Source organism: Microvirgula aerodenitrificans DSM 15089 (assembly GCF_000620105.1).
Taxonomy (GTDB): Bacteria; Pseudomonadota; Gammaproteobacteria; order Burkholderiales; family Aquaspirillaceae; genus Microvirgula; species Microvirgula aerodenitrificans.
Genome location: NZ_JHVK01000019.1, coordinates 1 through 54,742 on the forward strand (window position 1 = coordinate 1; position 54,742 = coordinate 54,742).

The following is a 54,742-nucleotide window of genomic DNA, read 5'->3' on the forward strand; positions in this document are numbered from 1 at the left end:
CGTGCGGCTTGATCCTATAAGTCGAGACATTCGGCTGTGTGAGCGAGCGATACGCAAAATCTGACTTGAAGTTGTTGCTTCTTCTGTTTCTGGTTGTTGGGATAAGTCCCGGCGACCAACCTTTTACCCTGGCGGCCATAGCGAGCGGGAACCACCCCTTCCCATCCCGAACAGGACCGTGAAACTGCTTTGCGCCGATGATAGTGTGGCACTTGCCCATGCGAAAGTAGGTCACCGCCAGGTCCTATACTGAAGCCCTCGTACCCTGTACGAGGGCTTCTTTCATTGGTGCGACTGAATGCGCAAAGCCGCCCCCCGTGCCATGCCCGGGGGGCGGCTTTCATGGGCGGTTTACTGCGGGGTGAAATCGAGCAGCTTGCCCCAGGTGTTGCCGCGCCCAACGAATGTACGGGGCAGCAGCCTCGGCAGCCTGTCGATGTGGCACATGGACACGGGAGAGTTCAGGGCCCGGGTCGTGCGGCCCAGCACATCGGCGATGTACTGGGCGTTGGCGGCTGCCGGCGCATGGGGGGTAGCTGCATTGCAGGACATCAGATAGAGGGGACTGCCGGGACGGGATCTGGCGTAACCCGAGAACCGGAACAGCTCGTCTGCCCACTCATCGGGTGTGACATACGTCCCATTGATGGTCTGCATGAGCCCGGGTTTCCCGTGAGTCATGACCAGCGAGCCGTCTTTGAATTCTGGCAGAAACAGGAAATGGATTTTGTCCTGTGATTCTGTGGCCTCGACGAAGTTGATGTGGCCATTTTTTATCAGGCGGCCGGTAATGACGCGCCCGGTGGCCTTCACGTAGCTGGCCAGCGCTGGCCCGATCATCCCCGTTACCGCCGAGGCCATGCCCAGCCCAAGCGATATCCAGCCCAGCGTGCGTGCCAGTTCGGGGTCCCGGTCTTCCAGTACGGCGGAGGCGATGCCAGTGGCGCTGGACGCCAGGCCAAGGACAGTGGAGGTTGCCAGCAGCAAGCTGCCCAGGACCGTCATCGCTGCCAGCGTTGCCAGGCCGAGGGTAAGAATGCCGAGCAGGATACCGAGAATGCCCATCCCGAGTCCGAACCCGGCGGAAACACTCATGTAGCCGGAATGATCGCTCCGGTTGACCGGATCACCGCGGCAGAACGCATACGGATTGATGCCGCCACCCGAGAACGGGCAGTACGGGTCTTTGTTCAGGAAGCACTGCAGCATCGGATCATAGCTGCGTGCGCCATCACCCAGGTGATACAGCTGGCTGCGCGGGTTGAGCCAGTCGATGCGTTCACCGTGCATGCCGATTGCGGGGCGGGGGCCGGAACCCGGGACCGCTGGCAGGTTTTCCGGGAGGGAGGATGTTTCGCCTGGCATGGTGGGCTCCTGATGTCCGGCATCCTGAGCAGCCGGTGCCGGTCTGATATGTCGCTTCAAAGCCTGCTATAGGAGATCTGTGCTGCCCCGGTTGTTCTTTCGGACGAATGGCGCGGACCGTCAACCGGCCGTTTTGGGCTGCTTTCATCCATGGTTCAGCGCGGCGCGGAACCGCGCCGTTTTCTCCAGGTGATACAGCAGGCTGCATGCGCCAGTCCGGCCGGCGTGCTGTTCATGCATGCCAGCCAGCGGCGGGGCACCGGTACCCGGAGTGGCCCATGAATGACGGGATGAGGTGGGGGGATGTGGCAGTGTCGCCGGGCACGGCTGGCCTCCCTGTTTTCGGGCGCCGTCGAGGCCGGTCCCGGCCGGGGCGCCGCTTCTGAAACCAGTTTCAGGCCGGGAAACTCCGCGACTGCCAGGCCTGCCTGCAGGACAAGTGGCGGTTAGCGGGCAACCGGCCGTTTTGCCAGCATCCGCTGCAGCGTGCGGCGGTGCATGTTCAGGGCGCGGGCGGTGGCGGAGACGTTGCCGTCGTTCTCGTTCAGTACCCGCTGAAGGTGTTCCCAGGTCAGCCGCTTCAGCGACATCGGGGTGGCCGGGTCGGCCGGGGCGGTCGGCGAGGTGGTCGAATCGGCTTGCAGGGCTGCCAGGATGCTGTCCGCATCGGCCGGCTTGGCCAGGTACTGGGTCGCGCCCAGTTTGATGGCATCGACTGCCGTGGTGATGCTGGCATAGCCGGTCAGTACCAGAATCGGCGTATCCGGCAGTTTTTCGCGCAGGGCCGGAATCCATTTCAGACCACTGCAGCCGCCAAGGTTCAGATCGAGCACGATGCCGTCGATCGGTTGTGGTGTCTCGCTGATGACCTCCAGCGCCCGTTCCGGGGAGACCGCGAGGCTGATGGACAGCCCCTTGCGCTGCAGCACCCGGGACAGCATGGACAGAAAGGCTTCGTCATCGTCGATCAGGAGCAGGTGTGTCATGGGGGGCTAACCACGTGGGAGGTGGGCAGGGGCAGGGTCAGTGTGGTGCAGACGCCGTCCGCATCGCTGTCCATCCGCAGTGTACCGCCCAGCTTGTCCAGGGTGGCGTGGGCCAGGAACATGCCCAGTCCCATTCCATGCTGCTTGCTGCTGGCCACCGGCATTGCCGGATGGGTGAGCTCCAGCTGCGGCGGCAGACTGCCGGCATGGCGGATGCGGATGACCAGTATCGGTGCCTGCCAGTCGGCCTGGACCGTTATCCGGCCATCGGGGCTGGCGTCGGCGGCATTGTTCAGCAGGTTCAGCAGTGCGGGGCCGAAGCTTGGGTCGAACCAGCGGGTCGGCGCTGTCGCCAGCGCCGGCTGATAGTCGAGCTCGATTTGCGGTCGCAGATTGCGCCAGTTGGCGACCAGATGTCCGAGTTGCTGCGAGACCGGCTCTGCCGGCGACGCCAGCTCGCCGCCCTGCTGTTTCAGGCGTCCCAGCGCGCGGCGGCAGGCACCCAGCTGATTGCGCATCAGCCGGACATCGTCGTCCAGCTCGGGGTCGCCGGCATAGCGTTCGGCCAGGTCGTCGGCCAGCAGGGTCAGGGTATTCAGTGGTGTGCCGAGTTCATGTGCGGCGCCGGCGGCAATCATGCCCAGCGCTACCAGCTTTTCGTCGCGCAGCTGGGTTTCGCGGATGCGGCCCAGCTCCAGTTCGCGCTCGCGCACCGTGCGTGACAGTCTGGCCAGCGGTCCGGCCAGCACGATGCCGCAGACGCAGAAGGTCAGCCACATGCCGGCCAGATGCAGGCTGATCAGCATGTCCGAATGCTCGCCGGCGACCATGATCGGCTGGTGCCAGCGGAACAGCAGGGCATAGGCGAGCATCGACGCGGCGGCCAGCAGCCAGGTCCGGGTCGCAGGCATGGCCTGTGCGGCCAGTGCGATCAGCAGCAGATACATCGACACCAGCGGATTGGCCGGGCCACCGGTCAGGTACAGCAGCGCGGTCAGGCAGAGAAAATCGACACCGAGCTGTATATCGAGCGCGGCCCAGCGCGCCGGGCCGGCGAGACTCCAGACCAGGTTGGCCGAGGCCAGCGAGCAGGCGACCAGGGCCAGGGCCGGCCACGGCAATTCGACTGCGCCCAGATACAGGGCGCCGCCGGCCAGCAGACACAGGCCGAGAATGGCCCAGCGCAGGCGAACGATGCGAATCGACGAGGGAAGGTCCATGACTCGGGGGGCGGGAAAGGGAGCGCTCATTGTACCGGGCAGGGAAAGGGGAAGGGCATTGGCGCTGGTTCGGCAGTGACCGGGCCGAATGTACCTGCCCGGACGGCGATGTGCTTGCGGCATATTGTCGCGCCGGCGTGGTTGCCTTCCGCTCGGACGAGGGAGACTTCTGCTACGGTCAACAGTAGATCTGGTTGTTGTTGCCGTCTTTCCAAGGAGACCTGATGTGAATACCGGACTGATTTCCGCCGTCTCCCTGCTGCATTGCAGCGAACAGGCCGCGCTGGCCAGCCACTGCCTGGCCTTGCCCGGCTATCCGTATGTCTCTGCCATCACGCTGGCGCCGGATGAGGACGGTGTGCCGCTGACCGTGATCAGCACCCTGGCCGAGCACACCAGGCAGTTGCAGGCCGATGCGCATGCCAGTCTGCTGCTGGCCGATGCCACCCTGCCGGCGGATCGCACGCTGAGGATCACGCTGCTGGCCGATGCCATGCCGTGCGAGCGGACACCGGCGCGCCGGCAACGTTTTCTGCGCTACCAGCCCGGTGCGGTCGACTATATCGACTTCGACGATTTTTCCTTCTGGCGCTTCGTGCCGAAGCGGGCGCGCTTCGTGGCCGGCTTCGGTCGCATGGGCTGGTTCGATGGCGCCGAGCTGCTGCGGCCGGCGCTGCCGTTCGAAGCCGAGGCCATCGCCGGGCTGACCGGCCAGGGCTGGCATGTGCTCGGCGTCGACAGTGGTGGCTGTGATCTGCGCCTGCTCGATCTTCGCCGCCGGATCACCTTCGAGCGACCGCCGCAGGATGTGGACGAGGTGCTGGCTGCCGTGGCCGCAGGCGGGGCAGCGGCGGCATGAGTGTCGCCCGGCCGGTCATCGGCAACGTCTGGGGCCTGGTCCGGCCCTGCCCTGCTGGTCCGGTGACGACCGTCGCCGTGCCTGGGGTCAGCCTGCGCGCCGTGCTGTGCTATCCGGCAAAAGCCGGTGCGATCGATGACCGGCAGCTGGTGGCCATCCTGCACGAGGCGGGGCTGGTGCATTTCAGCAACCGGCTCGACCACTGCGAATCCTGTGCGCACGTGATGAGTCTGGGCGAGCAGCAGCGGATCGCGCTGGCCAGGGTACTGCTCGATCCGCCGGATGTGCTGTGCCTGGATGAGGCGTCCAGTGCGCTGGACGAAGACATGGAGCAGCAGTTGTACGCCCGTATCGTCGCTGTCATGCACAGCGGCATCCTGCTCAGCGTCGGTCATCGTGCCACTCTCGATGCCGGCCTGTTCATGCCGGCCGGGTCCGCCTCCGCCATCCGGGCTATGGTCTGACGCTATGTAGTCGGATATATTGCGCCTGGTATTCCCTAGCCAGAGTCGCAGCCCATGCCGTTTGCCACCGATCTTGCCCTGCTGGCCGAAGGCCGGCGCTATGCCGCGCTGCCCCAGGTGCGCCTGCTGGAAGCCATTGCCGCCGAAGGCTCGATCACGCGAGCAGCCAAAGCGGCCGGTGTCAGCTACAAGACCGCCTGGGACATGGTCGACGCGATGAACAACCTGTCGCCGCAGCCGCTGGTGACCCGTGCAGCAGGTGGCCGCGGTGGCGGCGGTACGCAACTGACCGAGGCCGGGCACGCGCTGGTCAAGGTCTATCGCGCCATCGAGGCCGAGCAGCACCGCATGCTGGCGGCCCTTCATCTGGACGACGTACCGGCCACACTCGATCTGCTGAGGAGATTCCGCACCATGCGCACCAGTGCCCGCAATCAGTTCCTTGGCCGCATCAGCGCGATCCGTACCGGCGCGGTCAATGACGAGATCGAACTCGAACTCGCCGGCGGCGCGCGGCTGGTCGCCATCATTACCAGTGACAGCCGGGCCAGCCTCGGTCTCGAAGTTGGCGGTGAGGCGATCGCGCTGGTCAAGGCCTCGTCGATCATGGTGGCGACCGGTCTCGGTGACGCGCTGCTGTCTGCGCGCAACCAGCTGACCGGCATTGTCGCGTCGCTGACGCCGGGGGCGGTCAACACCGAAGTGGTCATCGATCTCGATGGCGGCAACAGCGTGTGCGCCATCGTCACTCACGACAGCGCCGAGCGCATGGCGCTGGCCGTCGGCCAGCAGGCCACCGCGCTGTTCAAGGCATCGCAAGTGATCCTGGCCGTCGCTGCCTGATTTCCTACTGTTTTTCCCCGGAGTTTCCATGCTGAAGAAGACCCTGCCGCTGCTGGTTTCCCTCGTGTTTGCCGGACCGGCGCTGGCGGCCGAGCCGCTGTCGGTGGCCGTTGCCGCCAATCTGCAGTACACGTTCGACGATCTGGCCGCGGCATTTCAGCGCGAGACCGGCATTGCCGTCAAACCGTCTTACAGCTCGTCGGGCAAGTTCGTCGCCCAGATCCAGAATGGCGCACCGTACGATTTCTTCCTGTCGGCCGACCGTGATTTCCCGGAAAAGCTGGCCGAACTCGGCCTGACTGCCACGCCACCGAAAATCTATGCCTACGGCACGCTGGTGCTGTGGACGCTGAAGCCGGATCTGAATCTGAACAACTGGCAGCAGGCGCTGGCCGGCCCGCAGGTCGCCAAAATCGCCGTCGCCAATCCGCGTACGGCGCCGTATGGCCGTGAAACCATGAAGGTGCTCGGCAAGCTCGGCCTGGACAGCAAGCTGGAATCCAAACTGGTGTTTGGTGAAAGCATCTCGCAGACCAACCAGTACATCTACTCGCGTGCGGCCGATGCCGGCTTTACCGCCAAGTCGGTGGTGGTGTCCCCGGAAATGAAGGGCAAGGGCCATTATGTGGAGCTGGCCCGTGACAGCTACCAGCCGATCGCGCAGGCGATGGTGGTGACCAGGCGCGGTGGTGCCGAGAACGGGGTGGCCGCCCGCAAGCTGTATGACTTCATGAGTTCGGCCACGGCGCGCGACATCCTGTCGAAGAACGGCTACCTGCTGCCATGAACCGCCTCGACGCCAGTGTAGTGGCGGTGAACTGCGAGGCGTCGCTGGCGCTGGTGGAGGTCGAGCTGGACAACGGGACGCGCCTGACCGCGATGATGGCTGGCGGTGCGGGGGCCTTTGTTCCCGGCGCGCGGGTCACCGCGGGCTTCAAATCGGCGGAAGTGTCGCTGGCCAAGGGCGCGCTCGGCCGGATCAGCCTGCGCAACCGGCTGGTGGCGACCATTGATTCGCTCGACCTCGGCCGGCTGATGGCGCGGGTCACGCTCGACTGCGACGGACACAAGATCGTGTCGCTGATCACGGCCCGCGCGGCAAGCGATCTGGAACTGGCCCCCGGCGATGCGGTGACGGCGCTGATCAAGGCCAATGAGCTGTCGCTGTGGATCGAGGCAGGAGACGGGCCATGCTGAGCCGGATCGACTGGAGTCCGCTGTTTCTGACGTTCGAGCTGGCGGCCGTGACCACGGCCATCCTGCTGGTGATCGGCGTGCCACTGGCCCTGTGGCTGGCCGGCAGCCGTGCCCGCTGGAAGCCGGTTGCCGAAGCGCTGGTCAGCATGCCGCTGGTGCTGCCGCCGTCGGTGCTGGGCTTTTACCTGCTGCTGGCGTTCTCGCCGCAGTCCTGGCTTGGCCACTGGCTGGCGGCGACCTTCGACCTGCGCCTGGTCTTTACTTTCGAGGGACTGGTACTTGGTTCGGTGTTGTTCAGCATGCCGTTCATGGTTCACCCGCTGCAGTCCGGCTTCCAGTCGTTGCCGGTGTCATTGACCGAGGCCGCCCGCACACTGGGGGCGTCACGGCTGAAGATCCTGTTCCGCGTGCTGCTGCCGAACCTGAAGCCGTCGCTGCTGTCCGGCATCGTGCTGGCATTTGCGCACACGGTCGGCGAGTTTGGCGTGGTGCTGATGATTGGCGGCAATATCCCCGGTGTGACCAAGGTCGCGTCGATCGCCATCTACGACGAAGTGGAAGCCCTCGACTATGCGGCGGCCAATGTCTACGCCGGCGTGCTGTTCGTGCTGAGCTTTGTCGTGCTGCTGACGGTCTACATCATCAACAAGGCGCAGGCGCGCGCGGCCTGAGCCGGCGCGCGGCGGAGATTTCATGATCGAATTCGATCTGCAGAAGCGGCTGGTGTCCCGGCATGGCGAACTGGCGTTCTCGGCCGCGGCCACCATCCGTGCCGGCGAGCGTGTCGCGCTGTTCGGCCCGTCCGGGGCCGGCAAGACCACGCTGCTGCGCATGCTGGCCGGGTTGACCCGGCCGGACAGCGGCCGTCTCGTGGTCGGCGACGAGGTGTGGTTCGATGCGGCACGCGGCATCGACCTGCGGCCGCAGCGTCGCCGCATCGGGCTGGTATTCCAGGATTACGCACTGTTCCCGCACCTGACGGTGCGCGGCAACCTGACCTTTGCCGCGCGCACGCCGGCGCGGGTCGACGAGCTGCTGGCACTGATGGGGCTGGAAGCACTGGCCAATCGCAAGCCGGACACGCTGTCCGGCGGACAGAAGCAGCGGGTGGCACTGGCGCGCGCGCTGGCCTGGGAGCCGGCGCTGCTGTTGCTGGACGAACCGCTGTCGGCACTGGACCCGGCCCTGCGCAGCCGGCTGCAGCAGGAGCTGCTGCGCGTGCACGAGGCGCTGAAGCTGACCACGGTGCTGGTCAGCCATGATCTGGCGGAAGTGTTCCGGCTGGCCAGCCGGGTCATTCGTCTCGAGGACGGTGTGGTGACCGGCGATGCGACCCCGGCCGAACTGTTCCTGACCCGGCAGGCGGCCGGTCGTTTCCGTCTGGCCGGCGAGGTGCTGGCAATCCGGGACGAGGATGTGCTGCAGATCGCCAGCCTGCTGGTGGGCGGCGAGATTGTCGATGTCGTGCTCGATGACGACGAGGCGGCGCAACTGCGCGTCGGCCAGCGGGTGACCGTGGCGGCCAAGGCATTCAGCCCGCTGGTGTTTCCGGCCGGGGACTGAGCCCCCGGCTCAACGGTGCAGGAACAGCTCCAGCACGATCTTGCTGCCGAGGTAGGCGAGCATCAGCGTGCCCATGCCGGCCAGCGTCCAGCGCGCTGCGACCCGACCGCGCCAGCCATAGCGCGAACGGCCGAACAGCAGCAGCGCAAACACCACCCATGACACCATCGAGAACACGCTCTTGTGCGTGAACGCGAACGGCATGCCGAAAATCTGTTCGGAGAAGGTCACCCCGGTGAACACAGTCACCGTCAGCAGCAGGAAGGCAACCGACAGCAGCTGGAACAGCAGGGTTTCCAGCGCCAGCAGCGGTGGCAGGCGGGTCGGCAGCGTGGCCAGCTGGCGGGTATGCAGCCGCTTGTCGACCCACAGCATCAGCCCGGCCAGCAGTGCTGCCAGCAGGAACATGCTGTAGGCGATCAGCGAGATGACGATGTGCACGGTCAGCAGCGGCGTGGCCTGCAGATCGGACTGGTGGGTATACGGCAGCAGTGCGCCCATGGCGACCCCGAGGCCGGCCATCCACATCAGGGGGGCCTGCAGGCCCTCCATGCGGAAGAACCAGGAGGTGATCCAGTAGATCAGCACGGTCAGCCACGCCAGCAGGCTGACGGCTTCGCCGACGCCGAGATGCAGCAGCTGGCCGGCCGGTGCGGCCAGCGTCAGCGCGTGCAGCGCCAGCGCGGCGCCGATCAGCAGGTGCTCGATGCGGGGCGCGCGTGGCAGGGTCAGCGCACTCTTGCCGCACCAGTGGGCGGTAAAGTGCCAGGCCAGCAGCAGATAGCAGACCAGGGCGATCCCGGCTGCGACGGGCAGAAATTCGGCGGTTGTCATGAAGGCGATGGGCGTTGCGACGGTTTTGCCGTCGGCTCATGTAAAATGTCGGTTTCCTGAAAGTCTAACCGATTCCCTGCCAGCGCGGGACGCGCTGGCGCAAGGACAGCCTGCATGCTCGACAACCTGACCAATCGCCTTTCCGGCGTGATCAAGACCCTCAAGGGTCACGCACGGCTCACCGAGTCGAATATCTCCGATGCCATGCGCGAAGTGCGCATGGCCCTGCTGGAAGCCGACGTCGCGCTGCCGGTGGTCAAGACCTTCGTCGCCCACGTCAAGGAACGGGCGATGGGGCAGGACGTCATGGGCAGCCTGACGCCGGGCCAGGCCGTGGTCGGCGTCGTCAACGAGGAACTGGTCAAGCTGATGGGCGAGACCAATGACGCGCTGAACCTGGCTGCCGTGCCGCCGGCCATCGTGCTGATGGCCGGCCTGCAGGGCGCCGGCAAGACCACCACTACCGGCAAGCTGGCCAAGCTGCTGAAGGAAAAGCAGAAGAAAAAAGTCCTGCTGGTGTCCGCCGACGTGTATCGCCCGGCGGCCATCGAACAGCTGAAGCTGTTGTCCGAACAGGTCGGCGTCGAATGGTTCCCGTCCGACCCGTCGCAGAAGCCGGTCGATATCGCCGTGGCGGCGGTCGATCACGCGAAGCGCCACTTCTTTGACGTGCTGATCGTCGATACCGCCGGTCGCCTCGCCATCGACGAGGCGATGATGGCCGAAATCAAGGCGGTGCACGCTGCCGTCAACCCGGTCGAGACGCTGTTCGTGGTCGATGCGATGCAGGGTCAGGATGCGGTCAACACCGCCCAGGCCTTCAACGACACGCTGCCGCTGACCGGCGTGGTGCTGACCAAACTCGACGGCGACTCGCGCGGTGGCGCGGCGCTGTCGGTCCGCCATGTGACCGGCAAGCCGATCAAGTTCATCGGTGTCGGCGAAAAACTCGACGGGCTGGAACCGTTCCACCCCGACCGGATGGCCAGCCGCATTCTCGGCATGGGCGACGTACTGTCGCTGATCGAGGATGTGCAGAAGGGCATCGACGAGCAGGATGCCGCCGCCATCGCCAGGAAGATGAAGTCCGGCAAGGGCTTCGACCTCGAGGACTTCAAGTCGCAGATCCTGACCATGCGCAAGATGGGCGGCATGTCCAGCCTGATGGAGAAAATGCCGGGCCAGATCGGCCAGATGGCCAAGGGGATGGAAGGCGCGCAGGCCGAGAAGTCGGTCAACCGCATCGAGGGCATCATCAACTCGATGACGCCGGCCGAACGGCGCAAGCCCGACATCATCAAGGCCAGCCGCAAGCGCCGCATCGCGGCCGGCGCCGGGGTCAGCGTGCAGGAGGTCAACCGCATGCTGAAGCAGTTCGAGGAAATGCAGAAAATGATGAAGCAGTTCTCGAAGGGCGGCATGATGAAGATGATGCGCGGCATGAAGGGCTTGTTGCCGGGCATGTAAGCCCCCATCTGCGGGAGAGCCCGCCGGCTCTTCCGGATTTTCCCCCATTGCGGACCGTGTCCGCGCAGCGCAGGCTGGAACCGATGTTCGATACCCTGATTCTGACCGAATCCCGCTATCTGCACCCCGACGAATCCGACTGGTATACGTCGCAGGTCCATCTCGAGGATGGGCTGGTCATGGAGGCCCTGCAGCGCCAGGGCCTGAACGTGGCGCGCCGCGACTGGGCCGACCCTGACCAGGACTGGGGCCAGACCCGTTCCGTGCTGTTCCGTACCACCTGGGACTATTTCGACCGCTATGCGACATTCTCGCCGTGGCTTGACCATGTCGAATCGTGTACGCGGCTGCTGAACGAGTCGGCACTGATCCGCTGGAATATCGACAAGCACTACCTTGGCGACCTGGCGCGCGCCGGCATCAATGTGGTGCCGACCGTCTACGTCGAGCCGGGCGACAGCCGGAGCCTGACCGAAGTGGTGGCCGGACTGGACTGGGACGAACTGATCCTCAAGCCGGCGGTGTCGGGTGCGGCCCGCCACACCTACCGTTTTCATGCCGATCGTGCCGGCGAGCATGAAGCGGCGTTCGGCGAGCTGATCCGGCACGAATCGATGATGCTGCAACCGTTCCAGCGCGGTGTGCTGGAGCAGGGCGAGCTGTCGCTGATGGTGATCGACGGCAAAGTGACCCACGCCATCCGCAAGACGCCGAAGGCAGGTGATTTCCGCGTCCAGGACGACCACGGCGGCAGCGTGCATCCGCACCAGCCGAGCGCCGAGGAGTGCGCCTTTGCCGAGGCCGCCGTGCGCGCCGTGCCGTTCGACGTCCTGTATGCGCGGGTCGATACCATCCGCGACAACGCCGGCCGGCTGGCCATCATGGAGCTCGAGATGATCGAGCCCGAACTGTTCTTCCGTTTTGCGCCGGCCGCCGCCGACGCGCTGGCCGCCGGACTGGTCCGGCGTCTGGGCTGATGTTTCCGCCGCGGCCCCGGGGTCGCGACATGGTTTTCAACTCGCCGGCTGGTCCGGCATAGCAAGATCGACGCACATGAATCTCAATGCATTGACCGCCCTGTCCCCGATCGACGGCCGCTACGCCGCCGCCTGCGAACCGCTCCGGGGCATCTTCAGCGAATTCGGCCTGATGAAATCCCGGGTGAAAGTGGAACTGGAGTGGCTCAAGACGCTGGCCGCCGAGCCGCTGATCGGCGAAATCGCCCCGTTCTCCGATGCCACCATCGAAGAGATCAACACCCTGATCGACAGCTTCTCGGTCGAACATGCGGAAGCGGTCAAGGCGATCGAGGCACGCACCAACCATGACGTGAAAGCCATCGAGTACTGGCTGAAGGAACGCCTGTCCGGCAATCCGGAAGTGATGGCTGCCAGCGAATTCATCCACTTTGCCTGCACGTCGGAAGACATCAACAACCTCAGCCATGCGCTGATGCTGAAGAGCGCACGCGATCTGGTGCTGGTACCGGTGCTGGATGAAATCATCACCCGCCTGACCGAACTGGCCCACCAGCTGGCCGCCCAGCCGATGATGAGCCGCACCCATGGCCAGCCGGCCACGCCGACCACCATGGGCAAGGAAATCGCCAACGTCGTCTACCGGCTGCAACGCCAGCGCGAGATGCTGTCCCGCCAGGAAATGCTGGCCAAGATCAACGGTGCCGTCGGCAACTTCAATGCCCACCTGACCGCTTACCCGGAAGTGGCCTGGGAAGGTCTGGCCAAGCGCTTCGTCGAAGGCCTGGGCCTGACCTACAACCCGTACACGATCCAGATCGAGCCGCATGACTACATGGCCGAGCTGTTCCAGACCATGGTGCGCGTCAACACCATCCTGATCGACCTCGACCGCGACATGTGGGGGTATATCTCGCTGGGTTACTTCAAGCAGAAAGTCATTGCCGGCGAAGTCGGCAGCTCGACCATGCCGCACAAGGTCAACCCGATCGATTTCGAGAACTCGGAAGGCAACTTCGGGCTGGCCAACGCGCTGCTGTCGCACCTGGCCGAAAAGCTGCCGGTCAGCCGCTGGCAGCGTGACCTGACCGACTCCACCGTGCTGCGCAATATGGGCGTGGCGTTCGGCTATACCCAGCTCGGTTTCAAGGCGCTGCTGCGCGGCCTGAACAAGCTGGAAAGCAATCCGGCGCTGCTCGAAGCCGACCTCGACGCGAACTGGGCGCTGCTGGCCGAGCCGATCCAGACCGTGATGCGTCGCTACGGCATCGAGAATCCGTACGAGCAACTGAAGGAACTGACTCGTGGCAAGGACGGCATCAGCCGCGAGACGCTGGCGGCCTTTATCGAGACGCTGGCAATCCCGGCCGACGAGAAGACCCGCCTGCTGGCGCTGAGTCCGGCGACCTACCTCGGCAAGGCGGAAGAACTGGCCAAGCGGATCTGACCGCGACCTTCTCCTCATGTCCGTTTTTTGCGGGCGGGGAGCATGAACAGCCTGAAGCGCCCTTCGCGGGCGCTTTTTCATTGTTCATGTCTGGCGCGGTTAGGCAAAACGGGTAAAAAATATGGCGACGTATCCGGTATCGCGCTATGTTCAAACCGTTCATCCCAAAAAAGGAAGTCCCTTCATGTTTCTGCGTCGATTGCTGGTCGGCATCCTTGCCGCCTTTGTCTACATCGGTGCCGCGTTTGCTGCGGTCAACGTCAATACGGCGAGCCAGGCCGAGCTGGAAGCGCTGAACGGCATCGGGCCGGCCAAGGCCAGGGCCATCCTCGATTACCGGCAGAAGAACGGGCCGTTCAAATCGGTCGATGACCTGAAAAAAGTGACCGGTATCGGCGACAAGACGCTGGAAAGCATCCGCAAGGACGTGTCGCTGTCCGGCGCCACCACGCTGCCGGCGGCGAAGCCGGGTGCCAAGCCGGCGGCCCCGGCCAGTGCCAAGGCCGCGCCGGCTGCCAAGCCGGCTTCGGCTCCGGCCGCTGCCCCGGCTGCGGACAAGGCGACGACGGACAAGGCCAAGAAGCCGGCCACCAAAAAACCGGCCCCGGCCGGCGAGCCCGCCGTCGACAAGGACAAGACTGCCGCCAAGGACAAGGCCAAAAAACCGGCCACTGCTCCGGCACAGTAAGTTCCCCCTGCACGAAAAATCCCCGCCTGGCAGAGAACAGGCGGGGATTTTTCATGTGACGCGCGGGTGGGCTCAGTGCAGCAGGCGCAGCTGCTTGACGTCGATTTCGGTCGATGTCAGGTCCTTGTCGACCTCGCCGGAGATCTCGACCTGGTCCTTCGGTGCGACGGTCTGGCCGGCCCAGACATGCTTGTCGATCTCGACCGTGATCTTGCCGGTCTTGTCCTGGAACTCGTAGTTGTCGTGATTCAGGCGCTTGGTGATCCGGCCCTGCAGCACGACCGGGCTGTCATCGGGCAGGGCACGGGCCTGTTCGACCGTGACCGGCTTCGGCGGTTCTCCAACGAATCCGCCGGTGGTGGCGGGCGCGGCCCAGGCTGCGGCGCTGGCAAGCAGGGGGATGGCAATCAGAAGCGAACGCATGATGGTGCCTTTCGTAGCGTTACCCCGTCAGCGGGGCGATGGCGTTACTATCGGATTCCTCATTTAATCAGACCTTAGTCATCGCCATGCCGGGATACGACGGGCTGGCGGTGTCCGGGCATTCATCATTACTGCGGGAGAGACAGCGTGAGAGTGGGTTATATCGGTTTGGGCATCATGGGGCGTCCGTGTGTACGGAATCTGCTCAAGGCGGGCTTCGAGGTGTCGGTCTGGGCGCGCCGCCCGGCCAGCATCGGCGATCTGGCGGTCACCGCCTGCGCGACACCGGCCGAGCTGGCCGGACGCGTCGACGTGCTGGTGACCAATGTGTCGGACACCCCCGACGTCGAGTCGGTGCTGTTCGGGGAAAACGGCGTGCTGTCGGGCGCACGGCCGGGGTTGATCGTGATCGACATGTCGACCATCGCCCCGCTGGGCGCACGACGCATCGCTGCCGGCTGCGCCGGGCAGGGCGTGACTTTCCTCGATTCGCCGGTCTCGGGCGGCGAGGTCGGTGCCGTCAACGGCACGCTGTCGTTCATGGTCGGTGGCGAGCAGGCGGCATTCGACAAGGCGCAGCCGGTGTATCAGGCGATGGGCAAGAACATTGTCCGCATCGGCGACTCCGGTGCCGGCAGCGTGGCCAAGGCCTGCAACCAGATCGTGGTGGCGCTGAATGTGCAGGCGGTTGCCGAGGCATTCAAGCTGGCCGATGCGTGCCAGGTCGACAAGGCTCGCGTGCGCGAGGCGCTGCTGGGCGGCTTTGCCTCCAGCCGGGTACTGGATATCCATGGCCAGCGCATGATCGACGACAACTACGTGCCGGGCTTCAAGGCCAAACTGCACCAGAAGGACATGGGGATTGTCGGTGAGACCGCCCGCGCGCTGGACACGGCCCTGCCGGCCACCACGCAGGTGACGGCGCTGATCGACGCGCTGGTGGCGAACGGCGACGGTGAGCTTGATTCGTCGGCGATCGCGCGGCTGATTTCTGCGGCCTAAAGCAGGATGGCGGCGAGGACGCGGCGGTCCTCGCTGACCAGAATATTGAAGGTCCGGCAGGCGGCGGGGGTATCCATGACCTCGACGCCGATCTGACGGGCGGTCAGCGCGGCAGTCAGGCGCGGATGCGGAAATCGCAGCCGCGGACCGGTACCCAGCACCACGACTTCCGGGTCATGCGCCAGCAGCGCGGCGAAGTCGTCCTCGGTCAGCGCCTCGAACGAGGAGGCGGGCCATGGCGTCAGCAGATCCGCCATGACCAGCAATGGCTGGTGGTGCTGTTCCTGATTGATGGCGACAAAGCCGTCGCCATAGGCGGTGAACAGGTTTTGTGCGCCCTGGGTCAGATGCATTTTCATCAAGTGTTCTCGCTTGCTTGCGGCGGTCGTGTCCGTAAGGTGCCGCCGTTCATGGGTCTGCCGCGATTATACGGCGTTGCGGCCGTGTCGCGGTCGCCACGCTTTTTTAGATACCCCCACTGTGGATTGCCGGCATGATAGGGGTATTTGTTTGCCGTTTTTACGGGTGCGGGGTATATTTCTGGAAACGTTTCTGGAGATACCCCAAAAATGGCGCTGACATCCGAAGACATCGCCGCGATCGTCGATGGCGACCGTGACCGAAAGCTGTTCGACGGCGGTGGTCTTTACCTGCTGGCGCGGCCGAATGGCGCGCGCTACTGGCGACTCAAGTACCGTTTCGCCGGCAAGGAGAAAGTGCTCGCCCTGGGCGTGTATCCGCAGATTTCCCTCGATGCCGCCCGGGATGCCGCCGCCGCCGCGCGCGCACAACTGGCCGCTGGCGTCGATCCGTCCGGCGCGCGCGCCGGGCGTCGCCAGCCGGAAGCCGCCGCCGTGGCCGTGCCGCTTCCTTCTTCCCCTTTGCCGAACACTCTCCACAAGGTCGCCCCGATGAAGCCGATCCACAAATCCAGCAAATTGCTCAACGTCTGCTACGACATCCGCGGCCCGGTGCTCGACCGCGCCAAACAGATGGAGGACGAAGGGCAGCGCATCATCAAGCTGAATATCGGCAACCCGGCGCCGTTCGGTTTCCTGGCTCCGGAAGAAATCATGCAGGACATGGCGCGCCACCTGCCGCAGGCCTCCGGCTATACCGATTCCAAGGGCCTGTTCGCCGCGCGCAAGGCGATCATGCACTACACGCAGGAAAAGCTGATTCCGGCCGTGGGCGTCGAAGACATTTATATCGGCAACGGCGTGTCCGAGCTGATCGTGATGTCGATGCAGGCGCTGCTGGATGCCGGCGACGAGGTGCTGCTGCCGGCGCCGGACTACCCGCTGTGGACCGCTGCCGTCACCCTGTCCGGCGGCAATGCCGTGCACTATATGTGTGACGAACAGCAGAACTGGTATCCGGACATCGACGATATCCGGCGCAAGATCACGCCGAATACGCGGGCGATGGTCATCATCAACCCGAACAACCCGACCGGCGCCGTCTATCCGGACGAGGTACTGCGCGAGCTGGTGGCCGTGGCCCGCGAACACGGGCTGATCCTGTTTGCCGACGAAATCTACGACAAGGTGCTGTTCGACGGGGTGACCCACACGTCAATCGCGTCGATGGCGCCGGATCTGTTCGTGGTGACCATGAACGGGCTGTCGAAGAACTACCGCTCCGCCGGTTTCCGTGCCGGCTGGATGGTGGTCAGCGGCGACAAGAGCATGGCGAAGGACTATATCGAGGGGCTGAACATGCTGGCCTCGATGCGGCTGTGCGCCAATGCCCCGGGCCAGCATGCGATCCAGACCGCGCTCGGCGGCTATCAGTCGATCGACGATCTGGTGGCACCGACCGGCCGGCTGGCGCGTCAGCGTGACCTTGCCTGGCGGATGCTGAACGACATGCCGGGCGTCAGTTGCGTCAAGCCGCAGGGCGCGCTGTACATGTTCCCGAAGCTGGATCGCAAGATGTATCCGGTCGAAGACGACCAGCAACTGATTCTGGAACTGCTGAACGAACAGCGCGTGCTGCTGGTGCAGGGCACCGGCTTCAACTGGCATGAGCCGGACCACTTCCGCGTGGTGTTCCTGCCGAACACCGATGACCTTGAAGAAGCCATGGGCCGGATCGGACGCTTCCTTGACGGCTATCGCAGCCGGCACGCGATCGCCGTCTGACTCCCGGACTGCTCCTATCTGAAAGCGGCCTTCCAACTGGAAGGCCGCTTTTCTTCAAGGCAACTGCGTCAGGCCGCGAGGCGTTCGCGCCAGACAAAGTCGCGCAGGCGGAAGCCAAGCGCGAACAGCAGGGCGAAATAGCTGGCGGCGCCGCCGACCACCAGCACGCCCAGCCACAGCGCCCGCTGCCACGCGTGGCCGTGCCAGTCGGTCGGCAGCACCTGCAGCAGTCCGTACAGCACGGCGGCCATGCCGATCACGGCAATGACCACTTTCAGCCCGAACGACATCCAGCCGGCCTGCGGCATATAAATGCCGTGGCGCAGCAGCTGGAACAGCAGCAGGGCGGCATTCAGGCAGGCGCCGAGGCCGATGGCCAGCGCCAGCCCGGCATGCTGCAGTGACTGGATGAAGACCAGGTTCATCAACTGGGTCAGGATCAGCGTGGTGATGGCGATCTTGACCGGCGTCTTCAGGTTCTGGCGCGCATAGAAGCCCGGCGCCAGCACCTTGACCAGAATCAGCCCGAGCAGGCCCACCGAGTAGGCAATCAGCGCGCGCTGGGTCATGTCGGCATCCAGCGGGCTGAACTTGCCGTACATGAACAGGGTGGCGATCAGCGGCTTGGACAGCACGCCGAGCGCGACGGCGGACGGCAGTGCCAGCAGCACCGACAGGCGGATGCCCCAGTCGAGCAGGCGCGAGAAGGTGGCGGTATCGTCGCTGGCCGCATGGCGGGACAGGCTCGGCAGCAGGATGGTGCCGAGTGCGACGCCGAGAATGCCGGTGGGGAATTCCATCAGCCGGTCGGCGTAGTACATCCACGACACGCTGCCGGAGACCAGGAACGACGCAAAAATGGTGTTGATGACCAGCGAGATCTGGCTGATCGACACGCCGAAGATCGCCGGGCCCATCTGGCGGACGATGCGCATCACTGCGGCGTCGCGGAAACCGAAGCGCGGCATGGGCAGCATGCGCAGCTTTTTCAGGTACGGCAGCATGAAGCCCAGCTGCACCACGCCGCCGGCGAATACCGCCCACGCCAGCGCCATCACCGGCGGGTGGAAGTACGGCGCCAGGAAAGCGGCGAACACGATAAAGCAGATGTTCAGGAAGGTCGGGGCGAAGGCCGGAATCGAGAACTGGTTATAGGTATTGAGCACGCTGCTGGCCAGCGAGGCCAGCGAGATCAGCAGAATATAGGGAAAGGTGACGCGCAGCATCGACACGGTCAGGTCGAACTTGGTGGCGTCGGTGGTGAAGCCTGGCGCCGTCACCCAGATCACCCAGGGCGCCGCCAGCATGCCGACCACGGTCACCACCAGCAGCGAGGCGGCCAGCACACCGCTGACGTTGGCCAGCAGCACGCGGGTATCGTCTTCACCGCGTTTCTGCTTGTATTCGGCCAGCACCGGCACGAAGGCCTGCGAGAACGCGCCCTCGGCGAAGATGCGGCGCAACAGGTTGGGCAGCTTGAAGGCGACGAAGAAGGCGTCGGTGGCGAAGCCGGCACCAAAGGCACGCGCGATGACGGCATCGCGGATAAAACCCAGTATGCGGGAAACCAGCGTCATCCCGCTGACGGTGACCAGGGCTTTGAGCAGATTCATGTTGTTGTCAGAACTGTAGCTGGCGCAAAGGCGCGATGGTACGGCGAGAAGCGGTACAAAACCAGCGTGCCGAAATGGCCCCGCACGGCAGAAAGACAAATCGTGCTAAGTCATTGTTGTTGCAAAAGCAGGGGCTCATCCTTACAATCGCGTGTTTTACAGAATCCGCTCACCAGGAGAATCATTCATGGCAAACAGCGCACAAGCTCGCAAGCGCGCCCGCCAGGCCCTGAAGGCCCGCGCGCAGAACGCCAGCCTGCGTACCGCTTATCGCACCGCGGTCAAAAAAGTAATCAAGTCGATCGAAGCAGGCGACAAGGCTGCGGCGCAAGCCGTGTTCCAGGTCTCCGGCAGTGTGATGGATCGCATCGCCGACAAGGGCGTGTTCCACAAGAACAAGGCCGCTCGCCAGAAGAGCCGCCTGTCGTCCGCTATCAAGGCTATGGCTGCCTGATAGTCTGGTACGATTCCAGAATGCACAAGGCTTCGCAATTGCGAAGCCTTTTGTATTTCTGTCATACGGAGACTGTCCATCATGCGATTGCCTCTCTTGCTGCCCTGTATGGTGCTGGCCGGCGCCGCACAGGCGGCGGTCCCGCTGACCGATGCGCTGGCACACTGTCGCGCGCTCGGCGAGGATGCCGCCCGGCTGACCTGTTATGACAGCCTGACCGCGCAGCCGCCGGACCCGACGGCGCCACCGGCCGAACGTGCGGCCCAGGCTGCCAGCGCTCCGACCACCGGGGAAGTGCAGAACAGCACCGACACGGCGACGACACCCGCAGAGCCGGTCGTCGCCTGGCGCACGCCGCTGACGCGGCTGTGGGATCTCGACACCTCGGACAAGCGGGGCACCTTCACCCTGCGCGCCTACCGGCCCAACTACGTGCTGCCGGTGTGGCAGAACTTCAATCCGAGCAATCGTGCCCAGTCGCCAAGCCAGCCGCAGACGCCGCTGTTCGATGCGGTGCAGAACACCGAAGCCAAGTTCCAGATTTCGTTCAAGACCAAGCTGTGGCAGGACATGTTCGATACCCCGGCCGACCTGTGGTTCGGCTATACCCAGCAATCGCACTGGCAGGTGTACAACAAGTCGCAGTCGTCGCCGTTCCGCAACACCGACTATGAGCCGGAATTGATGCTGACCGTACCGACCAGCCAGTCGCTGTGGGGCTGGAAGCTGGCGATGGTCGGCGGCGGCCTGGTCCACCAGTCGAATGGTCAGGACGACCCGCTGTCGCGCAGCTGGAACCGGATCTACGCCATGGCCGGCCTCGAACGCGGGCCGTGGACGGTGCTCGGTCGCGCCTGGTACCGGCTGCCGGAAGGCGGCGGGGGCGACAACCCGGACATTACCGACTACATGGGGCATGGTGACGTCCAGCTGATCTACAGCCGCGACGGTTCGCACACCTTCTCGGCGCTGGGCCGGCTCAATGCGGCGACCGGCAAGGGCATGCTGCAGCTTGAATACAGCTTTCCGATCCATGGCCGCCTGCGCGGCTTCGTCCAGTACGTGAACGGCTATGGCGAAAGCCTGATTGACTACAACCACGCCAACAGTTCGCTCGGCATCGGCCTGATGCTGACCGACTGGCTGGAGATGTAGCGGGCGCGGCCAGGAGAAAGCAAAAAACCGCCGTGAGCTTTCCTCACGGCGGTTCAGACTGTCCATCAACCCCGTTCACGAAGAACGGACGAGCGAAGCGGGGGTTTCCCGCGGCGGCGGGAACGGAAGAGACAGGATTCCATCAGGCAGACTGCCGTGCACGACAGTTTCTGTCAGTCGGGCCTGCACCGACACGCCATGGTGAACGTCGGTGCCCGCCTTTATGAACAGTCCGGGCCCCCGGAACGAAGCGTTCCGGGGACTTTTCCTGTCTGACGGCTTCAGGCCGGGATCAGTGCGGCGGCTTCGCGCGCCATCTGGCCTTCCTCGTCGGTCGGAATCACCCAGATGCCACGCGGGCTGTCCACGGTCGAGATCCGCAGCGCATTGCTGTCGTTGGCCGCCGCGTCCAGCTGGAAGCCGAGCCAGGACAGCCGTTCGACGATGCGACGACGGACCGGCGTGCTGCGCTCGCCGATGCCGGCGGTGAACACGATGTGGTCGAGTCCGCCGGCCTGGACCGCCAGTGCACCGACTTCGCGCGCTGCACGGTAGCAGAACAGCTCCACCGCCTCGTTCGCTTCCGGCCGGTCGTTGTCCTGCAGGTCGCGCATGTCGGCCGAGATGCCGGATACCCCCAGCAAGCCCGAACGCTTGTAGATCTCGCTGCGCACATTGGCGACGTTCATGCCGGCCTGTTCCTGCCAGTACAGCACCACCTCGGGATCGAGACCGCCAGGGCGGGTGCTCATCAACAGCCCGTCGGCGGCCGAGAAGCCCATGCTGCTGGCCACGCTGCGGCGCTGGTGCAGCGCGCAGGCGCTGGCACCACTGCCGAGGTGCAGCACCACCACCCGCTGTTCGGCGGCGTCGGGGCCGATCAGCGCCGGCAGCTTGTGGGCAATGGTGGCATACGACAGACCGTGGAAGCCGTAGCGCTGCACGCCCCGGTCATGCCAGTGGCGGGCAATGCCGAAGCGGGCGGCCAGCGGGTCCTGGGTGGTGTGGAACGCGGTATCGAAGCAGCCGATCTGCGGCGTATCCGGGGCGATGGTGGTCAGCGCGTCGATGGCGGCCAGCGCCACCGGCTGGTGCAGCGGCGCCAGTGACGACAGTTCGCGCAGGGCATCGATGGTGGCGGTATCCAGCCGTGTCGCCTGGCGGAAGCGGGTGCCGCCGTGGACGATGCGGTGAACCACGGCCACCGGGTGCCAGCCATGCGTATCCAGCTGGGCCAGCACCGCACCCAGCGCGGCGGCATGACCGCTTTCCCCCAGCGACTGGTCGACCAGCACGCTGCCGTCGGCAGCGGTCAGCGTCAGGTGCGCGCGACCGCGCCCGACGCCATCGACCAGCCCCTTGGCCAGTGCGACATCGCTGCCGGGCAGGAAGCAGCGGAACTTCAGCGTCGCGGAGCCTGCGTTCAGCGCCAGCAACACATTGCAGCTCATGCCTTGCCTCCGGCCCGGTAATGGGCCAGCACATTGGCGACCGCCGCCGATGCGAGGCGACCGTGCGCGTCTTCGGCGCGGCTGGTCAGCACGATCGGCACCCGGGCGCCCATCACGATGCCGGCCGACGCGGCGTCGGCAAGATAGGTCAGCTGCTTGGCCAGCATATTGCCCGACTCCAGGTCCGGCACCACCAGGATGTCCGGCTCGCCGGCAACCTTGGACAGAATGCCCTTGGTGTCGGCCGCCTCGTGCGAGATGGCGTTGTCGAAGGCCAGCGGGCCGTCGAGCATGGCGCCGCGAATCTGGCCGCGATCGGCCATCTTGCACAGGCAGGCCGCGTCGATGGTCGACTGCATGTCCGGATTGACCATTTCCACCGCTGCCAGAATGGCGACCTTCGGCATGGGGACGCCGAGCGCATGGGCCAGGTCGATGGCGTTCTGGGTGATGTCGACCTTGGTCTTCAGGTTCGGCGCGATATTGATCGCCGCATCGGTGATGAACAGCGGTCGCGGATAGGTCGATACCCGCATGATGAACACGTGGCTGATGCGACGGTCGGTGCGGATGCCGAGATTGCGGTCCAGCGCGGCGGACATGAACTCGTCGGTATGCAGGCTGCCCTTCATCAGCGCCTGCGCTTCGCCGCTGCGGACCAGCTCGACGGCCTTTTCCGCCGCGGCATGGCTGTGCTCGACGTCGACGACGCGATAACGGCCGAGGTCGATGTCCAGCGTGTTGGCAAGCTTGTCGAGCTTGCTGCGCGGGGCGACCAGGATCGGCTCGATCAGCCCGTGCTGGGCCGACTCGATGGCGCCGAGCAGCGATTCCGTGCTGCACGGGTGGCAGACCGACATGGTGATCGCCCCATGGGCTTTGGCCTGGGCGATCAGGGGATCAAAGGCGCGTTCGTCTCGATTCATGGTGACGGTCCTGGATTAAGCGGTGGAAAGGGGGGCGGGGTGATCAGACCATGTGGTGGAAGCCGCGGTCGACGTAGACCGTCTCGCCGGTCAGCGCGCGGCCGGCGTCGGAAATCAGGAACGCGGTGGTCATGCCGACATCTTCGATATCGACCAGCTTGTGTTCCGGCGTCTTGGCGATGGCATCCTCGATCAGGCGATCGAAGTGGGCGATGCCGCTGGCGGCGCGGGTGCGCAGCGGTCCCGGCGACACGGCATTGACGCGGATGCGCTTGCGGCCCAGCTCGGCGGCCAGGTAGCGGACGGTGGATTCCAGCGCGGCTTTGACCGGGCCCATCACGTTATAGTTCTCCACCACCTTGTCGGCGCCATAGTAGGTCATGGTGACGATGGTGCCGCCGTCGGTCATCAGCGGTTCGGCCAGTCGGGCCATCTCGATCAGCGAGTAGCACGACACGCGCATCGCCTGGCCAAAGCCTTCGGCCGAGCAGTCGGTCACGCGGCCGTGCAGGTCGTCCATCGGGCAGAAGGCGATCGAGTGGATCACGAAGTCGAGCTTGCCCCACTTCTTTTCGATCTCGGCGAACACGGCTTCCAGCTGGCCCGGGACCTCGACGTCCATCGGCATGATGATGCCGGCGCCCAGCGATTCGGCCAGCGGGCGCACAAAGCGTTCGGCCTTCTCGTTCAGGTAGGTGACGGCGAACTCGGCGCCGCACTGCTTCAGGACCTCGGCGCAACCGTAGGCGATGGAGTTGTCGTTGGCGATGCCGACGATAAGGCCTTTTTTGCCGGCGATGACGTTGGACAGGTTCTGCATGTAAAGCTCCCGTGCTGGATGACAGCAATAAAATAACAACAGCTAATGACAAACACCTTAAACCACGCCGCTCTGATGACATGGTCAGTCACGCGTTGCAGCGTTTTTTCTTTGCGCCGGCAGTGCGCTATACTTTGCCGTTTGCAAATACCGTATAAGCATACAGGCTGTATGGTATTTTTGCTGCAATGCAGCAAGATGTCATCATGACAATATCTCATCCGACATTTTTCCGATACCGAACGCAAGCGCCGTGCCATGTACACGGTCATGCCAGAGAGAACGACGGTCATGCCGATCTATGAATACCGCTGCGGGAGCTGCGGACACGAGCAGGAACACCTGCAGAAGCTGTCCGCCGACCCGATTGCCGCCTGCCCGCAATGCGGCGGCGGCGATTATGCCAAGCAGTTGTCCGCCGTGGGCGGGTTCCAGCTGAAAGGCGGCGGTTTTTACGCCACCGACTTCAAGAACAAGGCGCCTGCCTGTCCCGCGTCCGCCGCACAGGGTGGCGGTTGCGGAGGCTGCGGCTGAGCGATGCTGAGAGTCCGTCTTACACTGAAGGGTTACCTGGTCACCGGTTTCCTGATCTGGTTGCCGCTGGCGGTGACATTGTGGGTGCTCGACCTGATCGTCAGCACCATGGACCAGACGCTGGACTGGCTGCCGGGCTCCTGGCAGCCGCAGTCGCTGATCGGCTTCCACATTCCCGGCCTCGGTCTGCTGTTCGCGCTGCTGGTGATGATTTTCACCGGCGCGTTCGCCGCCAACATCCTCGGCCAGAAACTGGTCGGCTTCTGGGATGCGCTGATGGGGCGCATTCCGGTGGTGAAATCGATCTACTCCAGCGTCAAGCAGGTCAGCGACACCCTGCTGTCCGGCTCGGGACAATCGTTCCGCAAGGCGCTGCTGGTGCAGTTTCCGCACCAGGATGCCTGGACCATCGCCTTCCTGACCGGTCATCCGGGCAAGGGCGTCATCGAGCACCTGGGCGGCGAGGAATATGTCAGCGTCTACGTCCCGACCACGCCGAACCCGACCTCGGGCTATTTCGTCATGGTCCGGAAGGCCGACACCCATGAACTGGACATGAGCGTGGACGACGCGCTCAAGTACATCATCTCGATGGGCGTAGTGACGCCCGGACAGAAAACCCGTTAATTCCAACAGGGGGCCCTGCCGGCCGTGTGGCCGGCGGGGTGCTCCAAAATCGAAAGTCAGCACACCATGCGTACCGATTACTGCGGACTCATCGACACCCGCTTTCTCGGCCAGACCGTGACGGTCAAGGGCTGGGTTCATCGTCGTCGTGACCACGGCGGCGTCATCTTCATCGACCTGCGCGACCGCGAGGGTCTGGTGCAGGTCGTCATCGATCCGGACACGCCGGAAGCCTTCAGCACCGCCGACAGCGCGCGCAACGAATTCGTGCTGTCGATCAGCGGCATCGTGCGCAATCGCCCGGAAGGGACCGTCAATACCGGTCTGGTGTCGGGCCAGATCGAAATCCTGGCCAAGGACATCGAGATCCTGAACACGGCTGCCACGCCGCCGTTCCAGATTGACGACGAAAACCTGTCCGAAACCGTGCGTCTGACCAACCGCGTCATCGACCTGCGCCGTCCGGCCATGCAGAAGAACCTGCGCCTGCGCTACCGCGTGGCGATGGGCGTGCGCCAGTACCTGGACAAGCAGGGCTTCATCGACATCGAAACGCCGATCCTCGGCCGTTCGACCCCGGAAGGCGCTCGCGACTACCTGGTGCCGAGCCGCGTGCATCCGGGCTCGTTCTTCGCGCTGCCGCAAAGCCCGCAGCTGTTCAAGCAGCTGCTGATGGTGGCCGGCTTCGACCGCTACTACCAGATCACCAAGTGTTTCCGCGACGAAGACCTGCGTGCCGACCGTCAGCCTGAATTCACCCAGATCGACCTGGAAACCTCGTTCCTGAACGAGGGCGAGATCATGGACATCACCGAAGGCATGACGCGCGAGATCTTCCGCGACGTGATGCAGGTCGAGCTTGGCGATTTCCCGCGCATGAGCTATCAGGATGCGATGTTCTACTACGGTTCGGACAAGCCGGACCTGCGCGTCAGCCTCAAGTTCACCGAGCTGACCGACCTGATGAAGACCGAGACGTTCAAGGTCTTCCGCGGGGCGGCCGATCTGCCGAACGGTCGCGTGGTGGCGTTGCGCGTGCCGGGCGGTTCCAGCATCAGCCGCAAGGAAATCGACGACTACACCCAGTTTGTCAGCATCTACGGTGCCAAGGGTCTGGCGTACATCAAGGTCAACGACAAGAGCAAGATCACCAATGACGAAACCAGCGGCCTGCAGTCGCCGATCGTCAAGTTCCTGTCGGTCGACGCGCTGAACGAAATCATGACCCGCACCGGCGCCGACAACGGCGACATCATCTTCTTTGGCGCCGACAAGGCCAAGGTGGTGAACGAAGCCATTGGCGCGCTGCGACTGAAGATCGGTCACGCACGCGGCGAGGCCGGCGGCTACTTCGTGCGCGAATGGCGCCCGCTGTGGGTGGTCGACTTCCCGATGTTCGAGTACGACGAGGACGAAGACCGCTGGACGGCCTGCCACCATCCGTTCACGTCGCCGAAGCCGGGTCACGAAGACCTGATGGAAAGCGATCCGGCCAACTGCCTGGCCCGTGCCTACGACATGGTGCTGAACGGCTGGGAAATCGGCGGCGGTTCGGTGCGTATCCACCGTGCCGAAGTGCAGGAAAAGGTGTTCTCCGCGCTGAAGATTTCGGCCGAGGAACAGCAGAACAAGTTCGGCTTCCTGCTCGACAACCTGAAGTTCGGCGCGCCGCCGCATGGTGGCCTGGCCTTCGGTCTCGACCGTCTGGTGACGCTGATGGCCGGTGCGGAGTCGATCCGCGACGTGATCGCGTTCCCGAAGACCCAGCGCGCACAGTGCCTGCTGACCAATGCACCGAACGTCGTCGACGACAAGCAGCTCAAGGAACTGAGCCTGCGTCTGCGCCAGAAGGCAGAAACGCCGACCGCCTGAGTTATCGGGCTCGTGGCATGAAAAAAAGCCGACCTGTAACGGGTCGGCTTTTTGTCGTTCCGGGCCTGGCTTAGACGGCGGTGGCCAGCATCGAGCCGGTTTCGCGGTAGCGCACATGCAGCTCGAAGGCGCGTTCGAGCCGGTGCGGCGTCTGGCCGCCCAGCGTCAGTGCGTCGCGGTAGTAATCGCGCAGCAGGTCGCGGTACAGCGGGTGGGTACAGTTGTCGATGATCACCCTGGCCCGTTCGCGCGGCGCCAGACCGCGCAGGTCGGCCAGACCCTGCTCGGTGACGATGATGTCCACGTCGTGCTCGTTGTGGTCGCAGTGCGACACCATGGGCACCACGCTGGAGACATTGCCGTTCTTGGCGATCGACTTGGTGGCGAAAATGGCGAAATAGGCATTGCGGGCAAAGTCGCCCGAGCCGCCGATGCCGTTCATCATGTGCGTGCCGCCGACGTGGGTCGAGTTCACATTGCCGTAGATGTCGACTTCCAGTGCGGTATTCAGCGCGATCAGGCCGAGGCGGCGGATCACTTCCGGATGGTTGCTGACCTCCTGCGGGCGCAGCACCAGCTTGTCGCGGTAGCGGTCCATGTTCTGGAACACCTGCTTGTGCTTGGCTGCCGACAGCGTGATCGACGAGCCGGAGGCAAAAGTCATCTTGCCCGAGTCCATCAGGTCGAAGGTCGAATCCTGCAGCACCTCCGAATACATGGTCAGGTTCTCGAACGGTGCATTGACGAAGCCGGCCAGCACCGCATTGGCGATGGTGCCGATGCCGGCCTGCAGCGGCGGCAGTTGTGCCGACAGGCGACCGCGCGACACTTCGTGCTTGAGGAATTCGATCAGGTGGGAGGCGATCAGTGCCGTGTCTTCGTCAGCCGGCAGCACGGTCGACGCACTGTCTGCTTTCTCGGTGATGACGATGGCGGCGATCTTTTCCAGCGGGATATGCACCGAAGTGGTGCCGACGCGGTCGTGCGGGGTGACGATGGGCAGCGGCTCGCGGGTCGGGCGCGGTTTCGGAATCCAGATGTCGTGCAGGCCTTCCAGTGCCGGCGACTGGCTCAGGTTGATCTCGACGATCACCTTCTCGGCCAGGATGGCGAAGCTGGCAGAGTTGCCGACCGAGGTGGTCGGCACGATGCCGCCGTCCTCGGTGATGGCCACCGCCTCGATGATGGCGACGTCCATCGGGCCGATCTGGTTCGAGCGCAGCAGCTCGACCGTTTCCGACAGATGCTGGTCGATAAACATCACTTCGCCGCGATTGATCGCGCGGCGCAGCGTGGTGTCGACCTGGAACGGCATGCGGCGGGCCAGCACGCCGGCTTCGGTCAGCACCTTGTCGACGTCGTGGCCGAGCGAGGCGCCGGTAATCAGCGTGATGTGCAGCGGCTCGGTACGGGCGCGTTCGGCCAGCGCGATCGGGACTTCCTTGGCGTCGCCGGCGCGGGTGAACCCGCTGGTGCCGACGGTCATGCCGTCGCGGATCAGTTCGGCGGCCTTGGCCGGGGTAGTGACTCTGTCGAGCAGGGCTGCGCAGCGAATGCGTTGTTCACTCATGATGGTTTCTCCAGCCTGGTCGGCACGTCGGTGACCGGGTCGTGGACTGGCTGCCAGGCGGGCGCGGATGGCGCGGGCATGTGTGTGGGCGCGCGAGTCGGATGAAACATCACGCATGCAGTCAGTGCGGGCCGCGTTCGGGGCGCGTGTGCGGTTCTGGCGACCGTCAGGCTTGTGGTTTTGTAATGTCTCTCAGCGAGACCGCCATTAAAGCACTCCCGGCCAATACGGACAAATATGTTGTCCTATTTGCCCGCTTGCCGGCATGGCCGCCGCCCTTGAAAAAAGCCCGGCCATGCCCCATTACTAAGAGGATATGCCCGGATTCATTGATTGCCGCACGCTATGCGCGCCATTAGCCGAATCAATTGGATCGCGCCGGGACGCTTCGTTATAACGTCGGCAATCACATCGGGCGCACCTGCCCACTTTACCCGCATCAAACAAGGAGACCCTCATGGCAGTTCTGGTTGGTAAACAGGCTCCGTTCTTCGCTGACGCTGACAAGACCTTCTCGGCCGTGCTCGGCGACGGCCAGATCGTCGACAACTTCAATTTCAAGAGCGCGACCGCCGGCAAGTACGCCGTCGTGTTCTTCTACCCGCTTGACTTCACCTTCGTGTGCCCGTCGGAACTGATCGCGTTCGATCACCGCCTGGAAGAGTTCAAGAAGCACAACGTCGAAGTCATCGGCGTGTCGATCGACAGCCAGTTCACCCACAACGCCTGGCGCAACACCCCGGTGGAAAAGGGCGGTATCGGCCAGGTCGGCTACACGCTGGTCGCCGACACCAGGCATGAAATTGCCCAGGCATTCGACGTCGAATCCGAAGGCGGCGTGGCCTTCCGTGGCACCTTCCTGATCGACCGTGCCGGCCAGGTCCGTCACCAGGTCGTCAACGACCTGCCGCTGGGCCGCAATATCGACGAAGCACTGCGCATGGTCGACGCGCTGCAGTTCTTCGAAGAAAACGGCGAAGTCTGCCCGGCAGGCTGGAACAAGGGCAAGAAGGGCATGAAGGCCGACCCGAGCGGCGTCGCGTCCTACCTGGCCGAAAACGCCAAGGACCTGTAACGCCTTTGCGTTGCAAAGAAAAACCCGCCTGCCGGCGGGTTTTTTCTTTGCCTGCGCGGACCTGTCCCGCCCGGCTATGCTAGATTGCCGCTTTGCCTCCCCGTCCCTTTTCGCATGTCGCAACACGCTTTCTCTCCCGGTCAGAATACCCAGTTGTCACCCAAAGCCTGGTACGAGCAGCTGGCGGGCCGCCCCGGCTTTATCGTCGACCCGGCCCAGGCCGAGGCCATCGACCATCTGGACCGGCTGTACTTCCAGCTGATGGAATTCAAGAAACGGCGCGGCCGCTTCCTCGGCAAGAGCCTGCGCAATCCGGAAGTGCCGCGCGGGCTGTACTTCTGGGGCGGGGTCGGTCGCGGCAAGAGCTTCCTGATGGATGCGTTCTATGCGTGCGTGCCGTACCGGCGCAAGCGGCGCGTGCATTTCCACCAGTTCATGATGGAAGTGCATGCCGAACTGCGGACGCTGACCAACGAAGCCGATCCGCTGGTCACGGTCGCGCGGCGCATCGCCGAGCGGACACGGCTGATGTGCTTCGACGAATTCCACGTCTCCGACATTGCCGACGCGATGATTCTCGCCCGGCTGCTGAAGGAGCTGTTCGAGCATGGCGTGATCTTTGTCATGACCTCGAATTACCAGCCGGATGCGCTGTATCCGAACGGGCTGCAGCGGATGAATTTCCTGCCGACCATCGCACTGATCAACGAGTGGATGGATGTGCTGAACGTCGACGGGGGGCGCGACTACCGGCACCGGGAACTGACCCGTGAGCCGCTGTATGTGACGCCACTGGCCGGCAGCCAGGAACGGCTGGAAGAAATCTGGACCCGGCTGGCGCCGGGCAAGGCGCTGAAGCGCGAAATCACGCTGTTCGATCGCAAGCTGAAGTGCGTGCGGCATGTGCCCGGCGTGATCTGGTTCGACTTCATGGAAATCTGCGCCGGCCCGCGTGCGCAGACCGACTATGTCGAGATCGCCCGTGCCTATCACACCGTGTTCGTGTCCGGCATGCCGAAGCTGAGTGCCAGCCAGGCCAGTGAAGCGCGACGCTTTACCTGGCTGGTCGACGTGTTCTACGACAGCCGGGTCAAGCTGGTGATGTCGGCCGAAGTCGAGGCGGATGCGCTGTATACCGAAGGGGTGCAGGCCAGCGAGTTCTTCCGCACCGCGAGCCGGCTGTCGGAAATGCAGACCAGCGAATATCTGGCGCTGCCGCATCAGGGCGATCCGTTCGAGCGGGTGCCGGTCGACGATCTGGCGCTGTGAAGACCCTGCTGCTGTATGTGCTGACGGCGGTCGCGGAGATTGCCGGCTGCTACCTGCCGTGGCTGTGGCTGAAACGCGGCGCACCGGTCTGGGTGCTGCTGCCGGCCGCGCTGAGCCTGGCGCTGTTCGCCTGGCTGCTCAGCCTGCACGAAGCCGCCGCCGGCCGCGTCTATGCGGCATATGGCGGCGTGTATATCGGCGTGGCGCTGTTGTGGCTGTGGGGCGTGGATGGCGTGCGGCCGACCGGCTGGGATCTGGCCGGGGCGGGCATCGCGCTGGCCGGCATGGCGATCATCGCCTTCCAGCCGCGCTAGCTGCTGCTACAGCTTGCCATTCGGTGCCAGCAGCGGGGTCAGGCCCATGGCCTTCAGCTGCGTCATTGCCTCGTCCGCCTCGGCACGGGTCGTGAACGGGCCGACGCTGACCCGGGTTTCCGACTGGGCGGCGATCCCGGACTTCTTCAGGCGCTGGACCAGTGCCGTCGCATTGTCGAGATTGCTGAACAGGCCGAGCTGGATACGGTAACCGACCGAGCTGCCGTCCGGACGTGCGGCCTCGGTCGGCGGCGCGGTACGGTACGGTACCGGCGTCGGCGCCGCGGCCGCGGCAGGAGCGGGTTTGGCCGTGGCTGCCGGTTTCTGCGCGGGCGCACTCTTTGCGACCGGCGCTTCGGTTTCCCTGGCGGCGGCCTTCGCGGGCGGTGTTGCGCTGTCTCTGGTTGCTGCTTTCGGTGCCGGTGCGGCCGGCTTCTCGGTCGCCTTGCTGGCGGCGGGGTGCGCGGCGCTGGCGGCCGGTGCTGCCGCCGGTGCGGCCTTGGGCTGGGCCGGCGTCACCGGTTCGGCCGGCGCATGGGCCGGTGCCTCGGTGGCCGGTGCCGTCGGCTCGGCTGCCGCTTCGGCTGCCGGGGCGGGCTCGGCCGGCTTCTCCGTCGCGCTGTCCGGTGCCGTTTCCACCGCCGCCGGATGTGGCGGCGTGATGATGCCTTCGCTCTTTGCTGCTGGCGCGCCGCCCGGCGGCGCGACGGGGCGGGTCACGCTGTTGTAGACCGGCCAGGCGATCAGCGCCGTTGTGACGATGCCCGCCGCGATCAGCAGCGACTTGCGGGAGACGGTGGGGGTCGGTTTCTCGGTGGGTTCGGTCATAGTCCGGTCATGCGGGTGAAGCGGGCGGCCCGCCGGCGTCGGCGGGAGTCTGGGCGGGCAGGGTACAACCGGCCCGCAGGGCAAGTGTGCCGCCGGATCATTGTCCATTGGCCGGCCCGCAGACTCCCGGGTTGGAAACAGTTGTCTGTCGTTCGTCAGCCACGGCGGTGCGAATCGCGACGCCGGAGCCGCAACACTGCTAGAATATCGGGTTCATCGAAGGCATGTGCCTTCCAATTTATACCGAATTCATGTCGAGGAGACTTTGTATGGCAATCGAACGTACCCTGTCAATTGTAAAGCCTGACGCCGTGGGCAAGAACGTGATCGGCAAGATCTACGATCGTTTCGAGTCGGCTGGCCTGAAGGTTGTCGCCGCCAAGATGAAGCATCTGTCCCGCAGCGAAGCCGAAGGCTTCTACGCCGTGCACAAGGAACGTCCGTTCTTCAACGACCTGGTCCAGTTCATGATCTCCGGCCCGGTGATGATCCAGGCGCTGGAAGGCGAAAACGCCGTGCTGAAGAACCGTGACCTGATGGGCGCCACCGACCCGAAAAAGGCCGACAAGGGCACCATCCGCGCCGACTTCGCCGACTCGATCGACGCCAACGCCGTCCACGGTTCGGACAGCGCTGAAAACGCCGCGATCGAAATCGCCTACTTCTTCGCCGCTTCGGAAGTCTACTCGCGCTGATCGCGCCTGCCGCGCCGGGACGGTGTCCCGCGCGGCTTCTCACCTCGTGTTGTGCCATGAAGACCAATCTGCTCGATTTCACCCTCCCGCAACTCACCGACCATTTCGCCGCCATGGGCGAAAAGCCTTTTCGCGCCAGACAGGTGATGCGCTGGATGCACCAGATGGGCGAAAACGATTTCGGCGCCATGACCGATCTCGCCAAGAGCCTGCGCGCCAAGCTTGAACAGTCGGCCTGCGTGACCGTGCCCAGCCTGATGGCCGAGCAGCAGTCCACCGACGGCACGCGCAAGTGGCTGCTGGATGTCGGTACCGGCAACGGGGTGGAAACCGTCTTCATTCCCGAGAACGAGCGCGGCACGCTGTGCGTGTCGAGCCAGGTCGGCTGTGCGCTGGAATGCACGTTCTGCTCGACCGGGCGCCAGGGCTTCAACCGCAATCTCACCACTGCCGAGATCATCGGCCAGCTGTGGTGGGCAAACAAATCCCTGGGGGTGACGCAGAAGAACGAACGCGTCATCTCCAATGTCGTGATGATGGGCATGGGCGAACCGCTCGCCAATTACGACAATGTGGTCGCCGCGCTGCAGATCATGCTCGACGACCATGGTTACGGGCTGTCGCGCCGCCGCGTCACCGTGTCGACGTCCGGGATGGTCCCGGTCATGGACCGTCTGCGCGAGGACTGTCCGGTCGCGCTGGCCGTCAGCCTGCACGCGCCGAACGACGCCATCCGCGACGAGATCGTGCCGATCAACCGGAAATATCCGCTGCGCGAACTGCTGGCAGCCTGTCAACGCTACCTCGAGCGCGCACCGCGCGATTTCGTCACCTTTGAATATGTGATGCTTGACGGGGTGAACGACAGACCGGAACATGCCCGGCAACTGGTGGCCCTCGTCCGCGACGTGCCATGCAAATTCAACCTGATCCCGTTCAACCCGTTCCCCAACTCGGGGTACGAGCGATCGAGCAACAATGCGGTGCGCGCGTTCCGCGACATTCTGGTGGATGCCGGCCATGTCACCACGATCCGCAAAACGCGCGGCGACGATATCGATGCCGCCTGCGGGCAACTGGCCGGACAGGTTCAGGACAAGACAAAACGCAAGATTCGCTGGCTGACGGAGAATGGCGGTTCATGACCCGTTGCCGTCGATCTTTCCGTTGGCGCGAACGCACAGGTGCGATGTGTGGGGACACCAGTGAAGAAGTCGGTAAATTTTGGAACTCAAGTGCCGTCGTCCCGACCCGGACCCGGCTCAACAGTACAACGAGCGGAATCCCCAGATGACCAGTGACATCCCCCGCGAAACGGCCGCACCGATGCAATCGGCCGGCGTCATGCTGTCCAACGAGCGGATCAAGCGCGGCATTTCCATCCAGGAAGTGGCCGACCAGATCAAGCTGTCGAAGCGACAGATCGAAGCCATCGAGGCGGACAATTACGACAAATTGCCAGGACCGACCTTCGCGCGAGGCTTTGTGCGCAACTACGCACGTTTCCTGGAGATGGATGCCGCACCGCTGCTGGCCTGGCTGGACGGCCATCTGCCGAGCACGGCAGTCGCCGCAACGCCGGTCCCCGAACAGCAGACCGCCTCAGAACCGGTTGCGCCGCGTCCGGCACGGTCGGGCGGCAATGGCGGCCGGGTCGTCAAGAGCGTACTGCTGCTGGCCCTGCTCGGCATTGCCGGTTATATCGGCTATGGCGCCCTGGTCAACTACACTGCTCCGGCTGCCCCGGTGGCGGACATGGCGCAGCCGGAAGCCGGTGCGCTGGTGACCGATGCCGAAACGCCGCCGGCCGACGAGGTGCCTGAAGCGGCGCCCGCGACGACCGAAACGCCGGCGCCGGACACGTCGACGGCACCCGCTCCGGGCACCGATACCGCCGCACCGACCACTCCGTCGGCCGACACGGCCACCGCGCCGGCACCGACTGCGGCTGCGGCAGAAACGCCGGCCGCAACCGGCGCCGTCCGCATTCTGGCCAAGACCGACAGCTGGGTGTCGGTGCTGGATGCCGATGGCAACAAGCTGCTGTACGAAAAGGTTTCCGCTGGTGCCGAGAAGACCGTGACCGGCAAGCCGCCGTACCGGGTCGTGATCGGCAATGCCCAGCAGGCCGAACTGTACTTCAACGGCAAGAAGGTCGACCTGGCCGACAAGATCCGTGGCAGCACGGCAAAACTGACTCTCGAGTAAGCCATGATCGATACCGGCAGTCCCATCCCCCGGCGCGTGTCCAGACAGGCGCGCGTAGGCCATGTACTGGTCGGCGGGGACGCGCCCGTCATCGTGCAGTCGATGACCAATACCGATACCGCCGATGCCGCCGGCACGGCGGCCCAGGTCGCCGAACTGGCCGAGGCCGGCTCCGAGATCGTCCGCATCACGGTGAATTCGCCGGAAGCGGCGGCACGGGTGGCGGAAATCCGTCAGCGCCTCGATGACATGGGCTGCAACGTGCCGCTGGTGGGGGATTTCCATTTCAATGGCGATCGCCTGCTGCGCGACTATCCCGACTGCGCCCGGGCGCTGGCCAAGTTCCGCATCAACCCGGGCAACGTCGGCCGGGGTGCCAAGGGCGACGAGAAATTCTCGTTCATGATCCGGCTGGCGGCCGAACTGGACAAACCGGTACGGATCGGCGTGAACTGGGGCAGCCTCGACCAGGCGCTCGCCAACCGGCTGATGGATGAAAACAGCCGCCGGCCGCAGCCGCTGCCGGCCGAGGCGGTCATGCGCGAGGCGCTGATCGTGTCCGCGCTGGAAAACGCCGCCAGGGCCGTGGAACTGGGGCTGGATCCGGACCAGATCATCCTGTCGTGCAAGGTCAGCCATGTGCAGGACCTGATTGCGGTTTACCGCGATCTGGGCCGCCGCTGCGACTACGCGCTGCACCTCGGGCTGACCGAGGCCGGCATGGGATCGAAGGGCATCGTCGCGTCGACCGCGGCGCTGGCCGTACTGCTGCAGGAAGGCATCGGCGATACCATCCGCGTCTCGCTGACGCCGCAACCGGGCGAGTCGCGTACCCGGGAAATCATCGTCGCCCAGGAAATCCTGCAGACGATGGGCCTGCGTTCGTTCACGCCGCTGGTGACTGCCTGCCCGGGCTGTGGTCGCACCACCAGCACGGTGTTCCAGGAGCTGGCCGACCAGATCCAGACCTATCTGCGCGAGCAGATGCCGATCTGGCGGCTGCAGTATCCCGGCGTTGAAATGATGAATGTCGCGGTCATGGGCTGCGTGGTGAACGGTCCGGGCGAAAGCAAGCTGGCGGACATCGGCATCTCGCTGCCCGGCACCGGCGAAGTCCCGGTCGCGCCGGTCTATGTGGACGGCGAAAAGACGGTGACCCTGAAGGGCGACAATATTGCCGACGCCTTCCAGGACATCGTCGACGACTATGTGAAAACCCGATACGGGGAGGGCGGCAGCAAGCGTCGTCGCACGATTGCGCTGAAACCGGTCTGATGACGCGCAAGGGCGTGGAATAATCTATGCTCTTGCCTGTCCGCCGACGGGCCGCAGCATCGGGAATACCCGTGCTGCGGCCCGCTGTATTGTTCCGTACCCCATGGCAAAACCGAATCAAGACTCTCGAACAGAACTGAAGATGGCAGAAAAAATACAGGCGATTCGCGGCATGAATGATGTGTTGCCGGGCGAATCCCAGCAGTGGGAATATTTTGAGGGCGTGCTGCGCACCCTGCTGACCGATTACGGTTATCAGAACATCCGCACCCCGATCGTCGAGAACACGCCGCTGTTCGTGCGCTCGATCGGCGAAGTGACCGACATCGTCGAGAAGGAAATGTACACCTTCACCGACAGCCTGAACGGGGACAGCCTGACGCTGCGCCCGGAAGGCACGGCCGGCACGCTGCGCGCGGTGGTCGAACACAACCTGCTGTACAACGCCACGCAGCGGCTGTGGTACATGGGCCCGATGTATCGTCACGAACGGCCGCAGAAAGGCCGTTACCGGCAGTTCCACCAGGTCGGCATCGAGGCGCTCGGCTTTGCCGGCCCCGATATCGATGCCGAAATCATCATGATGACGGCGGACCTGTGGCAGCGGCTGGGCATCAGCGACTACGTGCGGCTTGAAATCAACACGCTGGGCAATGCCGACGAGCGCGCGCGCCACCGCGAAGCGCTGATCCGCTATCTGGAACAGTTCGTCGACATCCTCGACGAGGACGGCAAGCGCCGGCTGTACACCAATCCGCTGCGCGTGCTCGACACCAAGAACCCGGCGCTGCAGGCGATGGCCGATGGCGCGCCGCGCCTGATCGACTACCTTGGCGACGCATCACGCGCGCACTACGACGGCTGGAAGGCGATGATCGCCGGCATCGGCGTCGACTTCGTGGAAAACCCGCGTCTGGTGCGCGGTCTCGATTACTACAACCAGTCGGTGTTCGAGTGGGTGACCACCGAACTCGGCGCCCAGGGCACGGTCTGCGCCGGCGGGCGCTACGACGGGCTGACCGAACAGCTGGGCGGCAAGCCGGCGCCGGGCATCGGCTTTGGCATGGGCATGGAACGCGTGCTGCTGCTGCTGGCCGACAAGGGACTGCTGCCTGCCAGCAGCGGCACCGATATCTACCTGGTCAGCCAGGGCGACGGTGCGCCGCTGTACGCGATGCAGCTGGCCAAGGCGCTGCGCGCTGCCGGCTACGCGGTCATCCAGCACATGGGTGAGGGCAGCTTCAAGTCGCAAATGAAAAAAGCCGACCAGAGTGGCGCGCGTTACGCCGTCATCGTCGGCGAAAACGAACTGGCCAACGACCAGGCCGTGCTCAAGCCGCTGCGCGATGGCGGCGAGCAGGAGACGCTCGGCCGGCACGAACTTGTGGCAAAGCTTGCCGCGCTGAAATCTTAAGGGGAACTCATGGCTTTCGACTTGCAGGAACAGGAGCAGATAGACGACATCAAGGCGTTCTGGCGCCAGTGGGGTCGCTGGATCTGCACCGGGGTGGTCGTCGCTGCGGTGGCGTATCTCGGCTACAAGGGCTGGGGCTATTACCAGCGCCATGTCGCCACCGAGGCCGCCGTGCTGTATGCACCGGTGGACGAAGCCGTCCGCAGCAATGACACCGGCAAGCTGGTGGCCAGCGCCAAGGCGCTACAGGATGCCTACCCGTCGTCCGGCTACGCCGCGCGTGCCAGCCTGCTGGCGGCCCGGGTCGCTTTCGACCACGGTGACGTCAAGACGGCCGAACAGGCGCTGGGCTGGGTGACTGCCAATGCAAAAGAAGCAGCGCTGGTGGCCGTGGCCCGCCTGCGCCTTGCCTCGCTGAAGCTCGATGCGAACCAGGCTGACGCCGCGCTGGCCGAACTGGCCAAGCCGGTCGACGTCGCCTTCGCCGCGCAGCAACTCGAACTCAAGGGCGACGCGCTGTCGGTCAAGGGCGATCGCAAGGGCGCACATGCGGCCTATCTGGAGTCCCTGGCCAAGATGTCGCCGGAAGCGCCGCGCGCAGAACTGGTCCAAGTCAAAATCGATTCACTGGGTGGCTGATAACATGAATAAACCCTTCCCGATGAAGTTGTCCGCCGTTGCGCTGCTTGCTGCGCTGGCCCTGTCCGGCTGCTCGCTGTTTTCCGGCAGCGACAATACGCCCGAGCCGACGCCGCTGAAGCCGCTGAAGCCACTGGTCGACCTGAAGGTCGGCTGGAAAAACAGCGTCGGCGATGCCGGCGGCTACGTGTTCGAACCGGCTTTCGACGGTGAGCGCGTGTACACCGCAGGCAATAACGGCCGCGTGCAGATCATCGATCCGGCCACCGGCCGCGAGATCGGCGGCTTCGATACCAAGGTCCGGCTGTCGGCCGGTGTCGGTGTGCGTGATGGCCGGGTGTTTGCCGTCAGCGAGCGCGGCGAACTGCTGGCCTTCACCACACAGGGCGAATCGCGCTGGAAGGCGACGCTGACCAGCCAGGCGCTGGAAGCGCCGCAGACCGACGGCAAGACGGTCGTGGTCCGTACCGGTGACGGCAACGTGACGGCGTTCGACTTTGCCAGCGGCCAGCAACTGTGGCTGTACCAGCGCCAGCAACCGGCGCTGTCGGTGCGTTCGACCGGTGCCATGCAACTGCTCGGCTCCGACGTCGTGCTGCTGGGCCTGCCCGGCGGCGTGCTGACGGTGCTGGGTCTGGCCGATGGCCGCGCGATGTGGGAAGCCAACGTCGCCACGCCGAAGGGCGCGACCGAACTCGACCGGATGGTCGACGTCGCCAGTCGCCCGGTGTTCGACCGTGGCCAGGTGTGCGCGGTCGCCTTCCAGGGCCGCCTGAGCTGCTTCGACGCGCGTACCGCGACGCCGATGTGGTCGCGTGAAGTGTCGTCGAGCAAGGGCATTGCCCTGGACGCCGCCAATATCTACGTGACCGCCGACGACGGTTCGGTGCAGGCGTTCGACCGTACCGACGGCCGCAGCGTCTGGCGCCAGGATGGCTTCAAATACCGCAAGGTGGAGGCACCGGCCCTGCTGGGCCGCTTCGTCGTCGTGACCGACGGCGAAGGCATTGCCCACCTGCTTTCCAATGAATCGGGCGACGAGCTCGGCCGTGCGTCGATCGGCGCATCCGGCCAGCCGGTCGCCGCGGGACCGAACCTGCTGGTGCAGGGCCTCGGCCGAATCGCCCAACTGGGACTGTAAATTAAGTGAAACCGACTGTAGTGCTTGTCGGCCGGCCCAATGTCGGCAAATCGACGCTGTTCAACCGGCTGACCAAAACCCGCGACGCGCTGGTGGCGGACCTGCCCGGCCTGACCCGTGACCGTCACTATGGCCACGGGCGGGTCGGTGACAAGCCGTATCTCGTGGTCGACACCGGGGGCTTCGAGCCGGTGGTCGACAGCGGCATCATGCATGAGATGGCGCGCCAGACCCTGCAGGCCGTGGATGAAGCGGACGCGGTGGTGTTCCTGGTCGATGCCCGCTCCGGGCTGACGCCGCAGGACAAGATCATCGCCAACCAGCTTCGCCAGGGCAGCCGGCCGGTCTACCTGGTGGTCAACAAGGCCGAAGGCATGAGCCGGGCCATGGTGGTGGCCGAATTCTACGAGCTGGGTCTTGGCGAGCCGTGGAGCATTTCCGGCGCCCATGGCGAAGGCGTGCGCGAACTGATGGACGAGGTGCTGGAGCCGTTTGCCGACGAGGCACCGGCAGAAGACCCGCGCCATCCGAAGTTCGCCATCATCGGCCGGCCGAACGTCGGCAAGTCGACGCTGGTCAACGCCATCCTCGGTGAAGAACGGGTGATTGCCTTCGACCATCCGGGGACTACCCGTGACTCGATCTACATCGATTTCGAGCGCGAAGGGAAGCCGTACACCATCATCGATACCGCCGGCGTGCGCCGTCGCGCCAAGGTGAACGAGGCAATCGAGAAATTCTCGGTGGTGAAGACGCTGCAGGCGATCGAAGACGCCAACGTCGCCGTGCTGGTGCTCGACGCCAGCCTCGACGTGTCGGACCAGGATGCGACGCTGGCCGGTTTTGCCCTCGAAGCCGGCCGGGCGCTGGTGGTCGCGGTCAACAAGTGGGACGACTGTGGCGAAGACCAGAAGCTGCGCATCAAGCACAGCATCGCCCGCAAGCTGCATTTCCTTGAATTTGCCAAATATCACTATATTTCGGCACTGAAGGGGCAGGGCGTCGGCGAGCTGTTCAAGTCCATCGACCAGGCGTACACGGCCGCAATGTGCAAGCTGGCGACGCCGAAGCTGACGCGTGCGCTGCAAGTGGCGCTGGAACGCCAGTCACCGCCGATGATCGGCCTGACCCGGCCGAAACTGCGTTATGCCCACCAGGGCGGCATGAATCCGCCGATCGTGGTGATACACGGCAATGCGCTTGATAAGTTGCCGGACAGCTATACCCGTTATCTTGAACACAGTTTCCGCCGTATCTTCAAGCTTGAGGGTACGCCGTTGCGTGTGCAGTATAAATCGACCGACAACCCCTATACCGAACGGGCGGCACCGCCGAAACCGACCAAGGGCAAGCCGAAACCGGTACGATACGGCAAGAAAAAATAGTGGCATCCCGGCGTTTTTCCGCTTAGAAAAATAGAACGCTATCCCGAGCGAATTACAAAACCTTAAGTAAAATCGGAGATCAAAAATGAGCACCAAAGGGCAAATGCTACAAGACCCGTTTCTGAACGTGCTGCGTAAAGAGCACGTGCCGGTGTCCATCTATCTTGTGAACGGCATCAAGCTGCAAGGGCAGATCGAGTCGTTCGATCAATATGTCGTGCTGCTGAAAAACACGGTGACCCAGATGGTGTACAAGCATGCCATCTCGACCGTGGTGCCCGCACGTCCGGTCTCCATTCCGCACGAGCATCACACCCCGGCCGGCGCTGCCCCGCAGGACGCCTGACCGGCGACGGCGCGGGGAAGGCGGGGGTAGCCGGCAATGGACCGGTGCCCGTCAACGAGCCGCTTCCCCCGTCTGCCTTTTGTCCGACCGGCCGGCGATTGCCGGCCGTCTGCATTTTGTCATAGCTGAAAGCGATCCCTATTCGTGTTAGACCGTCCTGATTTTGGTGATACCGCAGTAGTTGTGTGTCTGAATTTTGGCGAGCCGGATTTTGCCGAAGGCGTCGAGGAATGTGTCGAGCTGGTCAAGGGGGCCGGTGTCGATGTGCGCGACGTGGTAATCGGCAAGCGACAGCGACCGGATGCGGCCCTGTTTGCCGGCAAGGGCAAGGTCGAGGAAATCGGCATGGCGCTGAAGGCGCACGACGCCAATGTGGTGATCTTCAATCATGCACTGTCCCCGGCACAGCAGCGCAACCTGGAACGCTTGCTGGAATGCCGCGTGGTCGACCGAACCAGCCTGATCCTGGACATCTTCGCCCAGCGCGCACGCAGCCACGAAGGCAAGCTGCAGGTCGAACTGGCCCAGCTCAACCACCTGGCGACCCGCCTGGTGCGCGGCTGGACCCACCTGGAACGGCAAAAGGGCGGCATCGGCCTGCGCGGGCCGGGTGAAACCCAGCTCGAAACCGACCGCCGTCTGATCGGCATACGGGTCAAGCTGCTGAAAGACCGCCTGGCGCGGGTCGAACGGCAGCGGAACGTGCAGCGGCGCGGCCGCGAGCGCGGCGGCGTGTTCAGCGTTTCCATCGTCGGCTATACCAATGCCGGCAAGTCGACGCTGTTCAATTCGCTGACCAAGGCGCGCGCCTATGCGGCCGATCAGCTGTTCGCGACACTGGATACCACCAGCCGTCGGCTCTACCTTAACGAGCAGCTAAGTGTAGTGTTGTCTGATACGGTGGGCTTCATCCGCGATCTGCCCCATTCGCTAGTTGCTGCGTTCAAGGCCACGCTGGAAGAGACGGTCAGAGCCGATCTCCTGCTGCATGTGGTCGACAGCGCCAGCGATACCCGTGACATGCAGATCGCCGAAGTCAACAAAGTGCTGAAGGAAATCGACGCCGATGGCGTACCTCAGCTCCTGGTCTGGAACAAGTGCGATCTGAAGGGATTGCCGGCCGACATCGAGCGGGACGAACAAGGGCGTATCATTGCCGTTCGCGTCTCCGCGCTTACCGGCGAAGGCCTGGAGCTGTTGCGGGCTGCGCTTGTCGAATGCGCAAGCGCCCCCACATACTGACAGCGTATTCAAACATCAAGAACCCGGACCCCGATCCCATGGCACAAAACGACCCGCAACGGGGCGGAGGTCGGCGCGGCAATGACGGGCCGCCCGATCTCGACGAGCTTTTCCGCAACCTCAACAACAAGCTGTCCCGCATACTGGGCGGCAAGGGAGGTGGCGACGACAACGGCGGCCCCTCGGCGCCGCGCTCCCCGCGTGGCGCGATGAAGGGTGGCGTGCTGGCCCTTGGCGGCGTGCTGGTGGCGCTGTGGCTGGCCAGCGGCTTCTACGTGGTCGACGCGCGTGAGGAAGGGGTGGTCCTTCAGCTGGGTCGCTTCAACCGCATCACCGATTCCGGCCTGCAGTGGCATCTGCCGTATCCGTTCGAGAAAGTCGAGATCGTCACCCTGACCGAAGTGCGTTCGGTCGAGATCGGCTATCGCGGCAACGCCAAGAATCGCGTGCTCGAAGAATCGCTGATGCTGACGGAAGACCAGAACATCATCGACGTGCAGCTGTCGGTCCAGTACGACGTCAAGGACCCGCGCGCCTTCCTGTTCAACAACGTGTTCACCGACAAGGACGGCAAGGATGTCGTCAAGATGGTGACCGAGAGCGCGATCCGCGAAGTGGTCGGCAAGAACAAGGTCGACTTCGTGCTGAACGAGGGCCGGGGGCAGATTGCCGCCGAAACGCAGCAGGTGATCCAGGCGATGCTTGACCGCTATGGCACCGGCATCCGGGTGGCCAAGGTCAACATCAACGACGTGCAGCCGCCGGAGCAGGTGCAGGCCGCGTTCGAGGACGCCGTCAAGGCGGGCCAGGACAAGGAAAAACTGCGCAACGAAGGCCAGGCATACGCGAACGACGTCATTCCGAAGGCGCGGGGTCTTGCCACCCGCCTGCTGGAAGAGTCGCAGGGCTACAAGCAGCGCGTGATCTCCAACGCCGAGGGTGAGGCTGCGCGCTTCAAGTCGGTGCTGGGCGAATACCAGAAGGCGCCGGCGGTGACGCGCGAACGCATTTACTACGACACCATGCAGAAGGTCATGCAGGACACCACCAAGGTCATCGTCGACCAGAAGGGTGGCCAGAACCTGCTGTACCTGCCGCTGGACAAGCTGATGCAGATGACCAACCCGCAAGCGCCGGCCGCCGCCGGCAACCGGCCGCAGGCCGCCGGTACCCCGTCGGCCGAGGCCGAAGCGGTACCGCAGGCAAACGAAGGGGCGAACGGCCGCAATTTCAGCCGCGACGTGCGTCGCGGTCGTAACCAGGAAGGGGGGCAATAAGCGATGGACAGACTCATTCCTGGTGTTATCGCCGTCCTCGCCGCGTTGCTGCTGCTGAGCATGTCGCTGTTCATCGTCGACCAGCGCCAGTATGCGATGGTGTTCCAGTTCGGCGAAGTCATGCGTGTCGTGAAGGAGCCGGGCATCCAGTTCAAGGTGCCGCTGCTGCAGAACGTCCGCTACTTCGACCGCCGCATCCAGACCATCGACTCGGACACGCCGGAGCTGTTCAACACCCGCGAGAAGAAGAACGTGCTGGTGGACAGCTTCGTCAAATGGCGCGTGACCAACGTCGAGCAGTTCTACAAGTCGGTGGGCGGCAACGAGAGCGCGGCCGTGGCCCGTCTGCGCCAGACCATCAACGACGGACTGCGCGCCGAGTTCGGCCAGAAGACCGTTGCCGACGTGATTTCCGGCCAGCGTGACCGGGTGATGGAGATCGTGCGCAAGCGCGCCGACGTCGATGCCCGCAAGATTGGTGTGGAAATTCTGGATGTCCGCTTAAAGCGCGTCGATTTTCCGGATAAAATCTCCCAGTCGGTCTACGATCGCATGCAGTCCGAGCGTCGCACGGTGGCAAGCCAGCTGCGAAGCGAGGGGGCAGCGGATGCTGAACGCATCCGGGCGGACGCTGACCGTCAGCGCGAAGTCATCCTGGCTGATGCCTACCGGCAGGCCCAGGTGGCGAAAGGCGAAGGGGATGCGCGTGCGTCCGCGATTTATGCCGACGCGTACGGCAAGAATCCTGAATTCTATTCGTTCTACCGCAGCATGGATGCCTACAAGCAGTCGTTCAAGTCCAAGGGCGACGTGATGGTGCTGGAACCGAATTCGGCCTTCTTCAAGTACATGAAGGATCCGAAGGCTTCGGCTGGCGGCGCGAAGAAGTAATTCGAGCGACGCCGGTTCGGGTCGGCAAGGCGGGGGGATCGTCCCCCGCCTTTTAACGTGTAAAAAACTAATGCATACCTGGCTGCTTCCTGAATACATCGCCGACATCCTGCCCGCTACTGCGCGGCAGGTGGAGTCGGCCAAGGCGCGGATGCTGGAGCTGTACCGGACCTACGGTTACGAGCTCGTCAGTCCTCCGCTGATCGAATACACGGAGGCGCTGCTGACCCATGCCGACCCGGCACTGGACATGCGGACCTTCAAGCTCGACGACCAGCTGACCGGGCGCCAGCTCGGCCTGCGCGCCGACATCACGCCGCAGGTGGCGCGCATCGACGCTCATCTGCTGGCGCATCGCGACGGCGCGACCCGGCTGTGCTACGCCGGCAGCATCGTGCATACCCGCCCGACCGGTCTGACCCGCTCGCGCGAACCGCTGCAACTCGGTGCCGAGCTGTACGGCTGTTACGGGCTGGCGGCCGACCTGGAAGTCATCGACCTGATGCTGTCGTCGCTGGCGCAGGTCGGCGTGAACGATGTCACGCTGGATCTGGGTCATCTTGGTCTGTACCGGGCACTGGTGCGCGAGGCGCAGCTCGACGGCGATTTCGAGCACGAGCTGTTCTCGGCCATCCAGAGCAAGGACACGTCCACGGTCGCGGCGCTGACCGTCGACGTGCACGAGCCGTTCCGCTCCGCCTTCCGTCACCTGACCGAACTGTACGGGCCGGATGCAGTCAGACGGGCACGCACTTCGCTGCCGGGACTCCCGGCGATCCGTGCGGCACTGGATGACCTGGAACGCGTTGCTGCCGCCTTTGCCGGCCGGGCCCGGGTCACATTCGACCTGACCGAACTGCGCGGTACGCATTACCATACCGGGTTGATGTTCGCCGCCTATGCCGAAGGCTGGGCGGAAGAACTGGCCCGTGGCGGTCGTTACGACAATGTCGGCCGCCGTTTCGGCCGGGCTCGCCCGGCCACCGGTTTCAGTCTGGACCTGCGCGACCTGATCCGCATCCTGCCGCAGCAGAATCCGTCCAAGGGCATCCGCCTGGCGGCGGACGACCTGCCGCAACTGGCCGAAGAAGCTGCGCGTTTGCGCAAGGCAGGCGAGGTGGTCGTCATCGACTACCTGCACGAATCCGCAGAGGCGCTGCATTGCGACCGTGCCCTGACGCTGATCGACGGCGTGGCACAGCTTGTGCCGCTGCCTTCCACCCATTGATGAATTTGAGTTTCGAGAGGTAACTATGGCCAAGAACGTCGTCGTGATCGGCACCCAATGGGGTGACGAGGGCAAGGGAAAAATCGTCGACTGGCTGACGGACCACGCTGAAGGCGTGGTGCGCTTCCAGGGCGGCCACAATGCCGGCCACACGCTGGTCATCAATGGCAAGAAGACCATTCTGCGCCTGATCCCGTCCGGCATCCTGCATGCAGGCCGCAACTGCTTTATCGGCAACGGCGTCGTGCTGTCGCCGGAAGCGCTGCTGAAGGAAATCGACGAACTGCAGGCCGCCGGCATCGATGTCGCCAGCCGGCTGAAGATCTCCGAATCCTGCCCGCTGATCCTGCCGTACCACATTGCGCTCGACCAGGCGCGTGAAGCCGCCAAGGGCGAGAACAAGATCGGCACCACCGGTCGCGGCATCGGCCCGGCCTACGAGGACAAGATCGCGCGTCGCGCGATCCGCGTGCAGGACCTGTTCCACCCGGAACGTTTTGCCGCCAAGCTCGGCGAAAACCTGGCTTACTACAACTTCCTGCTGAAGGAATACTTCAAGACCGAGCCGGTCGACTTCCAGAAGACCCTGGACGACACCATGGCCTACGCCGAGCGCATCAAGCCGATGGTGGCCGACGTGTCGCGCACGCTGTACGAAATGAACAAGGCCGGCAAGCCGATCCTGTTCGAAGGCGCACAGGGCACGCTGCTGGACATCGACCACGGCACCTATCCGTTCGTGACCTCGTCGAACTGCGTGGCCGGTGCGGCCTCGCCGGGCGCCGGTGTGGCGCCGCAGATGCTCAATTACGTGCTGGGCATCGTCAAGGCTTACACCACCCGCGTCGGTTCCGGCCCGTTCCCGACCGAGCAGTGCAATGATGTTGGCGCCTTCCTGGCCAAGCGTGGCAACGAGTTCGGTTCGGTCACCGGCCGTCCGCGCCGCTGCGGCTGGTTCGATGCCGCGCTGCTGAAGCGCTCGATCCAGATCAACGGCGTATCCGGCCTGTGCGTGACCAAGCTCGACGTGATGGACGGCATGGACGAAATCCTGCTGTGCGTCGGCTATCGCAAGGACGGCGTCGAATACGACATCCTGCCGTTCGGCTCGGAAAACGTGGCCGGCTGCGAGCCGATCTACGAAACCATCCCCGGCTGGACCGACTCGACCTTCGGCGTCAAGCGCTTCGAGGACCTGCCGGCCAATGCACGCGCTTACCTGAAGCGCATCGAGGAAATCTGCGAAGCCCCGATCGACATCATCTCGACCGGTCCGGACCGCGCGGAAACCATCGTGCTGCGTCACCCGTTCGGCGCGTAAGCAGCGCCGGGACATGCAGAACGCCGCCTGAAAAGGCGGCGTTCTGCGTTGTGATGTTCACCGTGGCGAGGCACTGCAGCAGGCCCGATCGACAGGCGATGCCGCTGCGGGGATGCCTGCTACGAGCCGGTGTGGGGTCGCCGTGTCGCCTGCGCGTACAACAGCTCGCCGGCCAGGCTGGCGCCGTTCGGCCAGACCACGCGGTCGTTGTCGACGCGTGCCGCGCGGAACAGGGCCGTATCGACCAGCGCGGCAAAACGTTCGTCGTGCGGGCCGTCGATCCGGTCCAGCCACACCGTCGCGCTGACCCCGTCCGCAAAACCGACAATCAGCCGCTTGCCGGTCAGGGGGAGCACTTTGGTGAGCTTGGCTGTCATGGGCGGTGTCCCTGTGGATTGCGACTGGAATAGTCTGAATTGTATCCGCATCTGGCTTGCCGCACAGCGGCGGCAAGGCACTAAAGAATGATTGGCTCCGGTTCTATTTCTACATCATAGCGATCGCGAACGGTCTGCTGCACATGGCGGGCCAGCGCCAGTACCTCCTCGCCACTGGCTCCGCCGCGATTGACCAGCACCAGGGCCTGGCGGTCATGGACCGCAGCCTGGCCCCGGACCAGCCCTTTCAGGCCGGCATGATCGATCAGCCAGCCGGCGGCCAGCTTGACCAGACCGGCACCGTGCGGATAGCTGACCAGGCCCGGATGGGCGGCATGCAGCCGGTCCGCCGTGGCCTGCGTCACCACCGGGTTCTTGAAGAAGCTGCCGGCATTGCCCAGCCGCGCCGGATCAGGCAGCTTGGCGGCGCGGATGCGGCACACCGCATCCGACACATCCAGCGGCGTTGGCGTCACGATGCCGGCCGCGTCCAGTTCACGGGAAATGTCGCCATAGCCGGTGCGGGGCGAGGCATGCCGGTCGAGACGGAAATGCACGGCGGTAATGATCAGCCGGTCTTTCCACTCGCGCTTGAACACGCTGTCGCGGTAGCCGAAACGGCAGCCGACATGGTCGAAATGGTGCAGGGCACCGGTGGCAATCTCCACCGCATCGACCTGCACGATCCGCTCGCCCGCTTCGGTGCCGTAGGCGCCGATGTTCTGCACCGGGCTGGCACCGACCGTGCCGGGAATCAGGCTCAGGTTTTCCAGTCCGAACCAGCCGCGGGCCAGCGCGGAACGGACAAAGTCATGCCAGATTTCGCCGGCGGCGACACGGACCTGCACTGCGTCCGGCTGATCGTCGATGACGGCAATGCCCTTCAGCTCGATGCGGGCGACCGTGCCGGGAAAGTCGCGGGTGAACAGCACATTGCTGCCGCCGCCGAGCACCAGCCTCGGTCCGTGGCGAAAGGCGTCGTCGTCCAGCAGTGCGGCCAGCGCGGCCTCGTCGCTGACATGGACCAGGCGCCGGGCCTGGGCCGGCACGCCGAAGGTAGTGAACGGGGCCAGCGCGACGTCGTGCTGCGCGAGGAGGGTCATGCGGAAACCTTTTGCAAATGTCCGGGGGCGGGAAGGGCATCATGGCTGACGCGGGCCAGCATCCAGCTCAGCAGGATGGCAGCCAGGGTCAGGCTGATGGTCAGGGCCAGCCAGAAGCCGTGCGCGCCCATCGGCCGCTCCAGCCCGAGCACGACGCCATGGCCGAGGCCGAGCCAGGCCCCGCCGGCCAGCCCGACGCCCCAGAAGGCGACCAGGTGGACCGCCATCGGCCGTGCCGTAACCTTGTAGCCGCGCAGCGCGCCGGCTGCTGCCGTCTGCGCGGCGTCGGACAGCTGGAATACCGCGGCGAACAGCAGCAGTGAGGCCGCCAGTGCGACCACGCGCGCATCGTTGCTGTACATGGCGGCGATCGGTTCGCGCAGCAGCAGGACGCACAGCGATGTCGCACAGGCACAGAGCAGCGCCACCACCATGCCGACGCCACTGCGGAAACGTGCTGCCAGCGGGTCCTGATGGCCCAGTGCCTGGCCGACGCGGACTGTCAGCGCAGTCGCCAGGCTTTGCGGAATCATGTAGATCAGGCTGGAGAAGTTGATCACCACCTGGTGGCCGGATACGGTGACCGCACCCAGCTTGGCAATGGCCAGCGCGACGAAGGTGAAGGCGCTGACTTCCAGAAAATACGAGAACGCCACCGGTGCCCCGATACGCAGCAACTGGCGTTGCTGGGCCGGGTCCGGGCGCTCGAAGCGCTGCCACAGCCGATATGGCCGGTAGGCGGCCGCCAGCCGGGTATGGATGGCCAGCGCGATGAAGCTGAACCAGAATACCGCCCCGGTGGCCCAGCCACAGCCGGCACCGCCGAGTTCCGGAAAGCCGAACAGGCCGTGGATCAGGATGTAGTTGAGCGGGATGTTCAGCGCCAGCGCACACAGGCTGACGATCATGATCGGCTTGGTGCGGTTGACGCTGGACGAGTAGGCATGCAGTGCGCGGTACAGCAGCACGCCCGGCACGCCGAGACCGGCACCGGTCAGAAAACCGTTGACCTTGTCAGTGACGGCCGCGTCGAGTCCGAGGTGGGCGCCGAGGAACGGCTGCACGCCAAACAGGATGGCCATGCCGAACAGGCCGAGTGCGAGTGCGAGCCAGATGCCCTGGCGCACCGACGGGCCGATTTTTTCCGGTGCCCGGGCACCGATATGGTGGGCGACGACCGGATTCAGCGCGACCATCACCCCGGACAGGGTGATGAACACGGTGATCAGGATGCTGGAACCGATCGAGACGGCGGCGAGATCGTTGGCGCTGACCTGGCCGGCCATGACCGTGTCGACGAAGCCGGTCGCGACCTGTGCCATCTGCGCGATCATCATCGGTACTGCCAGCCGGGTTAGCGCGGACGCTTCCGCCCGCGCCTCGTGACGACGGGAGAACAGCGTGGCAATGCGCATTCCGGGGGCCGTATCAGAAAGAGGACAGAACGCGAAGTATATCGCACTCGGCCAGGGCTGCGCCGGCACCACGGCGGGCGCCGGTGTCCTTGCCGGTCAGGGCGCCGGGCTCAGCCCGGTACGCGGATGGGGGTGGGGGCGTTCATCTCGCCGCTGACCACGAAGCGGTCGCCGAAGCGTGCATTGAGGCGCAGCGCGTCGTCGAGGCGGACGGCAAGAATGGTCAGGCAGGCGGGTTGCTGGCGGTTGACGCGATAGCCGAGAGAAAGGGCGAGGTCCGCGATCGTCAGGACGTCCTGCGGCGTGGCATTGGCCAGCGGGCGGCAACAGAGGTCGCCGCACAGGGCCGAGCGGGTCGGGGCTGTCGGGGAAGGGGAATGGCCGAACTCAATGGCGGCGTCGGTCTGGCAATCGTACATGGCATGTCTCCGACGACACAGCGCACCCGGTGCGACCCGGGGGACGCTTTAGCGGAATTTGAATGCGCCCCGCAAGTTGTCGTTAAATCGGCGCGGTAAAAACGGAACCGTCATCAAGCGCAGGCGGTTCCCCCTGGAAAATGCATAACGGCATGCCGTTTGCGAAAGTTATTTTCTGCGCGTCAAGCCCGGACGTCAATAACCTTGACTGACTTCAACTGTACCACTGGTCAGTCACCGACCATGGTGACGCTTTCCAGTCCGCTGCTGCGCACCGCGTCGGCCAGGGCGTGGATGGCGCCCATGCGCGGGAAGTGCTTGCGGGTGGCGACCACGACCCGGCGCGTCGGCGCCTGGCCGGCGAACGGCAGGATACAGAGCAGCTCGTTGTCGGCGGCGCTGACCGAGGTGGCCGGCAGCACGGTGACGCCGACGCCGCTGGCGACCATGTGGCGGATGGTGGTCAGCGAACTGCCGGACAGGGCCTGCGACAGCGGGTGGCCGCCGGGAACCGGCTCGGCATGGCGGTCGCACACTTCAACCACCTGATCGCGGAAGCAGTTGCCCTGCGTCAGCAGCAGCACGGCCTCGTTGGCCAGCTCGTGCGGCTGGATCGCATCGCGGTCGGCCCACGGGTGGTCCTTCGGCGTGGCGATGACGAACGGTTCGTCGTACAGCGGCAGCGTGACGATGTTCGGCTCATCAAACGGCTCGGCGACGATGGCGGCGTCGATCTCGCCGCTTTTCAGCATGTCGGCCAGCCGCGACGTGTAGTTCTCTTCCAGGTACAGCGGCATGTCGGGGGCGACGTGGCGCAGTGCCGGAATCAGCTTCGGCAGCAGATACGGACCGATGGTGAAGATGATGCCGAGCTTCAGCGGCCCGACCAGCTCGTTCTGCCGCTCGCCGGCGATGCGCTTGACCACGGCGGCCTGTTCGAGCACGACCTGGGCCTGCTCGACCACCTGGCGGCCGATATCGGTCACGCTGATGTCGGAGCCGCGCTCGAACAGCGTCACGCCCAGTTCGTCTTCCAGCTTCTTGACCGCGATGGACAGGGTCGGCTGGCTGACGAAGCAGGCGGCCGCTGCACGGCCGAAATGGCGCTCGCGGGCGACGGCGACGATGTACTTGAGCTCGGTCAGGGTCATGCCGCTGGCCGTTGCGGCTCGTTCAGCACGATGTTCACTTCCAGCACGTCCAGGTTGTCCTGGCGTTCGAGCTGGACCTTGATGTCCTCCTGCGACACCTGCACGTACTTGGAGATGACGGCCATCAGTTCGGCCTGCAGCGCCGGCAGGTAGTCCGGCTTGTCGGTGCCGCGACCGCTGCGCTCGTGGGCAAGGATGATCTGCAGTCGCTCGCGCGCGATGGCCGCGGTTTTCTGGCGCTTGCCGAACAGGCGTTCAATCAGTGTCATGGGTTCAGCCTCCGAACAGGCGTTTCAGGAGACCGACCTTCGGTGCGTCCAGGAAACGGATGGGTTTGTCGGCGCCGAGGAAACGGTCGACCACGTCCTTGTAGGCTTCCGAGACATCGGTGCCGGACAGGTGGATGGACGGCGTGCCCTGGTTCGATGCCTGCAGGACCGCCTGCGACTCGGGAATGACGCCGATCAGCGGAATGCGCAGGATTTCCTTCACGTCATCGACCGACAGCATTTCGCCGCGCTCGACGCGCGCCGGCGTGTAGCGGGTGATCAGCAGGTGTTCCTTGACCGGTTCGCGGTTTTCGATCGCGCGACGGGACTTGGCGGCCAGAATGCCGAGGATGCGGTCGGAGTCGCGCACCGACGACACTTCCGGATTGGTGGTGATGATCGCTTCGTCGGCGAAGTGCAGCGCCATCAGCGCGCCGCGCTCGATGCCGGCCGGCGAATCGCAGACGATGTATTCGAAACCGTCGGCGGCCAGGTCGTTCAGGACCTTTTCCACGCCTTCCTCGGTCAGCGCGTCCTTGTCGCGCGTCTGCGACGCCGGCAGGATGTACAGGTTGTCGCAGTGCTTGTCCTTGATCAGCGCCTGATTCAGCGACACTTCGCCGTTGACGACATTGATCAGGTCATAGACGACGCGGCGTTCGCAACCCATGATCAGGTCGAGATTGCGCAGGCCGACGTCGAAGTCGATGACGGCCGTCTTGTGCCCCTTGAGGGCAAGGCCGCTTGCAAAGCTTGCGCTGGTAGTGGTCTTGCCGACGCCGCCCTTGCCGGACGTGATGACGATGATTTTGGCCACGTATTTCCCCTGTCGATGATATCGGGCGATATTCGGCGCCTGCAATCAGGCGGCCAATGGCTGCATGACCAGTTTGTCTGCGTCCAGGAATATCTGAGTGGGTTTGCCGGCGATGGAGGCCGGCAACGCTTGTTCGATGGTGCGGTAGATGCCGGCGATGGACAGGAGTTCCGCTTCCATTGCCTGCACGAAGATGCGCGCGGCAATATTGCCGCGGGCACCGGCCAGTGCCTTGCCGCGCAGTGGCGCATAAATATGGATGTCGCCGTCGGCGATCACTTCCGCGCCGGCACTGACCATGGCCAGAACCACCAGGTTGCCGCCTTTCGCGTAGATCTGCTGGCCGGCACGGACCGGCCGGTCGATGATCAGCGTCGACGGCGGCGCACTGGGTGCGGCGGCGGCCGGTGCTTCTGCCTGGGCCGGTGGCTGGGGGTGCGGCTCGTCGTCGCTGTCCGAACCGGAAAAGGCGATCAGGCCGGCCTGGGCCAGCGCGCCGCGCAGTCCCGATGGTGCACCGCGCACACCGATTGCCTTCAGGCCATAGCGGGCATACAGGCTGACCAGTTCGTCGTAGCGAATGGCGTTTGCACCGTCGGCGGGAAGGTCGAACACGACCGGTTCGCCGTCGAACGGCGAGCCGTTGGCGAAGCGGGTGCTGAGGTCAAGTTCCAGCTCGTCGAGGCGGGGGCTTTTCAGCCGGACCGCCAGCAGGTTCAAACGGGCGGATTTTATGTCGAATGCGTGCGCTGGATTGGCGTTCATGATGCGTCGATGGCGACGGACAAAAGCTTTTGAATGGCGCGAGTTTACCTGCTGTTCGACGTGTTTTCCACGGAACCGTCAAGATGCCGTCATTCGTCATTGTGCAGTGCACAAAAAAAGTTTGACAAGCGGGCCGGTCTTGCATAAATTCACGGTGTTGCTGCAGTGCACCATAAGGCGCTGGCAGCGGAAGAAGAAGTTCAAACCAATGCCGGAAGGAAGATACACCATGTTCAATCAAACCGAACGCCTGCAAGACCTGCAAAAAAACCAACTGGATCGCGCACTGCGCCTGTCCTCGATCGTGCTGGCCAGCGCCGAGCGCTTCGCCGCCCTGCAACTCGAACTGTCGAAGAAGCTGCTGGCTGAACAGGCTTCGACCGCCAAGACCCTGGCTTCCGCCAAGGACCCGAAGGCGCTGGCCGAAGTGCAGGCGACCCTGGCCCAGCCGGGTATCGAACAGGTTTTCGGCGCCGCCCGCAGCGTGTACGACGCCGCCGTGGAAACCCAGAACGAAGTGCAAAGCTTCATTGAAGAACAGATTCTGGACTTCAACAAGCTGGTTTGCGCCTCGCTGGACAATATCTCGAAGAACGCCCCGGCCGGTTCCGACGCTGCCGTGAATATCGCCAAGAACGCGATCACCAGCGCCACCGCCGCCTACGACAGCCTGTCGCGCACCGCCAAGAAGGTGTCGAGCGAGCTGGCCGAAGCCGGTGTCGAAGCCGCTACCTCGTCGGCCAAGGCTGCTTCCGCTGCCGTCAACCGCGCCGGCAAGAAGGCCTCGGGCAGCGCTGCCGCCTGAGTCTGAAGCCAAAACCCCGCCTGACATGGCGGGGTTGATGGACAGCAAGAACCGCCGTGAGCTTTTCTCACGGCGGTTTTTTATCGTCTGCCGCTCAGAGAATCTCGTCGCGCGCCTGCTCGAGGTGCGGGCGCTCGGCCCAGCCGAGCAGCCGCCAGCCGCCCGGGTGGCGTTCGATGCGGTAGATGGCGGCGTTCGGGATCGGGAAGTCGCGCGGCAGGGCCAGCGGGGTGGAGGTAGCCAGCCGGTAGATGACTTCCAGCACGCCGCCGTGGGTCACCAGCAGCAGCGACTGGCCGTGGTGCTGGCTGGCCAGCGTTTCCAGCCGGGTGTGGATGCGGGCGGCGAAGTCGGCCAGCGATTCGCCGCCGGGTGGCACCCAGTCCAGCGCACGGCCGCGATAGCGCTGCCACAGTTCGGGGTGCTCGTGTTCGGCATCGGCCGGGCGCAGGCCCTGCAGCGCGCCAAAGTGGCGCTCGCGCAGTGCCGGGTCGGGGGTGACCGGCAGCGCCAGCCGTTCGGCCAGCGGTGCCGCCGTGTCCAGTGCGCGGCCGAGATCGCTGGAGTACAGC

The 54,742-nt window shown here is 64.5% G+C and carries 57 protein-coding genes, 1 rRNA gene and 1 pseudogene (1 of these 59 cut by a window edge); 38 read left to right on the forward strand and 21 right to left on the reverse strand.

The window, feature by feature from the left end; translation table 11 throughout:
- The first annotated feature begins 127 nt into the window (after positions 1 to 127).
- Positions 128 to 243 (forward strand): 5S ribosomal RNA (gene rrf / locus Q352_RS0114290).
- Between the two features lie 108 nt (positions 244 to 351).
- On the opposite strand, the gene Q352_RS0114295 is transcribed toward rrf, so the two are convergent.
- The 3 genes from Q352_RS0114295 to Q352_RS21285 all read right to left on the reverse strand — a co-directional run bounded on the left by Q352_RS0114295 (position 352) and on the right by Q352_RS21285 (position 3,571).
- Positions 352 to 1,365, reverse strand: coding sequence for an RHS repeat-associated core domain-containing protein (locus tag Q352_RS0114295; protein WP_084300217.1), 1,014 nt, complete (start codon positions 1,363 to 1,365; stop codon positions 352 to 354).
- Between the two features lie 446 nt (positions 1,366 to 1,811).
- On the reverse strand, positions 1,812 to 2,351 hold the full coding sequence (locus Q352_RS0114300; RefSeq protein WP_028499931.1) for a response regulator transcription factor: 540 nt from the start codon (positions 2,349 to 2,351) through the stop codon (positions 1,812 to 1,814).
- The gene (locus tag Q352_RS21285) at positions 2,348 to 3,571 is read right to left on the reverse strand and encodes an ATP-binding protein (protein WP_051528985.1); all 1,224 of its coding nucleotides are present in this window, start codon (positions 3,569 to 3,571) and stop codon (positions 2,348 to 2,350) included. Before Q352_RS21285 ends, Q352_RS0114300 begins: the two co-directional genes overlap by 4 nt.
- 226 nt (positions 3,572 to 3,797) lie before the next feature.
- Between Q352_RS21285 and Q352_RS21290 the strand changes: the two genes are divergently transcribed.
- From Q352_RS21290 to Q352_RS0114340, 7 genes are read left to right on the forward strand one after another with little or no spacing between them, the layout of a single operon-like run.
- A complete protein-coding gene (locus tag Q352_RS21290; RefSeq protein ID WP_051528986.1) occupies positions 3,798 to 4,430 on the forward strand; it encodes a HugZ family pyridoxamine 5'-phosphate oxidase in 633 nt (210 codons plus the stop codon).
- Positions 4,427 to 4,894 carry an ATP-binding cassette domain-containing protein gene (locus Q352_RS0114315; protein WP_028499932.1) on the forward strand — a complete coding sequence of 156 codons (468 nt, stop codon included), beginning with the start codon at positions 4,427 to 4,429 and terminating at the stop codon, positions 4,892 to 4,894. Before Q352_RS21290 ends, Q352_RS0114315 begins: the two co-directional genes overlap by 4 nt.
- A gap of 54 nt (positions 4,895 to 4,948) precedes the next feature.
- Positions 4,949 to 5,737 carry a TOBE domain-containing protein gene (locus Q352_RS0114320; RefSeq protein ID WP_028499933.1) on the forward strand — a complete coding sequence of 263 codons (789 nt, stop codon included), beginning with the start codon at positions 4,949 to 4,951 and terminating at the stop codon, positions 5,735 to 5,737.
- A gap of 28 nt (positions 5,738 to 5,765) precedes the next feature.
- Positions 5,766 to 6,524 (forward strand): molybdate ABC transporter substrate-binding protein, encoded by a 759-nt coding sequence (gene modA / locus Q352_RS0114325; protein WP_036386481.1) that lies wholly within the window; start codon positions 5,766 to 5,768, stop codon positions 6,522 to 6,524.
- Positions 6,521 to 6,934, forward strand: coding sequence for a TOBE domain-containing protein (locus Q352_RS0114330; protein ID WP_028499935.1), 414 nt, complete (start codon positions 6,521 to 6,523; stop codon positions 6,932 to 6,934). Before modA ends, Q352_RS0114330 begins: the two co-directional genes overlap by 4 nt.
- Positions 6,928 to 7,605: a molybdate ABC transporter permease subunit gene (gene modB / locus Q352_RS0114335; RefSeq protein ID WP_036386483.1), complete on the forward strand. Its 678-nt coding sequence runs from the start codon at positions 6,928 to 6,930 to the stop codon at positions 7,603 to 7,605. The genes Q352_RS0114330 and modB overlap by 7 nt, the downstream gene beginning before the upstream one ends.
- Positions 7,606 to 7,627: 22 nt before the next feature.
- The gene (locus tag Q352_RS0114340) at positions 7,628 to 8,497 is read left to right on the forward strand and encodes an ABC transporter ATP-binding protein (RefSeq protein WP_028499937.1); all 870 of its coding nucleotides are present in this window, start codon (positions 7,628 to 7,630) and stop codon (positions 8,495 to 8,497) included.
- Positions 8,498 to 8,506: 9 nt separating this feature from the next.
- Here Q352_RS0114340 and Q352_RS0114345 read toward each other — a convergent pair whose 3' ends face one another.
- Entirely contained in the window at positions 8,507 to 9,331 is an 825-nt protein-coding gene (locus Q352_RS0114345) for a cytochrome C assembly family protein (protein ID WP_036386485.1), read from the reverse strand.
- A gap of 114 nt (positions 9,332 to 9,445) precedes the next feature.
- On the opposite strand from Q352_RS0114345, the gene ffh reads away from it, so the two are divergent.
- The 4 genes from ffh (at position 9,446) to Q352_RS21295 (ending at position 13,910) form a co-directional block, all read left to right on the forward strand.
- Positions 9,446 to 10,798, forward strand: a complete 1,353-nt coding sequence (gene ffh, locus Q352_RS0114350; RefSeq protein WP_028499939.1) for a signal recognition particle protein — start codon at positions 9,446 to 9,448, stop codon at positions 10,796 to 10,798.
- Between the two features lie 83 nt (positions 10,799 to 10,881).
- Positions 10,882 to 11,775, forward strand: a complete 894-nt coding sequence (locus Q352_RS0114355) for an ATP-grasp domain-containing protein (protein ID WP_028499940.1) — start codon at positions 10,882 to 10,884, stop codon at positions 11,773 to 11,775.
- A gap of 76 nt (positions 11,776 to 11,851) precedes the next feature.
- Entirely contained in the window at positions 11,852 to 13,222 is a 1,371-nt protein-coding gene (purB, locus tag Q352_RS0114360; RefSeq protein WP_028499941.1) for an adenylosuccinate lyase, read from the forward strand.
- 184 nt (positions 13,223 to 13,406) lie between these two features.
- On the forward strand, positions 13,407 to 13,910 hold the full coding sequence (locus Q352_RS21295; RefSeq protein WP_211249636.1) for a ComEA family DNA-binding protein: 504 nt from the start codon (positions 13,407 to 13,409) through the stop codon (positions 13,908 to 13,910).
- A gap of 72 nt (positions 13,911 to 13,982) precedes the next feature.
- On the opposite strand, the gene Q352_RS0114370 is transcribed toward Q352_RS21295, so the two are convergent.
- Positions 13,983 to 14,333, reverse strand: coding sequence for a NirD/YgiW/YdeI family stress tolerance protein (locus Q352_RS0114370; protein ID WP_028499942.1), 351 nt, complete (start codon positions 14,331 to 14,333; stop codon positions 13,983 to 13,985).
- Between the two features lie 147 nt (positions 14,334 to 14,480).
- Here Q352_RS0114370 and Q352_RS0114375 point away from each other — a divergent pair, with 147 nt between their 5' ends.
- Entirely contained in the window at positions 14,481 to 15,335 is an 855-nt protein-coding gene (locus Q352_RS0114375; protein WP_028499943.1) for an NAD(P)-dependent oxidoreductase, read from the forward strand.
- Here the strand turns inward: Q352_RS0114375 and Q352_RS0114380 are convergent.
- Positions 15,332 to 15,694 (reverse strand): Mth938-like domain-containing protein, encoded by a 363-nt coding sequence (locus Q352_RS0114380; protein ID WP_028499944.1) that lies wholly within the window; start codon positions 15,692 to 15,694, stop codon positions 15,332 to 15,334. The genes Q352_RS0114375 and Q352_RS0114380 overlap by 4 nt on opposite strands.
- 210 nt (positions 15,695 to 15,904) lie before the next feature.
- On the opposite strand from Q352_RS0114380, the pseudogene Q352_RS24180 reads away from it, so the two are divergent.
- A pseudogene (locus tag Q352_RS24180) lies at positions 15,905 to 16,147 on the forward strand (Arm DNA-binding domain-containing protein); the annotation flags it as partial.
- Positions 16,148 to 16,246: 99 nt separating this feature from the next.
- A complete protein-coding gene (locus Q352_RS0114385) occupies positions 16,247 to 17,479 on the forward strand; it encodes a pyridoxal phosphate-dependent aminotransferase (RefSeq protein WP_233495291.1) in 1,233 nt (410 codons plus the stop codon).
- A 68-nt stretch (positions 17,480 to 17,547) separates the two neighbouring features.
- On the opposite strand, the gene murJ is transcribed toward Q352_RS0114385, so the two are convergent.
- Positions 17,548 to 19,092 (reverse strand): murein biosynthesis integral membrane protein MurJ, encoded by a 1,545-nt coding sequence (gene murJ, locus Q352_RS0114390; protein WP_028499946.1) that lies wholly within the window; start codon positions 19,090 to 19,092, stop codon positions 17,548 to 17,550.
- Between the two features lie 187 nt (positions 19,093 to 19,279).
- On the opposite strand from murJ, the gene rpsT reads away from it, so the two are divergent.
- Both rpsT and Q352_RS0114400 read left to right on the forward strand, forming a co-directional pair.
- Positions 19,280 to 19,546, forward strand: coding sequence for a 30S ribosomal protein S20 (gene rpsT, locus Q352_RS0114395; RefSeq protein WP_028499947.1), 267 nt, complete (start codon positions 19,280 to 19,282; stop codon positions 19,544 to 19,546).
- A gap of 81 nt (positions 19,547 to 19,627) precedes the next feature.
- Positions 19,628 to 20,701, forward strand: coding sequence for a phospholipase A (locus tag Q352_RS0114400; protein ID WP_028499948.1), 1,074 nt, complete (start codon positions 19,628 to 19,630; stop codon positions 20,699 to 20,701).
- Between the two features lie 281 nt (positions 20,702 to 20,982).
- Here the strand turns inward: Q352_RS0114400 and Q352_RS0114405 are convergent, their stop codons facing one another.
- The 3 genes from Q352_RS0114405 to fabI are packed head-to-tail and all read right to left on the reverse strand — an operon-like array spanning position 20,983 to position 23,898.
- Complete coding sequence (locus Q352_RS0114405; RefSeq protein ID WP_028499949.1) at positions 20,983 to 22,152, reverse strand: acetate/propionate family kinase; 1,170 nt, start codon at positions 22,150 to 22,152, stop codon at positions 20,983 to 20,985.
- A complete protein-coding gene (locus Q352_RS0114410; RefSeq protein ID WP_028499950.1) occupies positions 22,149 to 23,078 on the reverse strand; it encodes a bifunctional enoyl-CoA hydratase/phosphate acetyltransferase in 930 nt (309 codons plus the stop codon). The genes Q352_RS0114405 and Q352_RS0114410 overlap by 4 nt, the downstream gene beginning before the upstream one ends.
- 43 nt (positions 23,079 to 23,121) lie before the next feature.
- Complete coding sequence (gene fabI, locus Q352_RS0114415; RefSeq protein WP_028499951.1) at positions 23,122 to 23,898, reverse strand: enoyl-ACP reductase FabI; 777 nt, start codon at positions 23,896 to 23,898, stop codon at positions 23,122 to 23,124.
- A 291-nt stretch (positions 23,899 to 24,189) separates the two neighbouring features.
- Here fabI and Q352_RS0114420 point away from each other — a divergent pair, with 291 nt between their 5' ends.
- The 3 genes from Q352_RS0114420 to aspS all read left to right on the forward strand — a co-directional run bounded on the left by Q352_RS0114420 (position 24,190) and on the right by aspS (position 26,931).
- The gene (locus tag Q352_RS0114420) at positions 24,190 to 24,432 is read left to right on the forward strand and encodes an FmdB family zinc ribbon protein (protein ID WP_028499952.1); all 243 of its coding nucleotides are present in this window, start codon (positions 24,190 to 24,192) and stop codon (positions 24,430 to 24,432) included.
- Positions 24,433 to 24,435: 3 nt separating this feature from the next.
- Positions 24,436 to 25,059 carry a DUF502 domain-containing protein gene (locus Q352_RS0114425; protein WP_036386489.1) on the forward strand — a complete coding sequence of 208 codons (624 nt, stop codon included), beginning with the start codon at positions 24,436 to 24,438 and terminating at the stop codon, positions 25,057 to 25,059.
- Positions 25,060 to 25,125: 66 nt separating this feature from the next.
- Entirely contained in the window at positions 25,126 to 26,931 is a 1,806-nt protein-coding gene (gene aspS / locus Q352_RS0114430) for an aspartate--tRNA ligase (RefSeq protein WP_028499954.1), read from the forward strand.
- Positions 26,932 to 27,001: 70 nt separating this feature from the next.
- On the opposite strand, the gene scpC is transcribed toward aspS, so the two are convergent.
- Positions 27,002 to 28,501: a succinyl-CoA:acetate CoA-transferase ScpC gene (gene scpC, locus Q352_RS0114435; protein ID WP_028499955.1), complete on the reverse strand. Its 1,500-nt coding sequence runs from the start codon at positions 28,499 to 28,501 to the stop codon at positions 27,002 to 27,004.
- A gap of 457 nt (positions 28,502 to 28,958) precedes the next feature.
- On the opposite strand from scpC, the gene Q352_RS0114440 reads away from it, so the two are divergent.
- The 3 genes from Q352_RS0114440 (at position 28,959) to Q352_RS0114450 (ending at position 31,159) form a co-directional block, all read left to right on the forward strand.
- Complete coding sequence (locus Q352_RS0114440; RefSeq protein ID WP_028499956.1) at positions 28,959 to 29,576, forward strand: peroxiredoxin; 618 nt, start codon at positions 28,959 to 28,961, stop codon at positions 29,574 to 29,576.
- A 114-nt stretch (positions 29,577 to 29,690) separates the two neighbouring features.
- Positions 29,691 to 30,845 carry a cell division protein ZapE gene (gene zapE / locus Q352_RS0114445; protein WP_199489872.1) on the forward strand — a complete coding sequence of 385 codons (1,155 nt, stop codon included), beginning with the start codon at positions 29,691 to 29,693 and terminating at the stop codon, positions 30,843 to 30,845.
- Complete coding sequence (locus Q352_RS0114450) at positions 30,842 to 31,159, forward strand: YnfA family protein (protein WP_028499958.1); 318 nt, start codon at positions 30,842 to 30,844, stop codon at positions 31,157 to 31,159. The genes zapE and Q352_RS0114450 overlap by 4 nt, the downstream gene beginning before the upstream one ends.
- A 6-nt stretch (positions 31,160 to 31,165) precedes the next feature.
- Here the strand turns inward: Q352_RS0114450 and Q352_RS21300 are convergent, their stop codons facing one another.
- A complete protein-coding gene (locus Q352_RS21300) occupies positions 31,166 to 31,987 on the reverse strand; it encodes an SPOR domain-containing protein (RefSeq protein WP_051528988.1) in 822 nt (273 codons plus the stop codon).
- 269 nt (positions 31,988 to 32,256) lie between these two features.
- On the opposite strand from Q352_RS21300, the gene ndk reads away from it, so the two are divergent.
- The 14 genes from ndk to Q352_RS0114525 all read left to right on the forward strand — a co-directional run bounded on the left by ndk (position 32,257) and on the right by Q352_RS0114525 (position 47,049).
- Entirely contained in the window at positions 32,257 to 32,682 is a 426-nt protein-coding gene (gene ndk, locus Q352_RS0114460; protein WP_028499959.1) for a nucleoside-diphosphate kinase, read from the forward strand.
- 56 nt (positions 32,683 to 32,738) lie between these two features.
- Positions 32,739 to 33,827, forward strand: a complete 1,089-nt coding sequence (gene rlmN, locus Q352_RS0114465) for a dual-specificity RNA methyltransferase RlmN (protein WP_028499960.1) — start codon at positions 32,739 to 32,741, stop codon at positions 33,825 to 33,827.
- Positions 33,828 to 33,972: 145 nt separating this feature from the next.
- Positions 33,973 to 34,890, forward strand: a complete 918-nt coding sequence (locus Q352_RS22425; protein WP_028499961.1) for a helix-turn-helix domain-containing protein — start codon at positions 33,973 to 33,975, stop codon at positions 34,888 to 34,890.
- A 3-nt stretch (positions 34,891 to 34,893) separates the two neighbouring features.
- Entirely contained in the window at positions 34,894 to 36,165 is a 1,272-nt protein-coding gene (ispG, locus tag Q352_RS0114475; protein WP_199489871.1) for a flavodoxin-dependent (E)-4-hydroxy-3-methylbut-2-enyl-diphosphate synthase, read from the forward strand.
- 142 nt (positions 36,166 to 36,307) lie between these two features.
- A complete protein-coding gene (hisS, locus tag Q352_RS0114480) occupies positions 36,308 to 37,579 on the forward strand; it encodes a histidine--tRNA ligase (RefSeq protein WP_028499963.1) in 1,272 nt (423 codons plus the stop codon).
- 9 nt (positions 37,580 to 37,588) lie between these two features.
- Positions 37,589 to 38,218 (forward strand): YfgM family protein, encoded by a 630-nt coding sequence (locus tag Q352_RS0114485; RefSeq protein ID WP_028499964.1) that lies wholly within the window; start codon positions 37,589 to 37,591, stop codon positions 38,216 to 38,218.
- Positions 38,219 to 38,222: 4 nt separating this feature from the next.
- Entirely contained in the window at positions 38,223 to 39,359 is a 1,137-nt protein-coding gene (gene bamB / locus Q352_RS0114490) for an outer membrane protein assembly factor BamB (RefSeq protein ID WP_159075918.1), read from the forward strand.
- Positions 39,360 to 39,364: 5 nt separating this feature from the next.
- Positions 39,365 to 40,744: a ribosome biogenesis GTPase Der gene (gene der / locus Q352_RS0114495; protein ID WP_028499966.1), complete on the forward strand. Its 1,380-nt coding sequence runs from the start codon at positions 39,365 to 39,367 to the stop codon at positions 40,742 to 40,744.
- Positions 40,745 to 40,829: 85 nt separating this feature from the next.
- Complete coding sequence (gene hfq, locus Q352_RS0114500; protein ID WP_028499967.1) at positions 40,830 to 41,090, forward strand: RNA chaperone Hfq; 261 nt, start codon at positions 40,830 to 40,832, stop codon at positions 41,088 to 41,090.
- Between the two features lie 144 nt (positions 41,091 to 41,234).
- Complete coding sequence (gene hflX / locus Q352_RS21315) at positions 41,235 to 42,332, forward strand: ribosome rescue GTPase HflX (RefSeq protein ID WP_036386497.1); 1,098 nt, start codon at positions 41,235 to 41,237, stop codon at positions 42,330 to 42,332.
- Between the two features lie 38 nt (positions 42,333 to 42,370).
- Positions 42,371 to 43,609, forward strand: a complete 1,239-nt coding sequence (hflK, locus tag Q352_RS0114510; protein ID WP_028499968.1) for an FtsH protease activity modulator HflK — start codon at positions 42,371 to 42,373, stop codon at positions 43,607 to 43,609.
- 3 nt (positions 43,610 to 43,612) lie between these two features.
- Entirely contained in the window at positions 43,613 to 44,500 is an 888-nt protein-coding gene (gene hflC, locus Q352_RS0114515) for a protease modulator HflC (RefSeq protein WP_028499969.1), read from the forward strand.
- 70 nt (positions 44,501 to 44,570) lie between these two features.
- The gene (locus Q352_RS0114520; protein WP_028499970.1) at positions 44,571 to 45,728 is read left to right on the forward strand and encodes an ATP phosphoribosyltransferase regulatory subunit; all 1,158 of its coding nucleotides are present in this window, start codon (positions 44,571 to 44,573) and stop codon (positions 45,726 to 45,728) included.
- A 25-nt stretch (positions 45,729 to 45,753) separates the two neighbouring features.
- Positions 45,754 to 47,049, forward strand: a complete 1,296-nt coding sequence (locus Q352_RS0114525) for an adenylosuccinate synthase (RefSeq protein WP_028499971.1) — start codon at positions 45,754 to 45,756, stop codon at positions 47,047 to 47,049.
- Between the two features lie 119 nt (positions 47,050 to 47,168).
- Here Q352_RS0114525 and Q352_RS21320 read toward each other — a convergent pair whose 3' ends face one another.
- The 8 genes from Q352_RS21320 to minC form a co-directional block, all read right to left on the reverse strand.
- Positions 47,169 to 47,426: a DUF2442 domain-containing protein gene (locus Q352_RS21320; RefSeq protein WP_036386498.1), complete on the reverse strand. Its 258-nt coding sequence runs from the start codon at positions 47,424 to 47,426 to the stop codon at positions 47,169 to 47,171.
- Positions 47,427 to 47,506: 80 nt separating this feature from the next.
- Positions 47,507 to 48,529 carry a UDP-N-acetylmuramate dehydrogenase gene (gene murB, locus Q352_RS0114535; protein WP_028499972.1) on the reverse strand — a complete coding sequence of 341 codons (1,023 nt, stop codon included), beginning with the start codon at positions 48,527 to 48,529 and terminating at the stop codon, positions 47,507 to 47,509.
- Positions 48,526 to 49,944, reverse strand: coding sequence for an MATE family efflux transporter (locus Q352_RS21325; RefSeq protein ID WP_051528989.1), 1,419 nt, complete (start codon positions 49,942 to 49,944; stop codon positions 48,526 to 48,528). The genes murB and Q352_RS21325 overlap by 4 nt, the downstream gene beginning before the upstream one ends.
- Positions 49,945 to 50,054: 110 nt before the next feature.
- Positions 50,055 to 50,363, reverse strand: a complete 309-nt coding sequence (locus Q352_RS0114545) for a hypothetical protein (RefSeq protein ID WP_028499973.1) — start codon at positions 50,361 to 50,363, stop codon at positions 50,055 to 50,057.
- Between the two features lie 230 nt (positions 50,364 to 50,593).
- The gene (locus tag Q352_RS0114550) at positions 50,594 to 51,514 is read right to left on the reverse strand and encodes a LysR substrate-binding domain-containing protein (RefSeq protein WP_028499974.1); all 921 of its coding nucleotides are present in this window, start codon (positions 51,512 to 51,514) and stop codon (positions 50,594 to 50,596) included.
- Complete coding sequence (gene minE / locus Q352_RS0114555; protein ID WP_028499975.1) at positions 51,511 to 51,783, reverse strand: cell division topological specificity factor MinE; 273 nt, start codon at positions 51,781 to 51,783, stop codon at positions 51,511 to 51,513. The genes Q352_RS0114550 and minE overlap by 4 nt, the downstream gene beginning before the upstream one ends.
- A gap of 4 nt (positions 51,784 to 51,787) precedes the next feature.
- On the reverse strand, positions 51,788 to 52,600 hold the full coding sequence (gene minD / locus Q352_RS0114560) for a septum site-determining protein MinD (protein ID WP_028499976.1): 813 nt from the start codon (positions 52,598 to 52,600) through the stop codon (positions 51,788 to 51,790).
- Between the two features lie 45 nt (positions 52,601 to 52,645).
- On the reverse strand, positions 52,646 to 53,365 hold the full coding sequence (gene minC, locus Q352_RS0114565) for a septum site-determining protein MinC (protein ID WP_036386500.1): 720 nt from the start codon (positions 53,363 to 53,365) through the stop codon (positions 52,646 to 52,648).
- A 229-nt stretch (positions 53,366 to 53,594) separates the two neighbouring features.
- Between minC and Q352_RS0114570 the strand changes: the two genes are divergently transcribed.
- Positions 53,595 to 54,170, forward strand: a complete 576-nt coding sequence (locus Q352_RS0114570; RefSeq protein WP_028499978.1) for a phasin family protein — start codon at positions 53,595 to 53,597, stop codon at positions 54,168 to 54,170.
- 94 nt (positions 54,171 to 54,264) lie between these two features.
- Here the strand turns inward: Q352_RS0114570 and Q352_RS0114575 are convergent, their stop codons facing one another.
- Positions 54,265 to 54,742: the 3' portion of a histidine phosphatase family protein gene (locus Q352_RS0114575; RefSeq protein ID WP_028499979.1), read on the reverse strand. The gene runs 158 nt beyond the window's last position; the window shows 478 of its 636 coding nt (coding positions 159-636); its start codon lies off the right edge, out of view — the gene reads right to left on this strand; its stop codon occupies positions 54,265 to 54,267.

What these genes read in the sequence shown, in the direction of transcription:
- ndk (WP_028499959.1), top strand. Translation starts at nt 32,257, where the DNA reads ATGGCAATCGAACGTACCCTGTCAATTGTAAAGCCTGACGCCGTGGGC.
- modA (WP_036386481.1), top strand. Translation starts at nt 5,766, where the DNA reads ATGCTGAAGAAGACCCTGCCGCTGCTGGTTTCCCTCGTGTTTGCCGGA.
- ispG (WP_199489871.1), top strand. Translation starts at nt 34,894, where the DNA reads ATGATCGATACCGGCAGTCCCATCCCCCGGCGCGTGTCCAGACAGGCG.
- Q352_RS21320 (WP_036386498.1), bottom strand. Translation starts at nt 47,426, where the DNA reads ATGACAGCCAAGCTCACCAAAGTGCTCCCCCTGACCGGCAAGCGGCTG.
- modB (WP_036386483.1), top strand. Translation starts at nt 6,928, where the DNA reads ATGCTGAGCCGGATCGACTGGAGTCCGCTGTTTCTGACGTTCGAGCTG.
- minE (WP_028499975.1), bottom strand. Translation starts at nt 51,783, where the DNA reads ATGACACTGATTGAACGCCTGTTCGGCAAGCGCCAGAAAACCGCGGCC.
- Q352_RS0114485 (WP_028499964.1), top strand. Translation starts at nt 37,589, where the DNA reads ATGGCTTTCGACTTGCAGGAACAGGAGCAGATAGACGACATCAAGGCG.
- Q352_RS0114425 (WP_036386489.1), top strand. Translation starts at nt 24,436, where the DNA reads ATGCTGAGAGTCCGTCTTACACTGAAGGGTTACCTGGTCACCGGTTTC.
- hflC (WP_028499969.1), top strand. Translation starts at nt 43,613, where the DNA reads ATGGACAGACTCATTCCTGGTGTTATCGCCGTCCTCGCCGCGTTGCTG.
- Q352_RS0114405 (WP_028499949.1), bottom strand. Translation starts at nt 22,152, where the DNA reads ATGAGCTGCAATGTGTTGCTGGCGCTGAACGCAGGCTCCGCGACGCTG.
- scpC (WP_028499955.1), bottom strand. Translation starts at nt 28,501, where the DNA reads ATGAGTGAACAACGCATTCGCTGCGCAGCCCTGCTCGACAGAGTCACT.
- Q352_RS0114300 (WP_028499931.1), bottom strand. Translation starts at nt 2,351, where the DNA reads ATGACACACCTGCTCCTGATCGACGATGACGAAGCCTTTCTGTCCATG.
- Q352_RS0114345 (WP_036386485.1), bottom strand. Translation starts at nt 9,331, where the DNA reads ATGACAACCGCCGAATTTCTGCCCGTCGCAGCCGGGATCGCCCTGGTC.
- Q352_RS0114340 (WP_028499937.1), top strand. Translation starts at nt 7,628, where the DNA reads ATGATCGAATTCGATCTGCAGAAGCGGCTGGTGTCCCGGCATGGCGAA.
- Q352_RS0114440 (WP_028499956.1), top strand. Translation starts at nt 28,959, where the DNA reads ATGGCAGTTCTGGTTGGTAAACAGGCTCCGTTCTTCGCTGACGCTGAC.
- Q352_RS21300 (WP_051528988.1), bottom strand. Translation starts at nt 31,987, where the DNA reads ATGACCGAACCCACCGAGAAACCGACCCCCACCGTCTCCCGCAAGTCG.
- Q352_RS21295 (WP_211249636.1), top strand. Translation starts at nt 13,407, where the DNA reads ATGTTTCTGCGTCGATTGCTGGTCGGCATCCTTGCCGCCTTTGTCTAC.
- murB (WP_028499972.1), bottom strand. Translation starts at nt 48,529, where the DNA reads ATGACCCTCCTCGCGCAGCACGACGTCGCGCTGGCCCCGTTCACTACC.
- Q352_RS0114315 (WP_028499932.1), top strand. Translation starts at nt 4,427, where the DNA reads ATGAGTGTCGCCCGGCCGGTCATCGGCAACGTCTGGGGCCTGGTCCGG.
- Q352_RS0114550 (WP_028499974.1), bottom strand. Translation starts at nt 51,514, where the DNA reads ATGACCCTGACCGAGCTCAAGTACATCGTCGCCGTCGCCCGCGAGCGC.
- Q352_RS0114385 (WP_233495291.1), top strand. Translation starts at nt 16,247, where the DNA reads ATGAAGCCGATCCACAAATCCAGCAAATTGCTCAACGTCTGCTACGAC.
- Q352_RS0114295 (WP_084300217.1), bottom strand. Translation starts at nt 1,365, where the DNA reads ATGCCAGGCGAAACATCCTCCCTCCCGGAAAACCTGCCAGCGGTCCCG.
- ffh (WP_028499939.1), top strand. Translation starts at nt 9,446, where the DNA reads ATGCTCGACAACCTGACCAATCGCCTTTCCGGCGTGATCAAGACCCTC.
- bamB (WP_159075918.1), top strand. Translation starts at nt 38,223, where the DNA reads ATGAATAAACCCTTCCCGATGAAGTTGTCCGCCGTTGCGCTGCTTGCT.
- hflK (WP_028499968.1), top strand. Translation starts at nt 42,371, where the DNA reads ATGGCACAAAACGACCCGCAACGGGGCGGAGGTCGGCGCGGCAATGAC.
- Q352_RS0114400 (WP_028499948.1), top strand. Translation starts at nt 19,628, where the DNA reads ATGCGATTGCCTCTCTTGCTGCCCTGTATGGTGCTGGCCGGCGCCGCA.
- Q352_RS0114370 (WP_028499942.1), bottom strand. Translation starts at nt 14,333, where the DNA reads ATGCGTTCGCTTCTGATTGCCATCCCCCTGCTTGCCAGCGCCGCAGCC.
- Q352_RS0114380 (WP_028499944.1), bottom strand. Translation starts at nt 15,694, where the DNA reads ATGAAAATGCATCTGACCCAGGGCGCACAAAACCTGTTCACCGCCTAT.
- Q352_RS0114570 (WP_028499978.1), top strand. Translation starts at nt 53,595, where the DNA reads ATGTTCAATCAAACCGAACGCCTGCAAGACCTGCAAAAAAACCAACTG.
- minC (WP_036386500.1), bottom strand. Translation starts at nt 53,365, where the DNA reads ATGAACGCCAATCCAGCGCACGCATTCGACATAAAATCCGCCCGTTTG.
- hisS (WP_028499963.1), top strand. Translation starts at nt 36,308, where the DNA reads ATGGCAGAAAAAATACAGGCGATTCGCGGCATGAATGATGTGTTGCCG.
- rlmN (WP_028499960.1), top strand. Translation starts at nt 32,739, where the DNA reads ATGAAGACCAATCTGCTCGATTTCACCCTCCCGCAACTCACCGACCAT.
- Q352_RS0114525 (WP_028499971.1), top strand. Translation starts at nt 45,754, where the DNA reads ATGGCCAAGAACGTCGTCGTGATCGGCACCCAATGGGGTGACGAGGGC.
- zapE (WP_199489872.1), top strand. Translation starts at nt 29,691, where the DNA reads ATGTCGCAACACGCTTTCTCTCCCGGTCAGAATACCCAGTTGTCACCC.
- murJ (WP_028499946.1), bottom strand. Translation starts at nt 19,092, where the DNA reads ATGAATCTGCTCAAAGCCCTGGTCACCGTCAGCGGGATGACGCTGGTT.
- Q352_RS0114520 (WP_028499970.1), top strand. Translation starts at nt 44,571, where the DNA reads ATGCATACCTGGCTGCTTCCTGAATACATCGCCGACATCCTGCCCGCT.
- Q352_RS0114320 (WP_028499933.1), top strand. Translation starts at nt 4,949, where the DNA reads ATGCCGTTTGCCACCGATCTTGCCCTGCTGGCCGAAGGCCGGCGCTAT.
- fabI (WP_028499951.1), bottom strand. Translation starts at nt 23,898, where the DNA reads ATGCAGAACCTGTCCAACGTCATCGCCGGCAAAAAAGGCCTTATCGTC.
- Q352_RS22425 (WP_028499961.1), top strand. Translation starts at nt 33,973, where the DNA reads ATGACCAGTGACATCCCCCGCGAAACGGCCGCACCGATGCAATCGGCC.
- hfq (WP_028499967.1), top strand. Translation starts at nt 40,830, where the DNA reads ATGAGCACCAAAGGGCAAATGCTACAAGACCCGTTTCTGAACGTGCTG.
- purB (WP_028499941.1), top strand. Translation starts at nt 11,852, where the DNA reads ATGAATCTCAATGCATTGACCGCCCTGTCCCCGATCGACGGCCGCTAC.
- Q352_RS21325 (WP_051528989.1), bottom strand. Translation starts at nt 49,944, where the DNA reads ATGCGCATTGCCACGCTGTTCTCCCGTCGTCACGAGGCGCGGGCGGAA.
- Q352_RS0114545 (WP_028499973.1), bottom strand. Translation starts at nt 50,363, where the DNA reads ATGTACGATTGCCAGACCGACGCCGCCATTGAGTTCGGCCATTCCCCT.
- Q352_RS0114330 (WP_028499935.1), top strand. Translation starts at nt 6,521, where the DNA reads ATGAACCGCCTCGACGCCAGTGTAGTGGCGGTGAACTGCGAGGCGTCG.
- Q352_RS0114420 (WP_028499952.1), top strand. Translation starts at nt 24,190, where the DNA reads ATGCCGATCTATGAATACCGCTGCGGGAGCTGCGGACACGAGCAGGAA.
- Q352_RS0114410 (WP_028499950.1), bottom strand. Translation starts at nt 23,078, where the DNA reads ATGAATCGAGACGAACGCGCCTTTGATCCCCTGATCGCCCAGGCCAAA.
- rpsT (WP_028499947.1), top strand. Translation starts at nt 19,280, where the DNA reads ATGGCAAACAGCGCACAAGCTCGCAAGCGCGCCCGCCAGGCCCTGAAG.
- Q352_RS21285 (WP_051528985.1), bottom strand. Translation starts at nt 3,571, where the DNA reads ATGGACCTTCCCTCGTCGATTCGCATCGTTCGCCTGCGCTGGGCCATT.
- Q352_RS0114355 (WP_028499940.1), top strand. Translation starts at nt 10,882, where the DNA reads ATGTTCGATACCCTGATTCTGACCGAATCCCGCTATCTGCACCCCGAC.
- aspS (WP_028499954.1), top strand. Translation starts at nt 25,126, where the DNA reads ATGCGTACCGATTACTGCGGACTCATCGACACCCGCTTTCTCGGCCAG.